The sequence below is a fragment of the Ramlibacter sp. genome, from assembly GCF_035655895.1.
GTDB lineage: Bacteria > Pseudomonadota > Gammaproteobacteria > Burkholderiales > Burkholderiaceae_C > Ramlibacter.
In genome coordinates, this window is the sequence record NZ_DASRTN010000013.1 from 225,727 (window position 1) to 279,517 (window position 53,791).

The 53,791-nt window shown below is 71.1% G+C and carries 60 protein-coding genes (2 of these 60 running past the window's edge); 39 read left to right on the forward strand and 21 right to left on the reverse strand.

The genetic code is table 11. The annotated features are described in order from the left end of the window. The 3 genes in view from VFE82_RS15400 to VFE82_RS15410 are tightly spaced (at most 16 nt apart) and all read right to left on the reverse strand, a layout consistent with a single transcriptional unit that may run on beyond the window. Window positions 1-103, reverse strand: partial view of a GNAT family protein gene (locus tag VFE82_RS15400; protein ID WP_325001195.1) — the beginning only. 494 nt of this gene lie to the left of the window's left edge; 103 of the gene's 597 nt are visible here — the first part of the coding sequence; it begins with the start codon at window positions 101-103; its stop codon lies off the left edge, out of view. Window position 104: 1 nt separating this feature from the next. After that, on the reverse strand, window positions 105-326 hold the full coding sequence (locus VFE82_RS15405; RefSeq protein ID WP_325001196.1) for a hypothetical protein: 222 nt from the start codon (window positions 324-326) through the stop codon (window positions 105-107). A gap of 16 nt (window positions 327-342) precedes the next feature. Further along, complete coding sequence (locus VFE82_RS15410; RefSeq protein WP_325001197.1) at window positions 343-1,185, reverse strand: MoxR family ATPase; 843 nt, start codon at window positions 1,183-1,185, stop codon at window positions 343-345. An 89-nt stretch (window positions 1,186-1,274) separates the two neighbouring features. Between VFE82_RS15410 and VFE82_RS15415 the strand changes: the two genes are divergently transcribed. After that, window positions 1,275-1,991: a c-type cytochrome gene (locus tag VFE82_RS15415; RefSeq protein WP_325001198.1), complete on the forward strand. Its 717-nt coding sequence runs from the start codon at window positions 1,275-1,277 to the stop codon at window positions 1,989-1,991. A gap of 123 nt (window positions 1,992-2,114) precedes the next feature. On the opposite strand, the gene VFE82_RS15420 is transcribed toward VFE82_RS15415, so the two are convergent. Further along, window positions 2,115-2,549, reverse strand: a complete 435-nt coding sequence (locus VFE82_RS15420) for a DUF1841 family protein (protein WP_325001200.1) — start codon at window positions 2,547-2,549, stop codon at window positions 2,115-2,117. 28 nt (window positions 2,550-2,577) lie between these two features. Next, window positions 2,578-4,332, reverse strand: a complete 1,755-nt coding sequence (locus VFE82_RS15425) for an IlvD/Edd family dehydratase (RefSeq protein ID WP_325001201.1) — start codon at window positions 4,330-4,332, stop codon at window positions 2,578-2,580. Between the two features lie 179 nt (window positions 4,333-4,511). On the opposite strand from VFE82_RS15425, the gene VFE82_RS15430 reads away from it, so the two are divergent. From VFE82_RS15430 to VFE82_RS15445, 4 genes are read left to right on the forward strand one after another with little or no spacing between them, the layout of a single operon-like run. Beyond that, complete coding sequence (locus tag VFE82_RS15430) at window positions 4,512-5,465, forward strand: TAXI family TRAP transporter solute-binding subunit (RefSeq protein ID WP_325001202.1); 954 nt, start codon at window positions 4,512-4,514, stop codon at window positions 5,463-5,465. A 4-nt stretch (window positions 5,466-5,469) separates the two neighbouring features. Further along, window positions 5,470-7,503 carry a TRAP transporter fused permease subunit gene (locus VFE82_RS15435; RefSeq protein ID WP_325001203.1) on the forward strand — a complete coding sequence of 678 codons (2,034 nt, stop codon included), beginning with the start codon at window positions 5,470-5,472 and terminating at the stop codon, window positions 7,501-7,503. Window positions 7,504-7,527: 24 nt separating this feature from the next. After that, a complete protein-coding gene (locus VFE82_RS15440) occupies window positions 7,528-8,463 on the forward strand; it encodes a dihydrodipicolinate synthase family protein (protein ID WP_325001204.1) in 936 nt (311 codons plus the stop codon). A 20-nt stretch (window positions 8,464-8,483) separates the two neighbouring features. After that, window positions 8,484-9,212, forward strand: a complete 729-nt coding sequence (locus VFE82_RS15445; protein WP_325001205.1) for a ribonuclease activity regulator RraA — start codon at window positions 8,484-8,486, stop codon at window positions 9,210-9,212. Window positions 9,213-9,370: 158 nt separating this feature from the next. On the opposite strand, the gene VFE82_RS15450 is transcribed toward VFE82_RS15445, so the two are convergent. Then, entirely contained in the window at window positions 9,371-10,162 is a 792-nt protein-coding gene (locus VFE82_RS15450) for an IclR family transcriptional regulator domain-containing protein (protein ID WP_325001206.1), read from the reverse strand. 72 nt (window positions 10,163-10,234) lie between these two features. Here VFE82_RS15450 and VFE82_RS15455 point away from each other — a divergent pair, with 72 nt between their 5' ends. The 5 genes from VFE82_RS15455 (at window position 10,235) to VFE82_RS15475 (ending at window position 14,647) form a co-directional block, all read left to right on the forward strand. Beyond that, on the forward strand, window positions 10,235-10,936 hold the full coding sequence (locus VFE82_RS15455) for a 3-oxoacid CoA-transferase subunit A (protein WP_325001207.1): 702 nt from the start codon (window positions 10,235-10,237) through the stop codon (window positions 10,934-10,936). Further along, a complete protein-coding gene (locus VFE82_RS15460; RefSeq protein WP_325001208.1) occupies window positions 10,933-11,574 on the forward strand; it encodes a 3-oxoacid CoA-transferase subunit B in 642 nt (213 codons plus the stop codon). The genes VFE82_RS15455 and VFE82_RS15460 overlap by 4 nt, the downstream gene beginning before the upstream one ends. Window positions 11,575-11,587: 13 nt before the next feature. Further along, complete coding sequence (pcaF, locus tag VFE82_RS15465) at window positions 11,588-12,793, forward strand: 3-oxoadipyl-CoA thiolase (protein WP_325001209.1); 1,206 nt, start codon at window positions 11,588-11,590, stop codon at window positions 12,791-12,793. An 88-nt stretch (window positions 12,794-12,881) separates the two neighbouring features. Continuing rightward, window positions 12,882-13,610: an SDR family NAD(P)-dependent oxidoreductase gene (locus VFE82_RS15470; RefSeq protein ID WP_325001210.1), complete on the forward strand. Its 729-nt coding sequence runs from the start codon at window positions 12,882-12,884 to the stop codon at window positions 13,608-13,610. 44 nt (window positions 13,611-13,654) lie between these two features. Then, window positions 13,655-14,647: a tripartite tricarboxylate transporter substrate binding protein gene (locus VFE82_RS15475; protein WP_325001211.1), complete on the forward strand. Its 993-nt coding sequence runs from the start codon at window positions 13,655-13,657 to the stop codon at window positions 14,645-14,647. 66 nt (window positions 14,648-14,713) lie between these two features. Here VFE82_RS15475 and VFE82_RS15480 read toward each other — a convergent pair whose 3' ends face one another. Beyond that, entirely contained in the window at window positions 14,714-15,154 is a 441-nt protein-coding gene (locus tag VFE82_RS15480; RefSeq protein ID WP_325001212.1) for a DUF7673 family protein, read from the reverse strand. Between the two features lie 174 nt (window positions 15,155-15,328). Next, window positions 15,329-16,519 carry a hypothetical protein gene (locus VFE82_RS15485; RefSeq protein ID WP_325001213.1) on the reverse strand — a complete coding sequence of 397 codons (1,191 nt, stop codon included), beginning with the start codon at window positions 16,517-16,519 and terminating at the stop codon, window positions 15,329-15,331. Window positions 16,520-16,784: 265 nt separating this feature from the next. Here VFE82_RS15485 and VFE82_RS15490 point away from each other — a divergent pair, with 265 nt between their 5' ends. The 4 genes from VFE82_RS15490 to VFE82_RS15505 all read left to right on the forward strand — a co-directional run bounded on the left by VFE82_RS15490 (window position 16,785) and on the right by VFE82_RS15505 (window position 21,238). Then, complete coding sequence (locus VFE82_RS15490) at window positions 16,785-18,635, forward strand: sensor histidine kinase (RefSeq protein WP_325001214.1); 1,851 nt, start codon at window positions 16,785-16,787, stop codon at window positions 18,633-18,635. Next, window positions 18,632-19,306: a response regulator transcription factor gene (locus tag VFE82_RS15495; protein WP_325001215.1), complete on the forward strand. Its 675-nt coding sequence runs from the start codon at window positions 18,632-18,634 to the stop codon at window positions 19,304-19,306. The genes VFE82_RS15490 and VFE82_RS15495 overlap by 4 nt, the downstream gene beginning before the upstream one ends. A gap of 230 nt (window positions 19,307-19,536) precedes the next feature. Beyond that, entirely contained in the window at window positions 19,537-20,424 is an 888-nt protein-coding gene (locus VFE82_RS15500; protein WP_325001216.1) for a DUF3014 domain-containing protein, read from the forward strand. 52 nt (window positions 20,425-20,476) lie between these two features. Next, entirely contained in the window at window positions 20,477-21,238 is a 762-nt protein-coding gene (locus VFE82_RS15505; RefSeq protein WP_325001217.1) for a sulfite exporter TauE/SafE family protein, read from the forward strand. Window positions 21,239-21,316: 78 nt separating this feature from the next. On the opposite strand, the gene VFE82_RS15510 is transcribed toward VFE82_RS15505, so the two are convergent. Next, entirely contained in the window at window positions 21,317-22,312 is a 996-nt protein-coding gene (locus VFE82_RS15510) for a Bug family tripartite tricarboxylate transporter substrate binding protein (RefSeq protein ID WP_325001218.1), read from the reverse strand. A 167-nt stretch (window positions 22,313-22,479) separates the two neighbouring features. On the opposite strand from VFE82_RS15510, the gene VFE82_RS15515 reads away from it, so the two are divergent. Continuing rightward, window positions 22,480-22,782: an ATPase with chaperone activity gene (locus tag VFE82_RS15515; protein WP_325001219.1), complete on the forward strand. Its 303-nt coding sequence runs from the start codon at window positions 22,480-22,482 to the stop codon at window positions 22,780-22,782. Between the two features lie 57 nt (window positions 22,783-22,839). On the opposite strand, the gene kefC is transcribed toward VFE82_RS15515, so the two are convergent. Next, complete coding sequence (kefC, locus tag VFE82_RS15520) at window positions 22,840-24,696, reverse strand: glutathione-regulated potassium-efflux system protein KefC (RefSeq protein ID WP_325001220.1); 1,857 nt, start codon at window positions 24,694-24,696, stop codon at window positions 22,840-22,842. Continuing rightward, window positions 24,696-25,346 (reverse strand): NAD(P)H-dependent oxidoreductase, encoded by a 651-nt coding sequence (locus VFE82_RS15525; protein WP_325001221.1) that lies wholly within the window; start codon window positions 25,344-25,346, stop codon window positions 24,696-24,698. The genes kefC and VFE82_RS15525 overlap by 1 nt, the downstream gene beginning before the upstream one ends. Window positions 25,347-25,409: 63 nt before the next feature. Between VFE82_RS15525 and VFE82_RS15530 the strand changes: the two genes are divergently transcribed. After that, the gene (locus VFE82_RS15530) at window positions 25,410-26,027 is read left to right on the forward strand and encodes a ParA family protein (RefSeq protein ID WP_325001222.1); all 618 of its coding nucleotides are present in this window, start codon (window positions 25,410-25,412) and stop codon (window positions 26,025-26,027) included. 29 nt (window positions 26,028-26,056) lie between these two features. Next, window positions 26,057-26,512: a MaoC family dehydratase gene (locus tag VFE82_RS15535; RefSeq protein ID WP_325001223.1), complete on the forward strand. Its 456-nt coding sequence runs from the start codon at window positions 26,057-26,059 to the stop codon at window positions 26,510-26,512. A 174-nt stretch (window positions 26,513-26,686) separates the two neighbouring features. On the opposite strand, the gene VFE82_RS15540 is transcribed toward VFE82_RS15535, so the two are convergent. Further along, entirely contained in the window at window positions 26,687-27,148 is a 462-nt protein-coding gene (locus VFE82_RS15540; protein ID WP_325001224.1) for a tRNA (cytidine(34)-2'-O)-methyltransferase, read from the reverse strand. A gap of 5 nt (window positions 27,149-27,153) precedes the next feature. Continuing rightward, on the reverse strand, window positions 27,154-27,855 hold the full coding sequence (locus VFE82_RS15545; protein WP_325001225.1) for a ComF family protein: 702 nt from the start codon (window positions 27,853-27,855) through the stop codon (window positions 27,154-27,156). Between the two features lie 19 nt (window positions 27,856-27,874). On the opposite strand from VFE82_RS15545, the gene VFE82_RS15550 reads away from it, so the two are divergent. From VFE82_RS15550 to VFE82_RS15585, 8 genes are all read left to right on the forward strand, one after another. Next, window positions 27,875-28,771, forward strand: a complete 897-nt coding sequence (locus tag VFE82_RS15550) for a biotin synthase (protein WP_325001226.1) — start codon at window positions 27,875-27,877, stop codon at window positions 28,769-28,771. A 68-nt stretch (window positions 28,772-28,839) separates the two neighbouring features. Continuing rightward, a complete protein-coding gene (locus VFE82_RS15555) occupies window positions 28,840-29,325 on the forward strand; it encodes a DUF2244 domain-containing protein (RefSeq protein ID WP_325001227.1) in 486 nt (161 codons plus the stop codon). Between the two features lie 42 nt (window positions 29,326-29,367). Beyond that, window positions 29,368-30,522 carry a cytochrome c oxidase subunit II gene (gene coxB, locus VFE82_RS15560; protein ID WP_325001228.1) on the forward strand — a complete coding sequence of 385 codons (1,155 nt, stop codon included), beginning with the start codon at window positions 29,368-29,370 and terminating at the stop codon, window positions 30,520-30,522. A gap of 27 nt (window positions 30,523-30,549) precedes the next feature. Beyond that, entirely contained in the window at window positions 30,550-32,247 is a 1,698-nt protein-coding gene (ctaD, locus tag VFE82_RS15565; RefSeq protein WP_325001229.1) for a cytochrome c oxidase subunit I, read from the forward strand. Between the two features lie 25 nt (window positions 32,248-32,272). Then, the gene (locus tag VFE82_RS15570) at window positions 32,273-32,386 is read left to right on the forward strand and encodes a cytochrome oxidase small assembly protein (RefSeq protein ID WP_325001230.1); all 114 of its coding nucleotides are present in this window, start codon (window positions 32,273-32,275) and stop codon (window positions 32,384-32,386) included. A gap of 4 nt (window positions 32,387-32,390) precedes the next feature. Beyond that, complete coding sequence (locus VFE82_RS15575; protein WP_325001231.1) at window positions 32,391-32,999, forward strand: cytochrome c oxidase assembly protein; 609 nt, start codon at window positions 32,391-32,393, stop codon at window positions 32,997-32,999. Next, window positions 32,996-33,172, forward strand: a complete 177-nt coding sequence (locus VFE82_RS15580; protein ID WP_325001232.1) for a DUF2970 domain-containing protein — start codon at window positions 32,996-32,998, stop codon at window positions 33,170-33,172. Before VFE82_RS15575 ends, VFE82_RS15580 begins: the two co-directional genes overlap by 4 nt. A gap of 36 nt (window positions 33,173-33,208) precedes the next feature. After that, the gene (locus VFE82_RS15585) at window positions 33,209-34,090 is read left to right on the forward strand and encodes a cytochrome c oxidase subunit 3 (protein ID WP_325001233.1); all 882 of its coding nucleotides are present in this window, start codon (window positions 33,209-33,211) and stop codon (window positions 34,088-34,090) included. A 117-nt stretch (window positions 34,091-34,207) separates the two neighbouring features. Here the strand turns inward: VFE82_RS15585 and VFE82_RS15590 are convergent, their stop codons facing one another. Continuing rightward, window positions 34,208-34,429, reverse strand: coding sequence for a twin transmembrane helix small protein (locus VFE82_RS15590; protein WP_325001234.1), 222 nt, complete (start codon window positions 34,427-34,429; stop codon window positions 34,208-34,210). Between the two features lie 24 nt (window positions 34,430-34,453). Here VFE82_RS15590 and VFE82_RS15595 point away from each other — a divergent pair, with 24 nt between their 5' ends. Genes VFE82_RS15595 through VFE82_RS15620 form a run of 6 tightly spaced genes read left to right on the forward strand, consistent with a single transcriptional unit; the run spans window position 34,454 to window position 39,289 of the window. Beyond that, window positions 34,454-35,176, forward strand: a complete 723-nt coding sequence (locus tag VFE82_RS15595) for an SURF1 family protein (RefSeq protein WP_325001235.1) — start codon at window positions 34,454-34,456, stop codon at window positions 35,174-35,176. Continuing rightward, entirely contained in the window at window positions 35,124-35,840 is a 717-nt protein-coding gene (locus tag VFE82_RS15600; protein WP_325001236.1) for a hypothetical protein, read from the forward strand. Before VFE82_RS15595 ends, VFE82_RS15600 begins: the two co-directional genes overlap by 53 nt. After that, window positions 35,837-36,994, forward strand: a complete 1,158-nt coding sequence (locus VFE82_RS15605; protein WP_325001237.1) for a COX15/CtaA family protein — start codon at window positions 35,837-35,839, stop codon at window positions 36,992-36,994. Before VFE82_RS15600 ends, VFE82_RS15605 begins: the two co-directional genes overlap by 4 nt. Further along, entirely contained in the window at window positions 36,991-37,860 is an 870-nt protein-coding gene (gene cyoE / locus VFE82_RS15610) for a heme o synthase (RefSeq protein ID WP_325001238.1), read from the forward strand. Before VFE82_RS15605 ends, cyoE begins: the two co-directional genes overlap by 4 nt. A gap of 9 nt (window positions 37,861-37,869) precedes the next feature. Further along, window positions 37,870-38,469 (forward strand): SCO family protein, encoded by a 600-nt coding sequence (locus VFE82_RS15615; protein ID WP_325001239.1) that lies wholly within the window; start codon window positions 37,870-37,872, stop codon window positions 38,467-38,469. Window position 38,470: 1 nt separating this feature from the next. Then, on the forward strand, window positions 38,471-39,289 hold the full coding sequence (locus VFE82_RS15620) for a DNA alkylation repair protein (RefSeq protein WP_325001240.1): 819 nt from the start codon (window positions 38,471-38,473) through the stop codon (window positions 39,287-39,289). A gap of 15 nt (window positions 39,290-39,304) precedes the next feature. On the opposite strand, the gene VFE82_RS15625 is transcribed toward VFE82_RS15620, so the two are convergent. The 4 genes from VFE82_RS15625 to VFE82_RS15640 form a co-directional block, all read right to left on the reverse strand. Next, entirely contained in the window at window positions 39,305-40,303 is a 999-nt protein-coding gene (locus VFE82_RS15625; protein WP_325001502.1) for a tripartite tricarboxylate transporter substrate binding protein, read from the reverse strand. Between the two features lie 109 nt (window positions 40,304-40,412). Next, the gene (locus VFE82_RS15630) at window positions 40,413-42,137 is read right to left on the reverse strand and encodes a sensor domain-containing diguanylate cyclase (protein ID WP_325001241.1); all 1,725 of its coding nucleotides are present in this window, start codon (window positions 42,135-42,137) and stop codon (window positions 40,413-40,415) included. A gap of 99 nt (window positions 42,138-42,236) precedes the next feature. Then, window positions 42,237-43,166, reverse strand: a complete 930-nt coding sequence (gene rpoH / locus VFE82_RS15635; protein WP_325001242.1) for an RNA polymerase sigma factor RpoH — start codon at window positions 43,164-43,166, stop codon at window positions 42,237-42,239. Window positions 43,167-43,340: 174 nt separating this feature from the next. Continuing rightward, a complete protein-coding gene (locus tag VFE82_RS15640; protein ID WP_325001243.1) occupies window positions 43,341-43,802 on the reverse strand; it encodes a DUF962 domain-containing protein in 462 nt (153 codons plus the stop codon). Between VFE82_RS15640 and cutA the strand changes: the two genes are divergently transcribed. Then, the gene (gene cutA / locus VFE82_RS15645; protein ID WP_325001244.1) at window positions 43,801-44,190 is read left to right on the forward strand and encodes a divalent-cation tolerance protein CutA; all 390 of its coding nucleotides are present in this window, start codon (window positions 43,801-43,803) and stop codon (window positions 44,188-44,190) included. The genes VFE82_RS15640 and cutA overlap by 2 nt on opposite strands. Here the strand turns inward: cutA and selD are convergent. Together selD and senB are read right to left on the reverse strand one after the other, a co-directional pair. Beyond that, a complete protein-coding gene (selD, locus tag VFE82_RS15650) occupies window positions 44,177-45,256 on the reverse strand; it encodes a selenide, water dikinase SelD (RefSeq protein WP_325001245.1) in 1,080 nt (359 codons plus the stop codon). The two genes, cutA and selD, sit on opposite strands and share 14 nt — an antisense overlap. Beyond that, on the reverse strand, window positions 45,253-46,245 hold the full coding sequence (gene senB / locus VFE82_RS15655; protein ID WP_325001246.1) for a selenoneine biosynthesis selenosugar synthase SenB: 993 nt from the start codon (window positions 46,243-46,245) through the stop codon (window positions 45,253-45,255). The genes selD and senB overlap by 4 nt, the downstream gene beginning before the upstream one ends. Here senB and senA point away from each other — a divergent pair. The 5 genes from senA to phnE all read left to right on the forward strand — a co-directional run bounded on the left by senA (window position 46,233) and on the right by phnE (window position 50,847). Next, complete coding sequence (gene senA / locus VFE82_RS15660; protein WP_325001247.1) at window positions 46,233-47,414, forward strand: selenoneine synthase SenA; 1,182 nt, start codon at window positions 46,233-46,235, stop codon at window positions 47,412-47,414. The genes senB and senA overlap by 13 nt on opposite strands. A gap of 39 nt (window positions 47,415-47,453) precedes the next feature. Continuing rightward, the gene (locus tag VFE82_RS15665; RefSeq protein ID WP_325001248.1) at window positions 47,454-48,326 is read left to right on the forward strand and encodes a putative selenate ABC transporter substrate-binding protein; all 873 of its coding nucleotides are present in this window, start codon (window positions 47,454-47,456) and stop codon (window positions 48,324-48,326) included. Window positions 48,327-48,348: 22 nt separating this feature from the next. Further along, complete coding sequence (locus VFE82_RS15670; RefSeq protein ID WP_325001249.1) at window positions 48,349-49,176, forward strand: phosphonate ABC transporter ATP-binding protein; 828 nt, start codon at window positions 48,349-48,351, stop codon at window positions 49,174-49,176. Between the two features lie 11 nt (window positions 49,177-49,187). Continuing rightward, the gene (locus tag VFE82_RS15675) at window positions 49,188-50,024 is read left to right on the forward strand and encodes a PhnE/PtxC family ABC transporter permease (RefSeq protein WP_325001250.1); all 837 of its coding nucleotides are present in this window, start codon (window positions 49,188-49,190) and stop codon (window positions 50,022-50,024) included. A 64-nt stretch (window positions 50,025-50,088) separates the two neighbouring features. Next, a complete protein-coding gene (gene phnE, locus VFE82_RS15680) occupies window positions 50,089-50,847 on the forward strand; it encodes a phosphonate ABC transporter, permease protein PhnE (protein ID WP_325001503.1) in 759 nt (252 codons plus the stop codon). A gap of 12 nt (window positions 50,848-50,859) precedes the next feature. Here the strand turns inward: phnE and ftsY are convergent, their stop codons facing one another. Then, window positions 50,860-52,083 carry a signal recognition particle-docking protein FtsY gene (ftsY, locus tag VFE82_RS15685; RefSeq protein ID WP_325001251.1) on the reverse strand — a complete coding sequence of 408 codons (1,224 nt, stop codon included), beginning with the start codon at window positions 52,081-52,083 and terminating at the stop codon, window positions 50,860-50,862. Between the two features lie 29 nt (window positions 52,084-52,112). Here ftsY and VFE82_RS15690 point away from each other — a divergent pair, with 29 nt between their 5' ends. Both VFE82_RS15690 and VFE82_RS15695 read left to right on the forward strand, forming a co-directional pair. Next, window positions 52,113-53,555: a pitrilysin family protein gene (locus VFE82_RS15690; protein ID WP_325001252.1), complete on the forward strand. Its 1,443-nt coding sequence runs from the start codon at window positions 52,113-52,115 to the stop codon at window positions 53,553-53,555. An 11-nt stretch (window positions 53,556-53,566) separates the two neighbouring features. Continuing rightward, a protein-coding gene (locus VFE82_RS15695; protein WP_325001253.1) for a pitrilysin family protein crosses the window boundary here: on the forward strand, window positions 53,567-53,791 show its 5' end (the start). The gene runs 1,140 nt beyond the window's last position; 225 of the gene's 1,365 nt are visible here — the first part of the coding sequence; its start codon is at window positions 53,567-53,569; the stop codon falls past the right edge of the window.

The following is a 53,791-nucleotide window of genomic DNA, read 5'->3' on the forward strand; positions in this document are numbered from 1 at the left end:
CGCCGTCGGCGGCCGCGGCCTCCAGTGCCGGCGCATGGTCGCGCGTCAGCGGCGACAGCCGCACGCGGCCGTCGGACAGGGTGACGGGTTCGGGCCGGTGCATCTCAGCCCTCCTGGCGCGCCCGCAGGCGCGCACGCAGCCGCCGCGCCACCTGCAGGCCGACGCCACCGCCGACGCCCAGCAGCACGATGCCACCGATGCTGGCCGTGTCGTAGCCCGGTGCGAGCGGATCGATCCCCAGCAGGCGCGCCAGGCCGAACGCCAGCAGCGCACCGGCGACGAACCCGATGGCGTCGGTCAGCCCCTCGGCGAGCAGCGCGTTCATGGCCGGCGACGCGCGTTCAGCGGTTGTTCCGCTGCATGAACACGAGCTTCTCGAACAGGGTGACGTCCTGCTCGTTCTTCAGCAGCGCGCCCACCAGCGGCGGCACGGCCACCTTCTCGTCCTTGCTCTGCAGCGCCTCCAGGGGGATGTCCTCGGCCACCAGGAGCTTCAGCCAGTCGAGCAGCTCGGAGGTGCTGGGCTTCTTCTTGAGGCCGGGCAGGTTGCGCACGTCGTAGAAGGTCTTCATCGCGGCCGCCAGCAGCTCCTGCTTCAGGCCGGGGAAGTGCACGCCGACGATCTGCCGCATGGTGTCGGCATCCGGAAACTTGATGTAGTGGAAGAAGCACCGGCGCAGGAAGGCGTCGGGCAGCTCCTTCTCGTTGTTGGAGGTGATGAACACCAGCGGGCGGTGCCGGGCCCGCACCATCTCGCGCGTCTCGTAGACGTAGAACTCCATCCGGTCCAGCTCGCGCAGCAGGTCGTTGGGGAACTCGATGTCGGCCTTGTCGATCTCGTCGATCAGCAGCGCCACCGGCTGCTCCGCCGTGAAGGCCTGCCAGAGCACGCCCTTGACGATGTAGTTGTGGATGTCCTTGACGCGCTCGTCGCCCAGCTGCGAGTCGCGCAGGCGGCTCACCGCGTCGTATTCGTAGAGGCCCTGCTGGGCCTTGGTGGTCGACTTGATGTGCCACTGCAGCAGCGGCATGTTCAGCGCCTGGGCGACCTCCTCGGCCAGCATGGTCTTGCCGGTGCCGGGTTCCCCCTTGACGAGCAGCGGACGCTTGAGCGTGATGGCGGCATTGACCGCGAGCATCAGATCCTGGGTGGCGACGTAGTTCTGGGAGCCTTGAAATTTCATGGGGAGGCGGGCTGCTGGGCCGCTGAGTTCCGGCCCATATAATCGTCGGTTGATCCGAAAACTGAACGCTTGACGATTGTGCGCGCAAAATGAATCAGTTGTTGACCACGCTTTTCGCCCTCGTTGTCGCTTCTGCGACCGGCTTCGCGCACGCTCAGGCGGCTCCTGCCGCGCCGGCGGCCCCGGCGGCCCAGCCCGCGGCGCCCGCCCAGCCGGCCGGTGCGAAATCGCTCGAGGCCAAGGTCGCCATGTGCCTGGGCTGCCACAACATCCGTGGCTACCAGGCCAGCTTCCCTGAGGTGCACCGCGTTCCGATGCTGGCCGGGCAGAGCGCCGGCTACATCGAGGCGGCACTGGCGGCCTACAAGGGCGGCGAGCGCAAGCACCCGACCATGCGCGGCATCGCCGACGCGCTGACCGACCAGGACATCAAGGACATCGCCGGCTGGTACGCCAAGCTGGGCCAGGAAGGCGCCGCGCCGCTGGCGGACAAGCCCAGCCGCGAGCCGAGCCCGCAAGTGGCCGCCCTGCTCCAGAAGGCCGCCTGCGTGTCCTGCCACGGCGCCAACTTCTCCAAGCCGATCGCCCCCAACTACCCGAAGATCGGCGGCCAGCACAAGGACTACCTGTTCGTCGCGCTCAAGGCCTACAAGACCGACAACAACGCCGCCGTCGGCCGCAACAACGCCATCATGGGCAGCATCGCCAAGCAGTTCAGCACCGCCGAACTGAAGGCCCTGGCCGACTACATCGGCACGCTCGAAGGCGACCTGAAGACGGTGCCCGAGAACCGCTTCCGCCACTGATCGCCAGGCGCCGGCCCGCCGGCATGTCCGACGACAAAGGCCCGCTTCTGCGGGCCTTTTGCATGGTGGGCGGGTGGCTGCGGCGTGGGCGGCGCAGGTGTGGTGGCGCGATCCGGCGTCCGCTCAGTCGCGCGTCGCGCGGCGCTGCACGCAGTCGATGTAGGCCTGTCCGTCCGGCGGCCGGCCCGACCGCTGGCTCTCCCACAGCATCTGGCCGAGGCATTCCATGGTCTCGTGGTGCGCGTCGTGCAGCGAGCCGCGCCGGGCAGCCAGCAACTCCACCGCCTGGCGGATGCCGCGCGGCTGGTCGATCGAGCACTGCTCGCTGATCGACAGGTGCATCGACAGGTGCAGGAAGGGATTGAGTCCGCCGTCGGTGCCGTCGTAGACCCGCGCGACGGCGGCCTCGGCGTCGGCCATGTGCGGGTCGTACTCCGGATGCTCCAGCATCCACTGGCTCGCCAGCGTCTCCAGCGCGTCCAGCGGCTGGCCGGCGCGGGCCTTGGCGTGCACGCTGCAGAAGAAGCGACGGACGTCTTCCTGGGAGGGGGTGAACATGGGGGCCAGCGTAGCACGCGCCCGCGCGCTACTTCGGTGGAGGCACCACGCCGCGGCGGGTGGCGGCGGCCAGGAAATCGAAGTCGACGCCGCGGTCGGCCTGCGTCACCGTGTCGAGGAAGAGCTTGCGATAGCCGCGCTCCGCGCTCGGTTCGCTCACCGGCTCGGCCGCCTGCCGTGCGGCCAGTTCCTGCGGCGACACCAGCAGCGACAGCTCCCGGCGCGCGAGGCTGACGCGGATGCGGTCGCCGCTGCGCACCCAGGCCAGCGGCCCGCCGATCGCGGCCTCGGGGGTCACGTGCAGCACGATCGAGCCGAACGCCGTGCCGCTCATGCGGCCGTCGCTGATGCGCAGCATGTCCTTGGTGCCCTGGCGGGCCAGCTTCTTCGGGATCGGCAGGTAGCCGGCCTCGGGCATGCCCGGCGCGCCCTTCGGCCCGATGCGCTTGAGCACCAGCACGTCGTCGGCGGTGACGTCCAGCGCCGGGTCGTCGATGCGGGCGGCCAGGTCGGCCGCGTTCTCGAAGACGACTGCCCGGCCTTCGTGTTCCATCAGCCGCGGATCGGCCGCCGACTGCTTGACGATGGCGCCGCCCGGGGCGAGGTTGCCCCACAGCACCGCCACGCTGCCCTGGGGATGGATCGGGTCGGCCAGCGGCCGCACCACCTGCTGGGAAAAGCCGGGCCCGGCCGCCTCGAGTTCCTCGCCGAGCGTGCGCCCGGTGACGGTCAGGGTGTCCAGGTGCAGCAGCGGCTTGAGCTCGCGCAGCAGCGTGGCCATGCCGCCGGCGTGGTGGAAGTCCTCCATGTAGTGCTCGCCGGTGGGCTTGAGGTCCAGCAGCACTGGCGTCTCGCGGCCGAGGCGGTCCAGGCCGCGCAGGTCGAGCTCGTAGCCCAGCCGTCCGGCGATGGCGGCCAGGTGGACGATGGCATTGGTCGAGCCGCCGATGGCGAGCAGCACGCGCATCGCGTTCTCGAAAGCCTCCGGCGTGAGGATGCGGTCGATGGTCAGCTTCTGGCGCGCCACCTGCACCGCGATGCGTCCGGTCTCCTCGGCCACGCGCATGCGGTCCGCGGTGACGGCCGGCGGGCTGGCGCCGCCCGGCACGGTCATGCCCAGCACCTCGGCGATGCAGGCCATCGTGCTGGCCGTGCCCATCACCGAGCAGGTGCCGACGCTGGCGACCAGCTGGTCGTTGACGTCGGCGATCTCCACGTCGTCGATCTCCTGGGCGCGGAACCTGGCCCAGTAGCGGCGGCAGTCGGTGCAGGCGCCCACGCGTTCGCTGCGATGGGAGCCGGTGAGCATGGACCCGGTGATCAGTTGCACGGCAGGCACGCCGGCCGATGCTGCCCCCATGAGCTGCGCCGGCACGGTCTTGTCGCAACCGCCGACCAGCACGACCGCGTCCATCGGCTGGGCCCGCACCAGCTCCTCCGTGTCGATCGCCATCAGGTTGCGCAGGTACATGCTGGTGGGCGAGGCGAAGCTCTCGTGCAGCGAGATGGTCGGGAACGGCATCGGCAGTCCGCCCGCCAGCATGATCCCGCGCTGCAGCGCCTCCAGCAGCTGCGGCATGTTGCCGTGGCAGGGGTTGTAGGCACTGCCGGTGGCGGTGATGCCGATGACGGGCCGCTCCAGTGCCGCGTCGGTGTAGCCGGCGCCCTTGATGAACGCCTTGCGCAGGAACAGCGAGAAGCCCTCGTCGCCGTAGCTGGTGAGGCCCTTGCGCATGCCGGCGGCTGGGCCCGGCTTGCCGCTCTTGTCCGTGGTGTCGCTCATGGTGGTCGCGGAAATCGGCCCGGCGGGCCTGGAAGGCGGGCCCCGATCATGCCGCCGCCGCACCCGCGGGGTCTGCTGGTTAATCAGGAGCCCGCGTGCAGCAGGGCGGGCACAGAATGGTCCGGCGTCCCACCGCAGGACGTGCGCATGAGTGCTTTTTCATCCGGAGACAAACCATCGTGAGATTCCTCAGAACCGCCATCCTGTTCCTGGCCGCCGTCGCCGGCACCGGGGCCTTCGCCCAGAACATCTCCATCGCCACCGGCGGCACCGGCGGGGTCTACTACCCGATGGGAGGCGGCCTCGCGGCGGTGCTCTCCAAGTCGGTGCCGGGCATGCAGGCCACCGCCGAGGTGACCGGCGGGTCGGTCGACAACCTCAAGCTGATCGGCAGCGGCAAGCCCTACGTGGGCTTCTCCATGACCGACGCGGCGCAGGACGCCTTCAAGGGCGAGGACAAGTTCCGGGGCCAGAAGGTGCCGCTGCGCACGTTGATGATCCTGTACCCCAACCGCATGCACCTGGTCAGCGTCGAGGGCCGCGGCATCAACAAGTTCTCCGACCTCAAGGGCAAGCGCGTGTCCACCGGCTCGCCCGGCAGCGCCACCGAGGTGATGGCCTTCCGCCTGATCGAGGCGGCGGGCCTCGACAAGGACAAGGACCTCAAGCGCGAGCGCCTGGGGGCCGCCGAATCGGTCAATGCCGTCAAGGACGGCAAGATCGACGCGTTCTTCTGGGTCGGCGGGCTGCCCACCGCGGCTGTCTCGGACCTGGCCAACACGCCGGGCAACAAGATCAAGATGATCGACCATGCCGAGCTGGTGCCGGTGATGAACAAGAAGTGGGGCAACCTGTACGTCGAGGACACCATCCCGAAGGACGTGTACCGCGGCATGGACCACGACAACCGGCAGGCCACCGTGATGAACATCCTGGTGGCCCACGAGAACATGGACGACAAGACCGCCTACAACATCGTCAAGACCATCTTCGACAAGAAGGCCGACCTGGTGGCGGTGCACAAGGAGGCCGAGAACTTCAAGCTGGAGAGCCAGAAGGCCAACGCCACGCCGATCCCGTTCCACCCGGGAGCGGCCCGGTACTTCGCCGAAAAAGGCATCAAGCTGAACTGAGCGGATGGCCGGCCACCACCACCCGGCCGACGAGGCCGCGCTGAGCACCGCGGTCAGCGAGTCGGCTCTGCAGAAGGCCGAGGAATACATCGAGCAGGAGGAGGGCGCCGCCAACAGGCTGCGGGGCGGGCTGGCGGCCTTCGTCACGCTCGCGGCCATCGCCATGTCGGTGTTCCACCTGTACACGGCCTACGCGATCGTGCCCACGCAGACGCTGCGTCCGGTGCACGTGGCGTTCGTGCTGTTCCTGTGCTTCCTCGTGTTCCCGGTCGCGCCGCGCTTTCGCCACCGCGTCATGTGGTGGGACTGGATCGCCGCGCTGCTCGCGGTGGCGGCCGCCTGGTACCTGATCCAGGGCGGCGACGACATCACCGACCGCAACACCGCGCCGCTGCCGCTGGACATCGCCTTCGGCATCGCGCTCATCGTGCTGGTGCTCGAAGCCATGCGGCGCACGGCCGGCTGGATCATGCCGGTGATCTGCATGGCCTTCCTGGCTTACGCGCTGGCCGGCCCCATGCTGCCGCCGCCCTGGACGCACAAGGGCTACGAAGTCGGGCGCCTGGTGGGCGTGATGTACATGACGCTCGAGGGCATCTTCGGCGCGGCGGTGGACGTGTCGTCGTCCCTGATCATTCTGTTCACCATCTTCGGCGCCTTCCTGCAGCACTCGGGTGCGGGCAAGTTCTACATCGACTTCTCGTTCTCGGCGATGGGCGGCAAGCCCACCGGCGCCGGGCGCACGGTGGTGCTCGCGTCGTTCCTGCTGGGCGGGCCGTCCGGCTCGGGCGTTGCCACCACGGTCACGCTCGGCTCCGTCGCCTATCCGATGCTCGCCAAGGTGGGCTACGAGCGCAACGCCGCTGGCGGCCTGCTGGCGGCCGGGGGGCTGGGCGCCATCATCTCGCCGCCGGTGCTCGGGGCGGCCGCGTTCCTGATCGCCGAGTTCCTCAAGATCTCGTACCTGGACGTGCTGCTGATGGCGGTGATCCCCACGCTGCTGTTCTATTTCGCGCTGTTCCTGATGGTGGAGATCGACGCGCGCAAGTACGGCATGGGCGACACCGTGTTCGAGAAGGTCGACACGGTCTGGAACCTCACGCGCCGGTACTGGTTCCACTTCCTGTCCCTGGTGTCGATCGTCTTCTTCATGCTCTGGGGCTTCTCCCCCGTGCTGTCGGTGTTCTGGGCCACGGTGGTCTCGTTCGCCACCAGCTTCCTGCGCGCGGACACGTCGCTGCTGCCGCGGGACACCTTCCGGGGCGGGAACGTCTGGCGCAAGCTGGCTGGCTCGCCCCTGGTGAAGGCGATGGAGGGCGGCTCGATCGGCGTGCTGAACGTGGCCGCCACCTGCGCCGGCGCCGGCCTCATCGTCGGCGTGGTCACGCTCACCGGGCTGGGTCTGAAGTTCAGCAGCATCGTGATCGACTACGCCGGCGGTTCGCTGCTGCTCACGGCGGTCTTCACCGCGCTGGTGGTCTGGGTCGTCGGCCTGGCCGTGCCGGTCACCGCGTCGTACATCATCTGCGCCGTGATCGCCGCGCCGGCGCTCACCAAGCTGGGCGTGCCCGACTTCGCCGCGCACATGTTCATCTTCTATTACGCCGTGCTCTCCGAGGTGTCGCCTCCGACCGCGCTGTCGCCGTTCGCCGCCGCCGCCATCACCGGGGGCGATCCGTACAAGACCACCCTGCAGTGCTGGAAGTACACGGTGCCGGCCTTCCTGGTGCCGTTCGTGTTCGTGCTCGACCCCAGCGGGCAGGGCCTGCTGCTGATGGGATCGGCCAAGGCACTGGCCGGTGCGAACTGGTGGTCCATCGCCGAGGTCACGGTCACCTGCGCGCTCGGCGTGGCGGCGCTGGCCGCCGGGTTCCAGGGCTGGGCCCTGCGCCGCACCAGCCGCCTCGAGCGCACGCTGCTGATCGTGGCCGGGTTCCTGCTGGCGTATCCTGCCTGGCTGGCGGACCTGGCCGGCCTCGCGCTGGTCGTCGCGGTCGTCGCCATGCAGCTGCTGCGGCCGCAGCCGCAGCCCGCCTGAACCCAGCAACAGAGAGAGCAGTCCGTGAAGCAACTCGACGCGTCCGCCAAGGGCGTCTACCTCATCACCGTCACGCCGTTCACCGACGGCGGTGCGCTCGACCTGGCGAGCACCGACCGCATGGTGGACTTCTGCCTCGACAAGGGCGTGACCGGCCTGACCATCCTGGGCATCATGGGCGAGGCCACCAAGCTCACGGCCGAGGAGTCGCGCACCTTCGTGCGGCAGGTGCTCGCGCGCGTGGACAGCCGCGTGCCGGTGATCGTGGGGGTGTCGTCGCCCGGCTTCGCCGCGATGGCCGAGCTCACCGCCTCGGTGATGGACCTGGGCGCCTCGGGCGTGATGGTGGCGCCGCCGTCCACCGTCCGCACCGACGACCAGATCGTCGCCTACTTCGACATGGTCAACGAAACCCTCGGCCCGAAGGTGCCCTGGTGCCTGCAGGACCATCCGGTGTCCACCGGCGTGCAGATGTCGGCCGGCGTGATCCTGCGCATCCTGAAGAATTCGCCCGGCTGCGTGATGCTCAAGCACGAGGACTGGCCGGGCCTGGCCAAGCTGTCGGCCCTGCGCGCCGCCAGCGACAAGGGCGAGCTGCGCCGCGTGTCCATCCTCACCGGCAACGGCGGCGGCCTGTTCCTGCCCGAGGAGCTCACCCGCGGCGCCGACGGTGCGATGACCGGCTTCGCCTATCCCGAGATGATGGTCGACGTGGTGGCCGCACATGCGCGCGGCGACGTCGAGCGCGCCCACGACCTGTTCGATGCGTACCTGCCGCTGGCGCGCTACGAGCAGCAGGCCAACGTCGGGCTGGCGGTCCGCAAGCACCTGCTCCACCAGCGTGGCGTGATCGCGTCGGCTGCGGTGCGCAAGCCCGGCCCCAGGCTCTCGCCGCAGGACGTCGCCGACATCGATCGCCTGGTGCGCCGGCAGGAGCGCCGGCTGCGCGAACTCGGCTGAACATCGACCCGGGACCCCACATGACCCACGACACTCCCAGCATGGACCTGGATCCGCAGGCCATCCAGATCCTCTCGCAGGTGACCACGGCCACGTTGACCACGGTGCTGCTCAAGAAGGGCTTGCGCAACCTGTGGCTGCGCGGCCCGCGGCCCATCCGCACCGGCCAGCCGCGGCTGGTGGGCCGTGCGTTCACGCTGCGTTTCGTGCCCGCGCGCGAGGACCTGGCCACGCCCGAATCGTGGTCCTCGCCGATCTCCACGCGCGCCGCGATCGAGGCCATGCCCGCCGGTTGCATCGCCGTGGTCGATTCGATGGGCGTGCAGGATGCCGGCATCTTCGGCGACATCCTGTGCGCGCGGATGGCCCGGCGAGGCATCACGGCGCTGGTCACCGACGGCGTGGTGCGCGACGTGCACGGCGTGCTGGGCACGGGCCTGCCGGTCTGGTGCAGCGGTGCCGCCGCGCCGCCCTCGGTGGCGGGCCTGACCTTCGTCGACTGGCAGCGGCCGATCGGCTGCGGTGGCGTCGCGGTGTTCCCCGGCGACGTGGTGGTGGCCGACGACGACGGCGTGGTGCTCGTGCCCGCCGCCTTGCTCGACCACGTGCTGGCCGAGGGCCCGGAGCAGGAGCGCCTGGAGGGCTGGATCATGCAGGAGGTCGAGCAGGGCGCCGCGCTGCCCGGGCTGTATCCGCCGAATGCGCAGAACAAGGCGCGCTACCAGGCTGCTGTTCGCGACAAGAGCTGAATCGGCCGCCACGGCCCTTGAACGGGAGCGATGCCGGCCGGCGAGCCTGGACTGGCGATCGCACGCCGGTGGGCCATCATCCGGTGGTCGCCGGGTGGGCACGCAGGTGCCCTGGCTTCGCGGCAGCCGCGTCGCGGCACAAGGTCCGCCCGCGCCGCTCAGGCGCCGGCGAGCCGCTGCGAGATCCGCAGGGCCGCCTCGCGCAGCGGCGCCAGCATGGTGTCCTGCATCTGCCGCGCGGAGGTGCGGTTGGCCTGCCCGCTGATGTTGATCGAGGCGATCGTCCGGCCGGCCCGGTCGAGCACCGGCGCGGCCATCGAGACCAGGCCTTCCTCCAGCTCCTGGTTGACCAGGCACCAGCCCTGGCGCCGGGCCTGCTGGACCTTGCCGAGCACGGCGTCGGGGTCGGTGAGCGTGTGGCGCGTGCGGCCCTCGAGCGGCGCCGCCCGCAGCAGCTCGAGCACCTGCGCATCCGGCAGGCCGGCCAGCAGCACCCGTCCCATCGACGTGCAATAGGCCGGCAGCCGCGAACCCACGCCAAGGCTGTTGCGCATGATCTTGCGCGTCGACACCCGCAGCACGTAGAGGATGTCGGCGCCTTCGAGCACCGCGGCCGAACACGATTCCTTCACCTGCTCCACCAGACCCTCCATCTCCGGCTCGGCCACGTTCCACATCGGCATCGAGGAGAGGTAGGCGAACCCGAGGTCCAGGATGCGCGGCGTCAGGCGGAACAGCTTGCCGTCGCTCTCGACGTACCCCAGGGTCTGCAGCGTCAGCAGGATCCGGCGCGCCCCCGCCCGCGTCAGGCCGGTGCGGCCCGCCACCTCGGTCAAGGTCTGCCGGGGCGCAGCCGCGTTGAAGGAGCGGATCACCGCCAGCCCGCGGGCGAACGACTGCACGTAGGCGTCGCCGGGGCGCACGGGGACGTCAGGGTCTTGGCGGTCCATCGGTGTTCGGGGTTGTAGAATTCATTATACGAACAGTTGTTCGCATATCGAACAACGCAGTCAAGGACCTCCATGATCAACAAGATCGCGGCTTCGATCGCCGAGGCGCTGCAGGGCGTGCGCGACGGCGCCACCGTGCTGATCGGCGGCTTCGGCACCGCCGGCATCCCGGCCGAGCTGATCGATGGCCTCATCGCGCAGGGTGCGCGCGACCTGACGGTGGTGAACAACAACGCCGGCAACGGCGACCACGGGCTGGCGGCGCTGCTCAAGACCGGCCGCGTGCGCAAGATCATCTGCAGCTTCCCGCGCCAGGTGGACAGCTGGGTGTTCGACGCGCTGTACCGCAGCAGCAAGCTGGAGCTGGAGCTGGTGCCGCAAGGCAACCTGGCCGAGCGCATCCGCGCCGCCGGTGCCGGCATCGGCGCCTTCTTCTGCCCCACGGGCTACGGCACTGAGCTGGCCCACGGCAAGGAGACCCGCGTGATCGACGGCCGGCCGCACGTGCTGGAGTACCCGATCCACGGCGACGTCGCGCTCATCAAGGCTGAGGCCGGCGACCGCTGGGGCAACCTGGTGTACCGCCAGTCGGCCCGCAACTTCGGCCCGGTGATGGCCACCGCCGCCAAGCAGACCATCGCCACCGTGCATGAGATTCGCGAGCTCGGCACGCTCGACCCCGAGGCCATCGTCACGCCCGGCATCTATGTGAGCAAGATCGTGCAGATCCCCCGCGTGGCCACCCAGGCCGGCGGTTTCAGGAAGGCCGCATGACGTACCAGAAACGCACCAAGGACCAGCTGGCCGCGCGCGTGGCGCAGGACATCCACGACGGCGCCTACGTGAACCTGGGGATCGGGATGCCGACGCAGGTGGCCAACCACATCCCGGCCGGCCGCGAGGTCATCCTGCAGAGCGAGAACGGCATCCTCGGCATGGGGCCCGCCCCGGCAGCCGGGAACGAAGACTTCGACCTGATCAACGCCGGCAAGCAGCCCGTCACGCTGCTGCCCGGCGGTGCCTTCTTCCACCATGCCGACTCGTTCGCGATGATGCGCGGCGGCCACCTGGACATCTGCGTGCTGGGGGCCTTCCAGGTCTCGGCCACCGGCGACCTGGCCAACTGGAGCACCGGCGAGCCCGGCGCCATCCCCGCCGTCGGCGGTGCGATGGACCTGGCCATCGGCGCCAAGCAGACCTGGGTGATGATGGACCTGCTCACCAAGAAGGGCGAGAGCAAGGTGGTGGAGCGCTGCACCTACCCGCTGACCGGCATCGGCTGCGTCAAGCGCATCTACACCGAACTCGCGACACTGGAATGCACGCCCGGCGGGCTGAAGCTGGTCGACACCGTCGACGGCCTCTCGCACGCCGAACTCGAACGCCTCGTGGGCCTGCCCATCGCGGCCTGAACCGGAGACTCCCATGACCCGACAAGCCTTCATCTGCGACGCCATCCGCACGCCCTTCGGCCGCTACGGCGGTGCGCTGTCCTCCGTCCGCACCGACGATCTGGGCGCGATCCCGCTCAAGGCGCTGATGGCGCGCAATCCCAAGGTCGACTGGGCGGCGGTGACCGACGTGCTGTACGGCTGCGCCAACCAGGCCGGCGAGGACAACCGCAACGTCGCCCACATGGCCTCGCTGCTGGCCGGCCTGCCGATCGACGTGCCCGGCGCGACCATCAACCGCCTGTGCGGCTCGGGGCTCGACGCGGTGGGCACGGCCGCACGTGCCATCCGCGCCGGTGAAGCCACGCTGATGATCGCCGGCGGCGTCGAGAGCATGAGCCGCGCGCCGTTCGTGATGCCCAAGGCCGAGTCGGCGTTCAGCCGCACCAACGCCGTCTACGACACCACGATCGGCTGGCGCTTCGTCAACAAGCTGATGAAGGAGCAGTACGGGGTCGACTCCATGCCGGAGACCGCCGAGAACGTCGCGACCGAGCACAAGATCGAGCGCGAGGCGCAGGACCGCATGGCGCTGGCCTCGCAGCTCAAGGCGGTGGCCGCGCAGAAGTCCGGCTTCTTCGACGCCGAGATCACGCCGGTCACCATCCCGCAGAAGAAGGGCGAGCCGCTGGTGGTCGGCCGGGACGAGCATCCGCGCGAGACCTCGCTGGAGGCGCTGGCCAAGCTCAAGGGGGTGGTGCGTCCCGACGGCACCGTGACCGCAGGCAATGCCAGCGGCGTGAACGACGGCGCCTGCGCCCTGCTGCTGGCTGACGAAGCCACGGCGGCCCGGCACGGCCTCACCCCGCGCGCCCGCGTGGTCGGCATGGCGACCGCCGGCGTCGCCCCGCGCGTGATGGGCATCGGCCCGGCGCCCGCCACCCAGAAGGTGCTGGCGCTCACCGGCCTCAAGCTCGAACAGATGGACGTGATCGAGTTGAACGAGGCGTTCGCCGCCCAGGGCCTGGCCGTGCTGCGCATGCTGGGCCTGAAGGACGACGACGCGCGCGTGAACCCCAACGGCGGTGCGATCGCCCTGGGCCACCCGCTCGGTGCCTCGGGCGCGCGCCTGGCCACCACCGCCGTGAACCAGTTGCACCGCAGCGGCGGCCGCTACGCGCTGTGCACGATGTGCATCGGCGTCGGCCAGGGCATCGCCGTGATCCTCGAGCGGGTCTGACGCGGCCACACCGGTCTTCCGAGCTCCGAGCTTCTCCCTTCCGGCCCGCCGCGCCCGCGCGGCGTCGCCGCTGCTTTTCCCTTTTTCCATGCGCAAGCAAGAAGTCACCCTGGTCACCGGCGGCAGCGCCGGCATCGGCCGCGCCATCTGCGAAGCCCTGCTGGCCCAGGGCCGGCACGTGGTCAACATCGACGCCCGGCTCCCCGCCTGGGAGCACGCCCGGCTGACGTCGCTGCAGGGCGACCTCACCGACGAGGCCGCGACCCGCGCGATCGGTGAACGCGTGGCGCACGGATACGAGGTCACGGCGCTGGTGAACAATGCCGGCGCGACGCGGCCCGGCACCATCGGGACGCAGACCGTGGCCGACCTCGACTACGTCGGCGCGCTGACGCTGCGGGCCACCATGCTGCTGACCCAGGCCTGCCTGCCGACGCTGCGTGCCTGTGGCCGCGGCCGCATCGTCAACATGGCCTCGCGCGCCGCCCTGGGCAAGACCGAGCGGATCGCCTACTCGGCGGCCAAGGCCGGCCTCGTGGGCATGACGCGCACGCTGGCGATGGAGCTGGGCGGCGACGGCATCACCGTCAACGCCGTCGCGCCCGGCCCGATCGCCACCGAGCTGTTCCGCCAGAGCAACCCCGAGGGCGCACCGCGCACCCAGCGCATCCTTGACAGCATCGTGGTGCGGCGCATCGGCACGCCCGAGGACGTGGCCCGGGCCACGCTGTTCTTCCTGTCGCCCGACAACGGCTTCGTCACCGGCCAGGTGCTGTACGTCTGTGGCGGCACCACCCTGGGCCTCGCGCCCGTCTGAGTTGCCCCGTTTTTTCCTTCCAAGCAGTCCGAGGATCTTCCCCTATGCAACGCACTTCCACCACCACCCGCCGTGCCGTCGTGGGCGCGATCGCGGCAGCCGCCGCCCTCGCCGCGCTGCCCGCCGCCGCGCAGCCGGCCTTCCCGTCCAAGGCGATCACCATCGTCGTGCCCTTCGCGGCCGGCGGCACCACCGACATCCTGGCCCGCGTGGTCGGCCAGGCCCTGGGCGCCGAGCTGGGCCAGTCGGTGGTCATCGACAACCGCGCCGGCGCGGGCGGCAACATCGGCGCGCAGCTGGCGGCCAAGGCGCCGGCGGACGGCCACACGCTGTTCATGGGCACGGTCGGCACGCATGCCATCAACCAGAGCCTGTACAAGAAGCTGCCGTACGACCCGATCGAGGACTTCGCGCCGCTCACCCGCGTGGCCATGGTGCCCAACCTGCTGGTGGCCAACCCGACCAAGCCGTTCAAGACGGTCAAGGAACTGATCGCCCACGCGAAATCGCATCCCGGCCAGGTGAACTTCGGCTCGTCCGGCAGTGGCAGCTCGATCCACCTGTCGGGCGAACTGTTCAACGCGATGGCCAAGGTCAACATGGTGCACGTGCCCTACAAGGGCAGCGCACCGGCGGTGACCGACCTCATCGGCGGCCAGATCGACGTCATGTTCGACAACATGCCCTCGGCCATCCAGCACGTGCGCAGCGGCCGCCTGCGTCCGCTGGCGGTGACCACGGCCAAGCGCTCGCCGGAGCTGCCGGACGTGCCGACCATCGCCGAGGCGGGCGTGCCCGGCTACGAGGCGACCTCCTGGTTCGGCATGTTCGCGCCGGCCGACACGCCGGCACCGGTGATCGCGCGCCTGAACTCCGCGCTGGTCAAGGTGCTGGCCCAGCCGGAGGTGCGCAAGAAGCTGGCGGAGCAGGGCGCCGAGCCGGTGAGCGAGAGGCCGGAGCAGTTCGCCGCCTTCATCCGCAAGGAGACGGCTAAGTGGAGCCAGGTGGTGAAGGCCTCGGGCGCCAGCGCCGACTGACGTCCCGCGCGCCGGACGTGCCGGCCGCGCCGACCGCCGGCCGCGCGAGCAGGGGGCGGCCCGGCTTCAGGTGCTTGGCAGGCGCCACTTCTCCAGCACCCGCTGGACGCGCGCGGGGCCGCCGGCCACGTGCTCGACCAGGCTCAGGCGCGCATGCCGGAAGGCGTCGAGCACGGCCAGCATGTCGTCGGCGCTCGACGGGTCGGGTCCCCGCAGCGTGCCCAGCGGCAGCGGCTTGCTGCCCCACAGTGCGGCCACGAAGGTGGCGATGTCGCGCGCCTGTGGCGAGGTGCGGTCCTCGGCCATGCGCAGCAGTCGGTCGAGCGCCAGCAGGCCCTGCTCGGTGGCGCGGTGCGCGCTGAGTTCCTCGGCCAGCAGGCGCGCCCGCTCGAGCAAGGTGCCTTCGTGGTCGACGCGCGGCCGGTCGGCGCGGCCGACCACCAGCTGCACCTGGTTGATCTTGTCCAGCGTGGCACGGTGCCGCCGCTCGCGTTCGGTGTGGGTCATGGCAGGTTCCCTGGTTCCGGACGAGGACGTCCGTCGCTGGTTCACGTGCCATCCGTTGTACTCCGCGCCGGCGCCCGGCGGAACCCGGTCCTGTCCTTCCTTTGGCGCCCAGGCAACGCCCCGGCGGCACCCGTCACGCGGCAAGCCGGGACGGGCGCGCCGCGATCCCTCGCGTCAGGGCAGGATGCGGTGGAACGTCGCGTCACCGACCGTGAACTGCGACTTGTCGGCGTTGAACACCAGCGTCTCGTTGATCCCGAACGGCGGCGTGCTCACGCTATCCCAGAGACCGGCGCAGCCGTTCGTGTCATACAGCGGCGGCTGGGTGACGGCCAGCGTGCCGGCCGCCGCATCGAAGGTGTAGCTGCCGTACTCGACGCCGCGTACCACCGGGCAGTTGCCTCCGGTGTCGCCCACCGGGTCGATCATCATGAAGCGGTTGTTGCCGAAGAACACCAGCGTCTGCACGTTGAGCCCGGTGGGAGAGCCGAGTGCCCACATGCCGACCAGGCCATCCGGATCGTTGGGCACGCGCACCAGCGTCGTGGCGGCGCCGTCGTCACCGTCGGTGAAGACCAGCCCGGCGCCGTCCAGTCGCATGGTGTCGGCCGCCCCCGCGTGGGATGGCCCCCACTCCCCGTTGGTGTCCAGCGACGGCGTGCTGGTGAACCGGCCGGTGGCGGCGTCCCAGGTGAGCTGGCCAAGCTCGATGCCGGACGATCCGCTGCTCTCGGCAGGACCCACTTCGCCGTACGCGTAGCGGCCGTTCGTGCCGAAGCGGAAGACGAAGGCCGTGCTCGCATCGCGGTAGACCCACCCGCCGCGCAGCTGCGAATAGAACTGGTCGCGGAAGTGCGCAAGCGCATCGGCGGTCGACACGGGGGTGGACGGCAGGCCCGCCGATGCGAGCAGCGTGCCGAGCGCCGGCGCGGCGACGAAGGTGGCGGGCGCCACCGACAGGTCCAGCGGCGCGGTCGCGGCGGCCCGCGCCGCCGCCGTGATGCGGATGCCGCCGGCCGCGGAACGGTCCTCGTCCAGCGACTGCAGCAGCACCAGCAGGTTGGTGGTCTTGCTGGCGGCATCCGGACCCGTGCCGGCGAGTTCCAGCGGCGTCACGGTGCCGGTCGCGGGCACGGTGCCGAGCACGATCGCTCCGATGCGGAAGGTGACCGTCTCGCCGGGGTTGTAGTTGTAGTGGCCGGCGCCGTCGGTGAAGCCGGTGAAGCCGCCACTGGTGGTGTATTCGACGCCCTCGATCGGGCTGTCGGTGAGCACGCCCACCGCGGCACCGGCGGGCGCGGCCGACGGGGTGGCGGCGACGGGCGCACTGCTGCCGCCACCGCCACCGCACGAGGCGATGAGCATGGCGGTCGCGCAGGCGATGAGGGTGCGCGCAGCCAGGCGTGGAACGCGCAGGGCTGCGCCAGCGCGGGCTGCGCGGACGGAAGACGGGGGGAGCTGGGCGTCGTCGTGCATCGGGGTCCTCTGGAAGGGTGGTACAGGGCACCCGCGCCGGATGCCTCAGCCATGAATCGTCGCGGCACCCGGCTGCGCGTCGTATCCCGTGAACAGGGGGGTTGACAGCCGCAGGGGCGCGGCTGGCGGCCACGGTTGGGTACAGTGGCTCACCTTGCCCGGATCGAACCGTCTCCTGCTGTACGCGCTGCGGTGCCTGGCCGTGCTGCTGGCACTGGCCGGTCTCTCGCAGGCCCGGGGCCAGGTCGTCACGCTCACCCGGGCGCAGGTCTCGACCGGGGGGGCGGCCGCCGCGCCGGTGACGCTGCCGCACGAATGGCAGAACAGCTTCCCGCGCTTCGGCGGCGTCGCGGAGTACCGCTTGCAGTTCGACGTCCCGGCCGGCGAGGACCTGCTGGCGGTCTACGTCCCGCGTGCCTGCAGCAACCTGGAGGTGGTCGTCAACGGCCAGCTGGTGGGGTCGGGCGGGCGCATGACACCGCCCTACGCGGCCAACTGCTACTACCCGAGCCTGTTCCCGTTGCCGCGTCCGCTGCTGCGCGAGGGAACCAACGACCTGCGCATCCGCGTGGCCGGCTATCCGGCGGGCGAAGCCAGCTCGCGCCAGCGGTCCAGCGGGCTGTCGGCGGTCCAGGTCGGGCCCATGGCGCAGCTGCGCCCCGACTACGACAGCCAGCGGTTCTGGAACATCACGGTGTCCCAGATCATCGCCACGGTCCTGACCGGCCTGGGCCTGGCGCTCCTGGGGCTGTGGCTGGCCCGCCGCCGCGACCGCTACATGCTGTTCTTCGGCCTGTTCGCGATCGGCTGGGCGGCACTCACCACGCGTCTGTTCGTGCAGCACACGGGGCCGTCGCACCATGCGACCGAGGTGCTGATCGGCTTCGCATTCTTCCCGGTCGTCTCCTGCGCGATGCTGTTCCTCATGCGGCTGCTCGGACGGGCCTGGCGCTGGATGGACATCGGCCTGGCGCTGCAGGCCCTGGCCGTGCTGCTGGTGCTGTGCGCCGTGCCCCCCGGGCGCCTGCTTGATGCGTCCACGGTGCTCTATGCGGCCGGCGGCCTGGAGTTCCTGGCCTGCGTGGCGGCTTTCCTGGTGCTGTCCTGGCGCACGCACCGGCAGGACTTCTGGCTGGTCGGGGGGGTGCTGCTGCAGTCCAGCGCCTTCCTCGGCCTGGAGCTGCTGCAGCAGGCCGAGCTGCTGCCGCTGCCGCGCGTGCACTTCGTCCACTTCGCCATGCCGCTGGTGTTCGCCGTCGTGGCGGTGCGCCTGATCCAGCTGTTCGTGCGTGCGGTGCAGCGCGCCGAGACGCTCAACCTCGAGCTGGAGCAGCGGGTGCGGGAGAAGTCACGCGAGATCGAGCGCAACTGGCAGCACATCGCGCAGCTGCAGACCGCGCAGGCCGCGCAGGACGAGCGCCGCCGGATCGCCTCCGACCTGCACGATGATCTCGGCGCGCAGCTGCTGACCATCGTGCAGGCCAGCCAGCGTGGCGGCGAGCCCGAACGCATCGCGGGCATGGCACGGCAGGCGATGGAGGAGATGCGCCTGTCGGTGCGCGGCATGACCGGGCACGTGACTGCGGCCGAGGAGGCGCTGGCCGACTGGCGCGCCGAGACCGTCACCCGGATCGTCGACGCCGGGCTGCAGGTGCGGTGGGAGGCCCAGGAGCCGCCGTCCGGGCTGATCCTGCCGGCCCGCCTGCACGTGCAGGTGACCCGGATCCTGCGCGAAGCCGTCTCCAATGCCATCCGCCACAGTGGCGGCAGCTGCTGCGCCGTGCAGATCGCGTTCGAGCCCGACGGCCTGCGGCTGCAGGTCGAGGACGACGGCCGTGGCCTGCCGGCCGGCACGGGCGCGCGGGGCAGCGGCCTGCCGAACATCGAGCGGCGCGTGCGGCTGCTGGGTGGCGAGCACGCCTTCGACGCCGCGCCGGGCGGCGGCACCCGGCTCGTGGTCCGCATCCCGCTGGCCGCGGCCCTTTCCCCGCAGGAGGTTCCATGAAGCAGGCCCTCGTGGTCGAGGATCTCGGCGACGTGCGCGACTGGCTGGCCGAGATCGCGCGCGCCGCGTTTCCCGGGCTGGTGGTGTCGGCCGTCGGCCGCGCCGAGGACGGCATCGCCGCCGCGGCCACGCAGCAGTTCGACCTGGCCCTGGTGGACCTCGGCCTGCCCGATGGCAGCGGCATGGAGGTGGTGCGTACGCTGGCGCACCGGCAGCCGCAATGCCTGGCCGTCGTGGTCACCATCTACGACGACGACGGGCACCTGTTCCCGGCGCTGCAGGCGGGCGCGTTCGGCTACCTGCTGAAGGAGCAGCCGCGCGAGGCCCTGACCGCGCAGCTGCTGCGCATCGCGCAGGGCGAGCCGCCGCTGTCGCCGCCGATCGCGCGGCGCGTGCTGTCGTACTTCGGCCAGGGCGCTCGGGTGCCGGCGGTCTCCGCCGCGCCCCTTGCAGCCCCGCCTCCGGTCGAGGGTGTGCGGCTGACCGAGCGCGAGACGGTGGTGCTGCAGCGCGTGGCCAAGGGCTACACGCTGCCGGAGATCGCGCAGCAGCTCGGCCTGTCGCGCCACACGATCGCCGACCATATCAAGCAGATCTACCGCAAGCTCGACGTGTCCTCCCGCGCCGAGGCGACGCTGGAGGCGGCGCGCCGCGGGCTGGTCCGGCCCTGAGGGTGGGGGCCGGGCGCGCCACCGGCGCGCGGTCGGCGCCAGGCGTTCGTGCGCCACGCTGCGCGGCAGCGCAGGCCTGCGCACGCCCCGACGCGGGTGCCGCGCGCTGGCGGTCACGGCGGTCGCCCACGCGAACCAGTCGTCGCCAGGGTCCCTGCCTTGCCGCGGATGGGTCTGCGCTCGCGTCCGCGCGGCTTGTGCGGCGCCGTTCCCGGGTGCACAGTGGCCCCATGACACTGCACGACGACTTCCGCGCCGATCCCCGCGAGGACCCGGCGCCGCGCGCCCGCCCGGCCGACACCGGCCTGCGTTGGGCGCTCGCCCTGCTGATCGCCCTCGGCCTGGCCGGTGCCTGGTGGATGTTTGCCCGGGGGCCGGCACCCGAGTGGCCGAGGCCGGGGCCGGCCGCCCCGGCTGCGGCCGCCGCGGCCGACCCGACCTCGCCCGTGGCGGCGCCGGAGCCCCCGCCCCCGGTCGCCGAAGGTGGTGCGCTGGCGGCGTCCCAGGTGCCGTCCGCACTCGAGGCGCTCCTCGGCCGCGAGGCGATCGCCAGGTTCGTGGTCCTCGACGACTTCCCCCGCCGGCTGGTGGCCACCGTCGACAACCTCGGCCGTGCCCACGCGCCGCCGTCGGCCTGGCCACTGCACAAGGCGGGCGGCCGGTTCGAGACGACCACCAGCGGTGGCGCAACGGTCGCAGCGCCCGAGAACGCCCGGCGTCATGCGGCCCTGGTGACGCTGGCCGAAGCCGTCGACGTGCCGGCGGCCGCCCGTCTGTACGCCCGCCTGTACCCGTTGCTGCAGAAGGCCTGGGGGGACCTGGGCCTGGGCCGCCGCGAGTTCCATGGCCGGCTGCTGGAGGTGATCGACCTGCTGCTCGCGACCCCGGAGCCGGCCTCGCCGCCCGCACTGCAACTCACGCCGGTCAAGGGTGACGTGCCCTCCACCCAGCCGTGGACGCGCTACGAGTTCGCCGACCCGGCGCTGGAAGCGCTGCCGGCCGGCCAGAAGGCGCTGCTTCGCACCGGCCTGTCGAACGAGCGCCGCCTGAAGGCCGTGCTGCGCCAGCTGCGGCGGGAGCTCCTGCCTGCGCCGGAGGGCGGCAGCCAGCGGCCCTGAGCAGCCGCCGGCGGCGCCGCCTGTTGCTGCCGGCGGCTGAGACAATCGCCGCTTGGACTTCCCGCTCATCACCGATCCCGGCTTCTACGCCGTCGCCGTCCCGGCCGTCCTGCTGCTGGGCATCAGCAAGAGCGGCTTCGGCTCCGGCTTCGGCTCGCTGGCCGTGCCGCTGATGGCCATGGCCGTGACCGTGCCGCAGGCGGCGGCGATCCTGATGCCGGTGCTGCTGGTGATGGACATCCTCGGACTGCACGCCTACCGCGCGCATTTCGATTGGAAGCTGATCCGCTTCCTGCTGCCCTTCGGGCTGCTCGGCACGGTGGTCGGCACGCTGCTGTTCAAGGTGCTCGACAGCCACCTCGTGGCCGGCATCGTCGGCGCGTGCACGCTGCTGTTCCTGGCGCAGCGGTTGCTGTTCCCGCCCAGGCCTGGTGCCGGGGCGCCGCCCAGGTGGCTGGGCGCGGTGCTCACCACCGTGTCGGGCTTCACCAGCTTCGTGGCGCACGCGGGCGGGCCGCCGATCAATGCCTACGCGATTCCGCTGCGCCTGCCGCCGCTGGTGTACACGGCCACGATGGCGGTGTTCTTCTTCGTGCTGAACCTGAGCAAGTGGATCCCGTACGCCTGGCTGGGCCTGCTGGACATGCGCAACATGGCGACCTCGGTGGCGCTGCTGCCGCTGGCGCCGGTCGGCGTGCTGATCGGGGTGCGCCTGGCGCGGCGCATCGACCCGGTGCTGTTCTACCGGTTCGTCTACGCCGGCATGCTGCTGACGGGCGTGAAGCTCCTCTGGGACGGCTTCTTCGCCGCCTAACCGCGGCGGCGGCGGCGCCGCCGCGGCGAGCGTCCCGCAGCGCGGAAGCAGGCACCCGGTCGGGTGCCCGCGACGGCATCAGCTCTCGGCGGTGAAGCCGATGGTCTTGACGATCGGCGCCCACTTGGCGGTGTCCTGCTTCAGGAGCGTCGACAGTTCCGTGGGCGAGCTGGACATCGCTTCGAGGCCGAAGGTGGCCAGGCCGTCGACCACGTCCTTGTGCGCCAGGGCGCTCTTGAGCGCCGCGTTCATGCGCGAGACCAGCTCGGGCGCGGCCTTGGGCGGCAGCCAGAAGGCGAACCACTCGCTGTGCTGCAGGTCCGCGAAGCCCTGCTCGGTGTAGGTGGGCACGTCGGGCGCGAAGCGATTGCGCTTGGCGCCGGAGGTCGCCAGGATGCGGATCTTGCCGCTGGCCAGGTGCTGGGTCAGGTCGCCGATCGGGCCGCTGACGGCGGCGATCTGGCCGCCCAGCAGGTCCTGCATCGCCGGCTGGGTGCCGCGGTACGGGGCGTGCTTGAAGTCGAAACCCCCCTTGATGCCCAGCAGCGCGCCGACGAAGTGCGGCGTCGATCCGGCGGCCGGCGAGCCGAAGCTGGCCTGCGTCGGGTTGGCCTTGCACCAGGCCACGAAGTCGGCCACGGTCTTCACGTTGGCGGACACCAGGGGGCCGACGGCCAGGCCGAAATCGAACACGCAGCCCAGCGAGACCGGGGTCACGTCGGCGATCGGGTCGTACGGCAGCTTCTTGTAGATGTGCGGGTAGATCGTGAACATCGACGTGGGCGACTGCAGCAGCGTGGCGCCGTCGGCCGGCAGGGCCTTGACCGTCTGGATCGCGATCTGGCCGCCCGCGCCGGTCTTGTTCTCCACCACCACCGTCTTGGCGTACGGGCCGGTCAGGCGGGTGCCCACGCGCCGGCAGGTGGTGTCGGAGGTGCCGCCGGCCGCGAAGCCGGTGACGATCTTCAGGGTCTCGATCGGGGCCTGCGCCTGGGCCAACGCGTCGCGGCCGATGCTGGCGAGGAGGGCGGCGCCGCTGGCGGCTTGGATCAGGTGGCGGCGGGAAAGGGTCATGTCGTCTCCAGGAATGTCTTCGAAAGGCCCGGTTCGGGGCGATCGATTCTGGCAGTCGTCCCGGCCGCTGCCCACAGGGAGAACCATGGGAAAACCCGGCTGCGGCGCGGTCGGGACGCGGCGCGCCGGCTGCCTCGGCCGGCCGGCGTCCCGTATCCTGCGCGCCGATGGACGATTCCAACCAGATCGACGTGCCGCCCTCGTTCACCGCGCTGTTCGCCAGCCCGTCCGGCCACCGGCTGACCGAGCCGATGGCGGTGGTGCGCGAGCGCTACGAACTCTGCGAGGACCTGGCGCAGATGCTCACCGACGAGGCCTCGACGGCGCAGTTCCGCTCCGGCGCGGCCGAGGCCGAGGTGCTGCAGGTGCTGCTGGCGGGCCTGCAGGGCGAGGGCTCGCCGGTGCAGCCGCCGGAGGCTGAGTGGGTCATCCGGCGGCTGGCGGAGCTGCTGCAGTGGCGGGCGCCCTGAAGCACGCCGCGGCGGGCAGGCGCTGATCGCCACGACAGCGGCGGCCACGGCCCGCCGTCAGTCGTCGCCTTCGCCCCGGTCCCAGCCCCCCGGCCGGTCGGTCCCGGCGACCCGCCGGGCCGTCGCCTCCGCCCGTTCGCGCGCCATCTGCTCCTCGAGCTGGCGGCGCCCCTGCTTGACGACGGCGATCAGCTTGGAGCGGTCCTTGTGGTGCGGGTACATCTGCTCGAACAGCTGGACGTTGTGCCGGCGGAAGCGCATGGCCAGGCGCCGCGCCTCGTGCGGCGACTGGCCCAGCAGCTCCAGGACGGCGCGGCCACTGCGCAGGCTGGCCTCGAACAGCTCGCGCTCGACGTTCAGCACGCCGCGGTCGCGCAGCTCGTTCCAATGGGTCACGTCGCGCGCACGCACCACCAGCTTCAGGTGCGGGAAGTGCTCGCGTGCCAGGTCGACGATGGCCAGCGACTGGCGCACGTCGTCCACCGCGACCACCAGGATGCGCGCGCCTGCGGCGCCGGCCATGCGCAGCAGGTCGAGCCGGGTGGCATCGCCGTAGTACACCGTGTAGCCGAACGAGCGCGCCGCTTCCACCATGTCCGCGTCGTGGTCCAGCACCGTCGCCGGCACGCCCTGCGCCAGCATCAGCCGGCCGATGATCTGGCCGTAGCGGCCGTAGCCCGCGATGATGACCGGCGCCTCCTGCGGCTCGCTCAGCTCGTCCGGCGTCTGCCCGCGGGCCCGCGTGAAGCGCGCCAGCACGAAGCGGTCGATCGCCACCAGCAGCAGCGGCGACAGCAGCATGGAGATCGCCACGGCCCCGATCAGCAGCGAAGCGGTGGCGCCGGAGAACACCGAGGCGCCGGCGGCGGCCTGGAAGACCACGAACGCGAACTCGCCGCCCTGCGCGAGCAGCAGCGTGAACACCGGCCGGTCCTGCCGCTCGATGCCCATCGCGCGGGCGAGCAGCCACAGGACCACGACCTTGACCAGCAGGAAGCCGGCGACCAGCCCGGCCATGCGCCAGGGCTGGGCGAGCAGGGCGCCGAAGTCGATGCTCATGCCCACCGCAATGAAGAACAGTCCGAGCAGCAGCCCCTTGAACGGCTCGATGTCGGTCTCGAGTTCGCGGCGGTACTCGCTCTCGGCCAGCAGCACGCCGGCCAGGAAGGCCCCCAGCGCCATCGACAGGCCGACGATCTGCATCAGCGCGGCGATCGCCACGACCAGCAGTAGCGCCGCGGCGGTGAAGATCTCCGGCGTGCGGCTGCGGGCGATCCAGCGCAGCAGCGGCCGCAGCGCCAGGCGGCCACCCAGGATGATGGTGGCCACCACCGCCACGATCCTCAGCCCCTGCAGCGCCGCGCCGCCGCCGTCCAGCGCAGCGTCGCGCGGCTGCGATCCGAGCAGTGGCAGCAGGGCCAGGATGGGGATGGCGGCGACGTCCTGGAACAGCAGGATGGAGAAGGCCGACTGGCCGCTGCTGGTGCGCAGCAGATTGCGCTCGCCCATGACCTGCAGCGCGATGGCGGTGGACGACAGCGCCAGGCCGAGCGCCGCGACCAGGCTCACGCGCCAGTCGGCCCCCACGGCCAGGCCGCCGGCCAGCAGCGCCAGCGCGCAGCATCCCACCTGCGCGCCGCCCCAGCCGAAGATCGGCCGGCGCAGGTCCCAGAGCCGGCGCGGCTCCAGCTCCAGGCCGACCAGGAACAGCATCAGCACGACGCCGAATTCGGCGAAGTGCAGGATGTCCTCGACATGGCTGACCAGGCCGATGCCCCAGGGGCCGATGACGATGCCGGCGGCCAGGTAGCCGATGATGGAACCCAGGCCCAGGGCCCGCGAGACCGGCACGGCGATGACGGCGGCGCCGAGGTAGATGAGGCTGTTGCTCAGCCAGAGAGGCACATGGTCCATCAGCGCACGTGCTCCACGCGGCGCGCCGGCTCGGCCGGCCTGTCGGTCTCTGGCACTTCGCAGGCCGGGCAGGCGTCCAGTTCGTCGAGCTCGGGCCAGTGCGGATAGCTGGCCAGGCGCTGCGCGAAGACGCCGGCATGGTCGTCGATGGCGGCCGCGTCTGCACGATGCGCGCCGTGGAACAGCATCGGCGGCAGGAATCGCATGCCGCACAACGCCGCGGCCTGCTCGTAGGGCGGCAGGAACGCGTCGAAGAAGTAGCGGTTGTAGCCCTGGGGGTGGTAGGACGCCTCGGGGCCGCCGGTGCTGGCCACCAGCCACAGGTCCTTGCCGTGCAGCGCGGTGCCGCCGTGGCCGTAGGCCCAGCCGTGCGTCAGCACCTCGTCCAGCCACAGCTTCATCAGGGCCGGCATCGAGTACCACTGGATCGGGTGCAGGAGCACCAGCAGCGAGGCCTTCGCGGCCCGGGCCTGCTCGGCCTGCACGTCGATGTCGTAGTCGGGGTAGCTGCCGTAGAGATCCTGCACCTGCACGCCGGCAGTGGCCTGGGCGACGGCGAGGAGCCGTCGGTTGACGCGTGACTCGCGCCAGTTCGGGTGTGCGGCCAGCAGGTAGGCACCCGGGCCGGCGGCGGTTCGTCGCTCATCCATGCGGCTAACATAGCGCAAAACCGGTTCGCGCGCGGCGCGGCCGTCCCTTTCAGGAGGTGCTCCATGCCGGTCGTGGTCGTTGCCAATCCCAAGGGAGGCGTCGGGAAGTCGACCGTCGCCACCAACATCGCCGGCTACTTCGCCGGGCAGGGCCATGCGGTGATGCTGGGCGACGCCGATCGCCAGCAGTCCAGCCGGCTCTGGCTGGGGCTGCGTCCGGCCGGCGCCCGCCCCATCCAGAGCTGGGAGGTCGGGGATGCCCACGTGGCCAAGCCGCCCAAAGGGACCACGCACGTGGTGCTGGACACCCCGGCCGGGCTGCACGGCAAGCAGCTGCGCGACCTGATGATGGCGGCTGACAAGGTCGTGGTCCCGCTGGCGCCCAGCGTGTTCGACATCTTCGCCACCCGCGCCTTCCTCGACGAGCTGGCCGAGCACCGCAAGGCCTCAGCGCTGCAGGTGGGCATCGTGGGCACGCGGGTGGACGGGCGCACGCTGGCGGCCGAGCAGCTGCATGCGTTCGTCAAGGCGCTGGGCCTGCCGGTGCTGGGGGAGCTGCGGCCGACGCAGAACTACGTGTACCTCGCCGCGCGCGGGCTCACGCTGTTCGACGTGGCACCGGGGCGCATCGAGCGCGACCTGGCGCAGTGGACCGGCATTTGTCGCTGGCTGGACAGCTGAGCAGCGCGTCGCGCGCCTACAGTGGCGGCATGAGAACCATCGCCTCCCTCGCCGAATTGCCAGCCCTGGTCGGGCAGGAAGTCGCCGTCAGCGACTGGATCACCATCACCCAGGAGCAGGTCAACCTGTTCGCCGACGCGACCGGGGACCACCAGTGGATCCACGTCGATGTCGAGAAGGCCAAGGCCGGGCCGTTCGGCAGCCCGATCGCCCATGGGTTCCTCACGCTGTCGCTGCTGCCGAAGTTCTTCGAGTCGGCGCTGGCGATCCATGGCACCCGCATGGGGGTGAACTACGGACTCAACAAGGTGCGGTTCACCTCGCCGGTGCCCGTGGGCAGCCGCCTGCGGGCGCGCATGGTGCTGCTGGCCTGCGAGGCCGTCGACAACCAGGGCGTGCAGATGACCTGGCAGGTCACGGTCGAGCGTGAAGGCGCCGGCAAGCCGGCCTGTGTGGCCGAGTCGCTGACCCGCCGCTATCCCTGAGCCGGACGGCGGCAGCCGGCGAACGAAAAAGGCCCGCACCGGGCAGGCGCGGGCCGAAGGGAGTGTGCACAGGCCCGCCCTGGGACAGATCTGCCCCCAACAGTTGCCGGTCGCCCAAGCACATTCAAGCGCTGCCGCTGGCAACCACACGTTGCTTCGGTGAGCGGCTGGCGCTCAGGCAAAGCCGTTCTGGCGCCACGCCTCGAACACCGTCACGGCCACCGCGTTCGACAAATTGAGGCTGCGCTGGCCGGGCCGCATCGGCAGCCGCAGGCGCTGTGCCGGCGGGAAGCTCTCGCGCAGCTCGGGAGCCAGGCCGCGGGTCTCGGCGCCGAACACCAGCCAGTCGCCCGGCGCGAAGGCGACCTCGTGCACCGGCCGGCTGGCGTGCGTGGTCATGGCAAAGAGCCGCGCCCGGTCGGGCCGCTCGGCCTGGAGGAACGCCTCCCATCCGGCATGCCGCACCACCTGCGCATACTCGTGGTAGTCGAGTCCGGCGCGCCGCAGCAGCCGGTCGTCCATCGAGAAGCCGAGGGGCTCGATCAGGTGCAGCGCACACCCGGTGTTGGCGGCCAGGCGGATCACGTTGCCGGTGTTGGGCGGGATCTCGGGTTCGACCAGGACGATGCGGAACATCGGGCTCAGGGCTCCTCGGTGCGAGCCAGCACCACCGCCGCCACAGCCGATGCGCCAGCGGCGCGGAACACGCCGGCCAGTGCGAACAGCGAGGCGCCGGTGGTCATGACGTCGTCGACCAGCAGCACCGCGCGGCCGCGCACGTCGGCGGCGCGGGCGGGCTCCAGCGCGAAGGCGTTGCGCACGTTCGCGCGGCGGGCGGCGAGGTCGAGTGCCGACTGCGGCGGCGTGTCGCGCAGCCGCACCGCCAGATGCGGATCCGCCTTGGCCGGCGCCAGCCGGCGCGCGAGTTCGTGGGCCTGGTTGAAGCCGCGTTGCGCCAGCCGCTCGCGCGACAGCGGCATCGGCACCACCCGGTGCGCGGCCGCGCACAGCGAAGCCACCGCGGGCGCGCGCGCTGCCAGGGCGGCGAACGTCTCGGCCCAGCCCGCTTCGCCGGAGAACTTGTAGCGCCCGATCAGGCCGGCCCAGGGGTAGCCGTAGCTGACCGCCGCATGGCAGGCGTCCAGCGGTGGCGGCGACCGCAGGCACGTGCCGCAGACCGGCACCCCCTCGGGCAAGCCGATGGCGCAGCGCAGGCAGCGGTGCCGCGGCGCCCCGAAGCCGGCGATGCAGGTGCCGCACACGGGCCCGGCCGGCCAGGCGTGGCACACCTCGCACAGGGCGGGGGTGGCTTGCGAGCAGCGCCGGACGAGCTGGGTGAACATCGGCTCAATATACTGTCCTGTGCCCAGCGAGCGCCCCCCGACCCTCGACCCCATCGCCACCGAACGGTGGAGCCGGATCGCCCCCGCGCGGTCGCCGTGGCTCCACGAGGAGGTCGCGCGCCGCATGGCCGAGCGCCTGGAGTGGATCCGGCTCGCGCCGCAGGCCTGGGCCCACTGGGATCCCGTGCGCGGCGGGATGGACGCGCAGGCGCTGCTCGAGCGGCGCTACCCGCAGGCGCGCAGCCTGCTGGTGGAAACCATGCCCGGCCGCCTGGACGCTGCACGCGCCGCCCTGGGCCGCGCATGGTGGCAGCGGTTCGGCGGCCCGCGCCGCGAGTTCTCGGCCAGCGTGCCCGATGGCGCGGTGCAGATGCTCTGGGCGAACATGGCGCTGCACCTGGCACCCGATCCGCAGGCACTGATGGCGCGCTGGCACCGGGCGCTGGCGACCGACGGTTTCCTGATGTTCTCCTGCTTCGGCCCCGACACGCTGCGCGAACTGCACGCCCTGTACGCAGCCCTGGGCTGGGGGCCGGCCGGCCCGCTGTTCACGGACATGCACGACTGGGGCGACATGCTCGTGGCGGGGGGCTTCGCCGAGCCGGTGATGGACATGGAGCGGATCACGCTCACCTGGGAATCCCCGGCCCGGCTGCTGGCCGAGTTGCGCGAGCTGGGCGCCAACGTGCATCCCGGACGGTTCGCCGCGCTGCGCGGGCGACGCTGGCGCGCCCGGCTGGACGAGGAGCTGGCGGGCCGGCTGCGCGGCAGCGACGGCCGGCTGGCCCTCACGTTCGAGATCGTCTACGGCCACGCCCTGCGGCCCGCGCCCCGCGCGCGCGTCGCCGGCGAGACAGCACTCACGGTCGACGACATGCGCAGCCTTCTGCAGGCGGGGCGGCGCGCAGGCAAATAGTCGGCCATCGGTCTTGACGCATGTCAACACCGCTACAATGCCCGGTTGTTTTGTGAGCGTCACCGTCGATGCCGGTTTTTCGTTTCGCGACTGTCCAGGGCCAGAACATCGTCTGGTTCCTTCAACGCAACTGCTCGGTCACGCCGGCCCAACTGGGCTGGTTCTATGCCTCGTTGTGCGTCGTGTCGCTGTCGATCGCCGCGTTCTTCTGGCTCCACGGTGCGACCCTGATCCTGCCCTTCGCCTGGCTCGAGCTCGGTGCCGTCGGGCTGGCTTTCCTGGTCTACGCGCGCCACGCCGCCGACCGCGAGCGCATCTCGCTGCAGGGGCGCCGGCTGGTGGTCGAACTGGAGAGTGCCGGCCACCTGCAGCGCACCGAGTTCGATCCGCACTGGGTCCGTGTCGAGCCGCGTGCCGACGGCCGGTCGCTGATCGAGGTGTCGGGTCGTGGCCAGTCGGTCAGCGTGGGGCGCTTCGTGCGGCCGGAGTTGCGGCCGCTGCTGGCGCAGGAGATCAGGAGCGCGCTGCGCGAGTGGGGAGCGGCGGCTCGCTAGGGCGCCGGATTCTTTGTGATTGAGTCAACGGAACGAGAAACGATGAAGAGCCTTTCGATCCTGGCCCGACTGCTGCCGCTGGCGGCCCTGGCCGCCGGTGCCGCGCAAGCCCAAGACCTGCCCGGCGGGCCGGGGGTGCGCCAGCTCAATCTGCACGGCGCGGCCACGCGGATCGCGGTCGAGCAGAGCTGGCTGCACTGGTTCATGCTGATCACCTGCATCGTGATCTTCATCGCCGTGTTCTCGGTGATGTTCTATTCGATCTGGAAGCACCGCAAGTCGGTCGGCCACAAGCCGGCGAACTTCCACGAGTCGGTGACCGTCGAGGTCATCTGGACGCTGGTGCCCTTCATCATCGTCATCCTGATGGCGCTGCCCGCCACCAAGGTGCTGGTCGCCGCCAAGGACACCAGCAACGCCGACCTGACCATCAAGGCCACCGGCTACCAGTGGAAGTGGGGCTACGACTACCTCAACGGCGAAGGCGCCGGCCTGTCGTTCCTGTCCACGCTCGACGGCACCCACCGCGAGCTGTCCAACGACGGCGCCAAGGGCCAGGTGCCGACCGACTACCTGTTCAAGGTCGACAACCCCCTGGTCGTGCCGGTCAACAAGAAGGTGCGCATCATCACGACCGCCAACGACGTGATCCACGCCTGGGGCGTGCCGGCGTTCGGCGTCAAGCAGGATGCCATCCCCGGCTTCGTGCGCGACACCTGGTTCCGCAGCGAGAAGACGGGCGACTTCTACGGCAACTGCTACGAGCTGTGCGGCAAGGAGCACGCCTACATGCCGGTGCACGTGAAGGTGGTGACGCCGCAGGAGTACACCGCCTGGGTCGGCGAGCAGCAGAAGAAGATGGCCGCCCGCCAGGACGATCCGAACAAGGTCTGGCAGCTGGCCGACATCACCGCGCGCGGCGAGAAGATCTACGCGGCCAACTGCGCCGCCTGCCACCAGCCCAACGGCAAGGGCGCGGGCCCGATCAAGGCGCTCGACGGCTCCACGATCGTGCTGGACGCCGACAAGTCCAAGCAGATCCAGATCCTGCTCAACGGCAAGGGTGCCATGCCGGCCTGGAAGCAGCTGTCCGACACCGACATCGCGGCGGTGATCAGCTACACCAAGAACAACTGGTCGAACAAGACCGGGCAGGTGGTCCAGCCGTCCGAAGTGCTGGCGCAGCGCGGCAAGTAAGCCGAACCGGATTCAACGAGGTATTCCATGAGCGCAGTTCTCGATCCCCACGGCCACGCGGCGGGTGACCACGCCCACGACGACCATGGCCACGCCCCGACCGGCTGGCGCCGCTGGGTCTACGCGACGAACCACAAGGACATCGGCACGCTGTACCTGCTGTTCTCGTTCACCATGCTGATGGTGGGCGGCGTGCTGGCTCTGGGCATCCGCGCCGAGCTGTTCCAGCCCGGCCTGCAACTGCTCAATCCGGAGCTGTTCAACCAGCTGACCACCATGCACGGCCTGATCATGGTGTTCGGCGCCATCATGCCGGCCTTCGTCGGCTTCGCGAACTGGATGATCCCGCTGCAGATCGGCGCCAGCGACATGGCGTTTGCGCGGATGAACAACTTCAGCTTCTGGCTGCTGATCCCGGCCGGCCTCATGCTGGTGGGCTCGTTCTTCATGCCGGGCGGTGCGCCCGCCGCGGGCTGGACGCTGTACGCGCCGCTGACGCTGCAGATGGGCCCGTCGATGGACGCCGGCATCTTCGCGATGCACATCATGGGCGCCAGCTCGATCATGGGCTCGATCAACATCATCGTGACCATCCTCAACATGCGCGCCCCGGGCATGACGCTGATGAAGATGCCGATGTTCGCCTGGACCTGGCTGATCACCGCCTACCTGCTGATCGCCGTGATGCCGGTGCTGGCCGGCGCGATCACGATGACGCTGACCGACCGCCACCTCGGCACGACGTTCTTCAACCCCGCCGGCGGCGGCGACCCGGTGATGTACCAGCACATCTTCTGGTTCTTCGGCCACCCCGAGGTCTACATCATGATCCTGCCGGCGTTCGGCATCATCAGCCAGGTCGTGCCCGCATTCGCCCGCAAGCGCCTGTTCGGCTACGCCTCGATGGTGTACGCCACCAGCTCGATCGCGATCCTGTCGTTCATCGTCTGGGCGCACCACATGTTCACCACCGGCATGCCGGTGACGGGGCAGCTGTTCTTCATGTACGCGACCATGCTGATCGCGGTGCCGACGGCCGTGAAGATCTTCAACTGGATCGCCACCATGTGGCAGGGCTCGATGACCTTCGAGACCCCGATGCTGTTCGCGGTCGGCTTCATCTTCGTGTTCACCATCGGCGGTTTCACCGGGCTGATCCTGGCCATGGCGCCGATCGACCTGGTGCTGCAGGACACCTACTACGTGGTGGCCCACTTCCACTACGTGCTGGTGGCCGGCTCGCTGTTCGCGCTGTTCGCCGGCTACTACTACTGGTCGCCCAAGTGGACCGGTGTCATGTACGACGAGACGCGCGGCAAGATCCACTTCTGGTGGTCGCTGATCGCGTTCAACGTCACGTTCTTCCCGATGCACTTCCTCGGCCTGGCCGGCATGCCCCGCCGCTACGCCGACTACGCGATGCAGTTCGCCGACTTCAACGCGCTGGCCTCGGTCGGGGCGTTCGCGTTCGGCTTCGCACAGGTCTACTTCTTCTTCTTCGTCGTGCTGCCCACCATGCGCGGCCAGGGCCAGCCGGCGCCCCAGCGTCCCTGGAACGACGCCGACGGCAAGGGTGCCGAAGGCCTGGAGTGGGAAGTGCCGTCGCCGGCGCCCTTCCACACCTACGAAGTGCCGCCCCGGCTCGACGCGAGCGCCACGCGCGTCCTCGACGCGGTGCCGTCCGGGGTGAACCGCAACGCGGGCCCGGGCGCCGTTCCGCACTGACCGACGCGCACGAGCCGCCGACGCCATGGCCAGCGAAGACCAGAAGAAAGCCAATCGCCGCCTGGGCCTGATCCTGGCGTCGATCGCGCTCGTGTTCTTCATCGGCTTCCTGGCCAAGATGGTCCTGCTCAAGGGTTGACGCCGTGGCCCTGCGCGCCGAGAACCTCAAGATGGTCGGCAAGCTGTGCGTGGTCGCGGCGGGCATGTTCGCGTTCGGCTACGCGCTGGTGCCGATCTACAAGCACATCTGCGAGGCGCTGGGCATCAACGTGCTCGCCGTCGGCGAACGGCAGGTGCCGGGCGGCTCACGCGCCCCCGCCAACAGCCAGGTCGACCGGTCGCGCACCATCACGGTCGAGTTCGACGCGAATGCCCGCGGCCCGTGGCAGTTCAAGCCCGCGCAGCGGACCTTGCAGGTGCATCCCGGCGAGCTCGCCACGGTCATGTACGAGTTCCAGAACGTGCAGGACCGCCGGATGTCGGCGCAGGCCATTCCGAGCTACGCGCCCCGCCAGGCGGCCGCCCACTTCAACAAGCTCGAGTGCTTCTGCTTCAACCAGTACACCCTGGAGCCGGGCGAGAAGAAGCAGTGGCCGGTCGCGTTCGTGATCGATCCGAAGCTGTCCAAGGACGTCACCACCATCACGCTGTCCTACACCTTCTTCGAGGTGGGGGCCAAGACGCCGCAGGCGCCGGCAGGCCACCGGGCCGCGGGTCCCGCGCCGGTGCCGTCGTCGGAGGCGCGGTCATGAGCGTGCTGCGCACTGCCAAGGCCGTGGCCTGGTCGTTCCTGGGCATCCGCAAGAGCAGCGGCCTGCAGGACGACATGCAGCGGCTCAATCCGCTGCACGTGATCGCCGTCGGGCTGGTGGGCGTGGCGTTGCTGGTCGGCGCGCTGATCGCCCTGGTCAACTGGATCGTCTAGAACCCAATACAGAATCGAAAGCAGGAGTCGAGAGAGATGAGTTCCACCCCGAGCGGCACCACGCCCTACTACTACGTGCCGCATGCCTCGCGGCATCCGGCCTTCGCCGCCTTCGGCCTGTTCTGGGTCATCCTGGGGGCCGGCCAGTGGATCAACGGCGTCGACTGGGGCAAGTGGTCGCTCCTGTTCGGCATGCTGTGGCTGTTCTGGGTGCTGTTCCAGTGGTTCGGCGACGCCATCAGCGAGAGCGAGGGCGGCCAGTACAGCCGCAAGATCGACCTGAGCTTCCGCTGGAGCATGAGCTGGTTCATCTTCTCGGAGGTGATGTTCTTCGGTGCGTTCTTCACCGCCCTGTGGTGGCTGCGTTCGCACTCGGTGCCCGCACTGGGCGGCCTCGACAATGCCCTGCTGTGGCCTGACTTCAAGGCTGTGTGGCCGAGCGTCTCGCCGGGCGCCACCGCCTCCCCGGCCGGCATCATCGAGCCGTTCCAGACCATGGGCCCGTGGCCGCTGCCGACCATCAACACGGCCCTGCTGCTGACGTCCGGCGTCACGCTGACGATCGCCCACCATGCCCTGGTGGCCGGCAACCGTGCCCGCACCATCCTGTGGATGTGGATCACCGTGCTGCTGGGCGCCACCTTCGTCTGCGTGCAGGCCTACGAGTACATGCATGCGTACAGCGACCTGAACCTGAAGCTCACGTCGGGCGCGTACGGCTCCACCTTCTTCATGCTGACCGGCTTCCACGGCTTCCACGTGATCGTCGGCATGCTGATGCTGCTGTTCATCACGCTGCGCCTGATGAAGGGGCACTTCACGCCGCAGCGCCACTTCGGCTTCGAAGGCGCCGCCTGGTACTGGCACTTCGTCGACGTGGTCTGGCTCGGCCTCTACGTCCTGGTGTACTGGTTCTGACCACCGGCCGCGCACCCCAATCCGCTCAAGGGCCGCGCAAGCGGCCCTTGTCGCGTGGCGATGCCCCGCTCGGGGCGCCGCGGGGCGGCACGGCCCCGCGCGGCCGAACCGCGCGCCTCACTGGCCCGACTGGATGCCGGTGGGATGGATGTAGCCCAGCTTCCAGGCCAGCAGCAGGCACAGGAACAGCACCACGGAGAAGCCGACGCGGAACGCGAGCGCGCGCGCCATGCTGCCGGCGCGTGGCTTTGCCTCGGAGCCGCCGCGCATCATGAAGAACAGGGCCGACGCGAGGCTGCCGAGGATGGCCAGGAAGGCCAGGAGCACGAGAAGCTTCATGCGGCCCATGATACGAGGCGCCGCATGACAGGCCCGCGCCCGTGGGTCTTCGCCGTCGCTGCCGCGCTCGGGATTGCGGCGACCCTGTCGCTGGGTGCCTGGCAGCTCGGCCGCGCCCACCAGAAGGAGGCGCTCGCCGACGCCATCGCGCAGCGGCGCGCGGGCCCGGTCCTGCCGCAGCAGGCCCTGCTCGCAGCGGACGCGCCGGCCCAGGTGTACCGGCCGGTGCGGCTGCGCGGCACCTGGGTGGCCGATCGCACCGTCTTCCTCGACAACCGGCAGATGGACGGGCGGGTCGGCTTCTATGTCGTCACGCCGTTGCGGCTGTCGGGCAGCGATCGCGTGGTGCTGGTGCAGCGGGGGTGGGCGCCGCGCGACTTCGAACGGCGCGAACGCCTGCCGGCCGTCGACACGCCGCCGGGCGACCTCGAGGTCGTCGGGCGCATCGCCCCGCCGCCGGCCAAGCTATACCAGCTCGGCTCGGCCGCGGGCGGCCCCATCCGGCAGAATCTCGACCTGGCCGCGTTCTCGGCCGAGACCGGGCTGGCGCTGCTGCCGGTCTCCGTGCAGGAAACCGGCGCGCCCTCGCAGGGCCTGCTGCGCAACTGGCCCGAGGGTGTCGGCAGCGGCCCCGAAAAGAACTACGGCTACGCCTTCCAGTGGTGGGCCCTCAGCGGCCTCATCGCCTTCCTCTATGTCTGGTTCCAGTTCATCCAACCCCGCCGCCGGCAAGCCCGAGCGGAATGACCAGCCGCTGGACCTGACCGTCCACGCGTTGCCCGGTCCCCGCGAGGTCGAGGAGGCGCAGCGCACGTCGCGCGGGCGCTTCAAGATGCTCGTGGTCATGCTGATCTGCGCGGCGCCAGTCATCGCCTCGTACTTCACCTACTACGTGGTGCGTCCGGAGGGCCGTCGCAACTTCGGCGAGCTGATCGAGCCGCAGCAGGCCATGCCGGCCCTGGCGGCGCGGACGCTGGACGGGCAGCCGCTGCCGCTGGCGTCGCTCAAGGGCCAGTGGCTGCTGGTGAGCGTGGCCGGCGGCGCCTGCGCCGAACAGTGCGAGAACCACCTGTACCTGCAGCGCCAGCTGCGCGAAAGCCTGGGCAAGGACAAGGACCGGATGGACTGGGTCTGGCTGGTCGACGACGCCGCGCCCGTGCGCGAGGCGCTGCGTCCGGCGCTGGCGCAGGCCACGGTGCTGCGCGTCTCCCGCGAGCAGCTGGCGACCTGGCTGCAGCCGTCGAGCGGCCGCGCGCTCGGCGACCACCTGTACGTGGTCGATCCGATGGGCCACTGGATGCTGCGATTTCCGGCCGGCCTCGACCGCCAGGGCGCGGCCAAGGCCAAGCGCGACCTGGAGCGCCTGATGCGGGCGTCGGCAGGCTGGGACCAGCCGGGGCGCGAGCGATGACCGCGCTGGTGGACTTCTCGCCGGTCGCGCGGATGATGCTCATGGGCGTGGTCGTCGCGCTCGGGCCGATGGCCTGGCTGTGGCTGCGCAACCGTCGTGCGGCCCCCGCGCAGCGCCTGTCGCAGCTGACGCTGCTCACCCTGTTCCTCACCTTCGACCTGGTGCTGTTCGGCGCCTTCACCCGCCTGACCGACTCGGGGCTGGGTTGCCCCGACTGGCCCGGTTGCTATGCGAGCGCCAGCCCCGCCGGCGCGCATGCCGAGATCAGCGCCGCCCAGGCGCAGATGCCCACCGGACCGGTCACGCACACCAAGGCCTGGATCGAGATGGTCCACCGCTACCTCGCCACTGGGGTCGGCGTCCTGATCATCACGCTGGCGGCCGGTACCTGGCTGCTGCGCCGGCGGCAGGCGCTGCCGGTCAGTCCATGGTGGCCGACGGCGACGCTGGTGTGGGTCTGCCTGCAGGGCGCCTTCGGCGCGCTGACGGTGACCATGAAGCTGTTCCCGGCCATCGTCACGCTGCACCTGCTGGGCGGACTGGTGCTGCTGGCCCTGCTGTGCCGCCAGGCCGTGGCCTACCGGCAGGCACACACCGGCACCCCGCGCTTGCCGCTGTCGACCGGTCGCTACGGCCTGCTCGTGCTGGCCTTCGCGGCGGTCTGGGTGCAGGTCGCCCTGGGCGGCTGGGTGAGCACGAACTACGCCGTGCTCGCGTGCCAGCAGTTCCCGGCCTGCCAGGGCAGCTGGTGGCCCGCGATGGACTTCCGCCAGGGCTTCGAGCTGTGGCGGCCGCTCGGCCTGACCGGCACCGGCGAGCACGTCTCGTTCGCCGCGCTGACCGCCATCCACTACGCGCACCGGCTGGCGGCGTACGCCGTGCTGCTGCTGCTGGTCGTGGCGGCCTGGCGCCTGCGTCATGCGCTGCCGGCGCAGGCCCGCGGGCTGGGGCTGCTGGCCGCCTGGCAGCTTGCCAGCGGCCTGTCGAACGTCGTGCTCGGCTGGCCGCTGGTGGCCGCGCTCGCCCACACCGGCGGGGCCGCGGCGCTGGTGGTCGTGCTCACCTGGGCCTTGTGCGAGAGCCGGGTGGCGTCGGCGCTGCCCGCTGGCCGCCCCCGTCCGCCGCTCGGCGGGCACCAGGAGGCCCGGCCATGAACCGGCTGACCCAGTTCTACGCGCTCACCAAGCCGCGGGTGGTGCAGCTGATCGTCTTCTGCGCCGTCATCGGCATGGTGCTGGCGGTGCCCGGCCTGCCTTCGGCCGACGACATCCGCGTCGCCGCCTTCGCGGCGCTCGGGATCTGGCTGGTCGCGGGTGCGGCGGCGGCGTTCAACTGCCTGATCGAGAAAGGCATCGACGCCAAGATGAAGCGCACCTCCTGGCGGCCCACCGCCAAGGGCGAGCTCTCCGACACGCAGACGCTGCTGTTCTCCGCCGTGCTGTGCGCACTGGGGTCGGCGGTGCTGTACCTGACGGTCAATCCGCTGACCATGTGGCTGACCTTCGCCACCTTCGTCGGCTACGCCGTCATCTACACCGTCGTGCTCAAGCCGCGCACGCCGCAGAACATCGTCATCGGCGGCGCGTCCGGGGCGATGCCGCCGGTGCTCGGCTGGGCTGCGATGCGCGGCGACGTGAGCCCCGAGGCGCTGATCCTGTTCCTGATCATCTTCCTGTGGACGCCACCGCACTTCTGGGCGCTGGCGCTGTACCGCGTCGAGGACTACCGCAAGTCGGGCCTGCCGATGCTGCCGGTCACCCACGGCAACGAGTTCACCCGCCTGCAGATCCTGCTGTACACGGTGGTGCTGTTCGCTGCCTGCCTGCTGCCCTTCGCCTACGGCATGAGCTCGTGGCTGTACCTGGTGGCGGCGCTGGTGCTGGGCGCCGGCTTCACCTGGTACGGTTTCCGCCTCTGGCGCCACTACTCCGACGCGCTCGCCCGCCAGACCTTCCGCTTCTCCCTGATCCACCTGAGCGTGCTGTTCGCCGCGCTGCTGCTGGACCACTACCTGCTCTGAGGTACCCCCATGGAACGTCGCGCTGTCCTCCATCTCCTTGCCGCCGCAGCGCTGCCGCCGGTGCTGGTCGCCTGCGGTGAGCGCAAGCCGCAGTTCTCGGCGGTCGACCTCACCGGCGCGGATTACGCGAAGGACTTCCAGCTGCCCGACGCCGATGGCCGCCCGCGCAGCCTGAAGGACTTCCGCGGGAAGGCGGTGGTCGTGTTCTTCGGCTACACCCAGTGCCCCGACGTGTGCCCCACGACCCTGGCGGAGATCGCACAAGCCAAGACGCTGCTGGGCGCCGACGGTGCCCGGGTGCAGGGGGTCTTCATCACCGTCGATCCGGAGCGCGACACGCCCGAACTGCTCAAGGCCTACATGGGCAACTTCGGCACCGATTTCGTGGCGCTGCGCGGCACCCCGGAGCAGACGGCCGCCCTGGCCAAGGACTTCAAGGTCTACTTCAAGAAGGTCGAAGGCAAGACGCCGGGCAGCTACACCATGGACCACTCGGCGGCCAGCTTCGTCTACGACCCGCAGGGCCGTCTGCGGCTGTATACCCGCTACGGCAGCGGCGCCCAGGCGCTGGCCGGCGACCTGCGGCTGCTGCTCCAGACCAGCGCCTGACGTGGTGCAGCACCTGCTGCAGCGGCGCGGCGCGGCACGCATCGCGCTGATCCCGCCCGAGGTGCTGGAGGCGCTGAACGACGGTCTGGTCCCCACCGTCAACCTCAACGAGTTTCTCGCGCTCGACGTGCCGCGGCTGGCACGCCGCGTCGCCGCGTCGATCGGGCTCGATCCCCGTGCCGAGCGTCTGGAGGACACGCTGGCCATGCTGGGCGCCTTCAAGCCGCTCAAGCGACACCTGCACGTCGCCCGCGCCTTCTACGACATGACGGCGCCCCGGCCGGACCGTGACCGCATCGCACACGCGCTTGCGGTGCATCCGAGCGACGTCGCACGGTCCTGGGCGGCGCAGTGGGTGGCGTTTCCCGATCTCGGGTTCGCCGAGCGGCTCGCGGCGGTGCGGCGCTTCGCCGCCGATCCGCACTTCGGCGTCCGCGAGATGGCGTGGATGGCAGTGCGCGCAGACGCCGGAGCGGACATCGATCGCACGGTGCGCCTGCTGCGTCCCTGGGTGCTGGATCCCGACCCCAACCTGCGCCGCTTCGCCTGCGAACTCACCCGGCCGCGGGGCGTGTGGTGCGCGCCCATCGAGGCGCTCCAGGCGCAGCCGTGGCGCGCGCTCGCGCTGCTGGAGCCGCTGAAGTCGGACCCCAGCCTCTACGTGCGCAACTCGGTGGCCAACTGGCTCAACGACGCGGCCCGTTCGCAGCCGGGCTGGGTGCGTGGTCTGTGCGCGCGCTGGTGCCACGAGTCGGCCACCCGCGAGACGGCGGCCCTCACGCGCCGTGCGTTGCGGTCGCTGCGCGACGTGGCCGACTAAGGGCCCCGGGCCGGGTCACTCGGCCTTGATGCCCCGCATCTGGATCACCCCACCGAGCAACGCCGTCTCGCCGCGCATGCGGTTGGCCAGGCCTTCACTCGAGGTGCCCGCGACCTGCCAGCCCTGCTGGAACAGCTTCTGCCGCACTTCGGGTGTCCGCGCGATTTCCGCGACCAGCGTCGACAGACGCGCCACCAGGGGCTTGGGCATGCGCGCGGGGGCCGCCGCGGCGCACCAGATCTCCAGCTGGAAGCCGCGCGTCACGCCGCCTTCGTCCAGGCTCGGGAACTCGGGCACCAGGGGGCTGCGGGCCGTCGAGGTGACGCCGATCGCCTTGAGCTTGCCGGCGCGGATCTGCGGCGAGGCCAGGCCCGGCGGCAGCAGGGCCAGCTGGACCTGACCGCCGATCATGGCGTTGATCACCTGCGGGTTGCCGGGGTAGGGCACGTGGACCGGGTCGATGTTCGTCTTGGTCTTGAGCAATTCCATGCCGATGTGGCCCACGGTCCCGACGCCGGGCGTTCCATAGCTCCACTTGTTGCCGGCATTGCGCGCGGCCAGGAAGAACTCCTGGGCGCTGTGCCCCGGGGCGCTGGCCGGGGCGGTCAGCAGCAGCGGCGCGGTGGCGACCAGGCTGATCGGCGCCAGGTCGCGCGACGGATCGAAGGGCGTGGCGGGATTGAGCAGTTTCGCGATGGTCAGGTTGCCGTTGATCATCACGCCGATGGTGTGGTCGTCGGTCGCCTTGGCCACGGCATCGGCTGCGATGTTGCCGCCGGCGCCCGGGCGGTTGTCGACCACGACCGGCTGCCCGAGTGCGCGGGACAGCGGCTCGGCGATGGTGCGCGCCACGAGGTCGGGCGTCGAGCCGCCGGGAAAGCCCACCAGGATCCGGACCGGCCGGCTCGGCCACGCGGGTGCCGCGACAGGCTTGGCGGTCTGGGCCAGGGCGGGCGCGCAGGCGCCGGCAAGCGCCCATCCGAGAGTGGCGCGTCGGGAAATGCGGGGATCCATCGTCATCGTCATCGGCTGGTGGTGCTCCCAGGGAGCGGGGCCAAATCCTAACCCGCCCTCGAGTCGATGCTCTTCGGGCAGCCGCCCTGGCCTGGCGGCCTGCCGTGCCTCAGATGTTGAGCGCGCGGATCTGCTTGCGCGAATCCGGGCGGATGGCGCCCAGCGCCTCCAGTACCCAGTCCAGCGTGGACGAGGCGTCGGGACGCTCGTCGGGCAGCAGGGCAATGACCACCACCAGGCGCAGCGTCAGCTCGGGCGCCAGCGCACGCGAGCTGCGCAGCCCGCTCGCCACGACCTGCTGGGCGCGCGAGGACACCACGTCGGGCGTGGTCGGCCCTTCGATCAGCAGCGCGAACTCGCGCTCGCTCACGCGCGCTGCCAGGTCGATGTCGCTGGCCGCCCGCCGCAGGTGCGAGGCGGTGACCACCAGCGCCCGATCGAGCATGTCCCGGCCGTATTCGGCGGCGATGGCGTCGTAGTTGGCGACCTTGGCCACCAGCAGGGCGCAGGGATGCTTCTGGTTGCGGGCGCGGTGCAGCGCGGCGTCCAGTCGCTGCAGCAGGTTGCGCCGGTTGGCCAGTCCCGTCAGCGCGTCGGTGTAGGGCAGCGCGGACGCGCGCAGCTGAGCGAAGCGGCGGCGGTTGCCGCGCAGGCTGAGCGCGTAGAACAGGATCGGCATCTCCATCGCGGCGCCGATCGCCAGGCCGTAGCGGGTCAGGATGCTGTTGGGGAGCAGCGCGAAGCCCCGCGCGATCGGGAACATGGCCATCACCAGCACCGGCACGAAGCCCAGCGCGATGATGCGGATGTCGGGATCGTCGCCCTTGAGCCAGACCAGCCCGATCAGCACGCCCACCAGCAGCAGCGCGGTGCTGGTCAGCGCCAGCCGGAACACGATGGTCAGGCGTGACGACATGACCGTGTCGAGCACGGCGGCCAGCAGCAGCATCACGATCAGCGCCAGGACCAGCTGGTTGAGTGCGCGCGAGAAGCGCGCCGGCTCGGTGACGACCTGCACGAACCAGAGCGCGGCGGGCGCCGAGAGCGCGGGCAGCAGGAAGGTCGATTGCGCGTTCCAGGCCAGCCAGTCCTCCCAGATGTACTGTGCCCCGAGGCCCAGGTAGGCGGCCTGGCCCATGGTGAACGTGATGAGGTAGACGGCGTAGGCGATGAAGTTGCGGTCGCGGTACCCGACGGCGTTGAACATGGCCACCACGGCCAGCAGCGAGGCCAGCCCGAAATAGGCCCCCAGCATGAACTGCTCGCTCTCGCGCTCGCCGAACATGCGGCTCTGGCTGAACAGCGTGAGCGGCGCCGCGTAATCGACGCGATCATGTTCGATGCGCAGCCAGTAGGTCGTCGCCGGGCCCTGGCCGGGCGACAGGTCGAAGGTCGGCACGCGTCCGGGCAGCGGCCATTCGGACACCGGCCGGGTGTCACCGGCTTCTTCCACCACCCACTGGCCGTCGGCGCCCTGGAAGTAGAACTGCGCCCGGTCGATGCCGGACGAGCCCACGGCCAGGTACCAGCGTTCGGCGTCGCGCGACTCGGCGCGGAAGCGGATCCACAGGGCCCGTTTGCCCAGCCGGTGCTGCTGGCCGGGCGCCAGGGTCACCCAGGGGAGCGCATTGCCGGCGGCGGCGATCTCGTCGATGGTGCGTGACTTTCCCGGCTCGATCCAGTACTGGGACTGGCCCTCCAGCGAGATGTTGCCGGCTTCGGGCGAGAGCTGCAGGACCGGCGGTTCAGGAGAAGGGGACTGGGCTGCCGCGAGGCTTGCCGCGAGCAGCCACGACAACGCGAGAAGGAGCCGGAGGAAAAGCTGAGCCGCCACGGCCGCGATTCTGACAGTTTTGGCGGCCAGCTCATCCTGACGAAGGCGGGAACGAAAAAAGCCCGGCCATGGCCGGGCTCGATGTCACGTCGGTGTGGTTCAGGCGTAAGCGGCCAGCGCCTTGCGCATCTTCTTCATGGCCGCCGACTCGATCTGGCGGATGCGCTCGGCCGACACGCCGTACTCGGCCGCCAGCTCGTGCAGGGTCAGCCCGCCCGAGCCGTCGTCGTTGACCTTCAGCCAGCGCTCCTCGACGATGCGGCGGCTGCGCGGATCCAGGCCCTCCAGCGCGGCGGCGATGCCGTCCGTGGCCATGACGTCGCGCTGCTGGGATTCCAGCACCGCCGTCGGCTCGTGGCTCGCGTCCGCCAGGTAGGCGATCGGGCCGAACGCCTCCTCGCCGTCGTCGCCGGGGCTCGGGTCGAGCAGCACGTCGCCGCCCGACATCCGGGTCTCCATCTCGACCACTTCCTCGCGCTTGACGTTCAGTTCACGCGCCATCACGTCGATCTGGGCATCGGTGAGGGTCTCCCGGTGGGTCTGGGCGTCTTCCTCGTCCTTGAAGCCCTGCTTCATCGAGCGCAGGTTGAAGAACAGCTTGCGCTGGGCCTTGGTGGTTGCGACCTTGACCATCCGCCAGTTCTTCAGGATGTACTCGTGGATCTCGGCCTTGATCCAGTGCAGCGCGTAGCTCACCAGCCGCACGCCCTGGTCGGGGTCGAAGCGCTTGACGGCCTTCATCAGGCCGATGTTGCCTTCCTGGATCAGGTCGCCGTGCGGCAGGCCGTAGCCCAGGTACTTGCGCGACACCGACACCACCAGGCGCAGGTGCGACAGCACCAGCTTCCCGGCGGCGTCCAGGTCGTCGTGCTCCCTGAACTTGCGGGCGTAATCCTTCTCTTCCTCGGCCGTGAGCATCGGCAGGCGGTTCACGGCCGAGATGTAGGCATCGAGATTGCCCAGCGACGGAACGACGGCCCACGGGCTGGCGACGGCCAGCGCGCCAGAGGCTGCGATCGAAGCGGTCATACCGGGGGTTCCTTTCAATTGGGATTTCATATTAGCACTCGGTTCGATCGAGTGCTAAACCCGAAGTTCAATGGCCCCGGGGCCAAAACCAGGGTTTACCCGATGGAGCCAGCGGCGCCCGCGACGTTCGGCCCAGCCGGCGCCGAGATCGCAACCATTTGTAGCGGGCCGGCGTCACCAGCGGACGTGCAGCTTGCGCAGGCCCAGGCTGAGCACGAACAGGGGACCCACCCACAGGTACTGCAGGTCCTCGAAGAACGAAGGCTTGCGGCCCTCCAGCTTGTGGCCGACGAACTGCGCGATCCAGGCCAGCACGAAGATGCCGGCCGACCACGGCAGGACCCGGTCGCCCATCGCATGGACCAGCACCAGCGCGAGGGCCGACAGCCCGGCCATCACGACCAGGAACACGGCCGACAGGCGCGCGTAATAGACCAGGCTGGCGGCCACGAAGGCATAGGCGATCCAGGGGTGCAGCGCGAACAGCAGCCCGACGAGGCTGAGCATGATGAGCGGGATCGCGACGCAGTGGATGGCCTCGTTGCGTGGATCCTGGTGGCTCAGCGCGTAGTGCGCCAGCAACTCGTCGACGCGGCGCGGCGTGGCATGGGCAGGGCCTTCGGTGGTCGCTTGCATGGTGTCTCCTGTCGTCGTTTTGGAAGAATGCCCGATTTTGGGGGCACTCGCGATGCCATGGCACGACACCGACATCCTGGCCTTGACCACGACCGTGGGCACGGAAGACGACGCCCGCCGGCTGGCCCGTGCGCTGCTCGAGCGGCGCCTCGCTGCCTGCGTGCAACTGGACCGGTTGGAGTCGCACTACCGGTGGGAAGGCTCGGCCTGTGCCGAGGCCGAGTGGCGGCTCACCGTGAAAACGCTTCCCGAGCGGCTGGACCCCTTGCGGACATTCCTGGGTGCCGAGCATCCCTACCGCCTGCCGCAGCTCGTCTGGCAACGGCTGGACGCCTCGCCGGAGTACGCGGCCTGGGTGCGCGCCGAAGTCGGCGCTAGCGCACCTTGAGCCGTGGCCCGTCGTCACTGGCGACCACCTGGCCGACGACGGCGGCGCCATCGAATCCATGCTGCCGGAAGACGGCCAGCACCCGGTCGAGCGACTGCGGGGTGCACGACACCAGCAGCCCGCCGCTGGTCTGCGGATCGGTCAGCAGTGCCCGGGCCGTCTCGGGAAAACCGGTGGGCAGGGCCACATCGGCCCCGTAGCCGGCCCAGTTGCGGCCGGAGGCGCCGGTCACGTGGCCGGCGGCAGCCAGTTCGGCCACGCCCGACAGCAGCGGCACGCCCGCCCACTCCAGCTCGACGGCCAGTCCCGCGCCGCGGGCGAGCTCCAGGGCGTGGCCTGCGAGCCCGAACCCGGTCACGTCGGTCAGTGCATGCACCCCCGCCAGCGCGGCGAGTTCCGGCCCAGGCGTGTTCAGCCGCGTGGTGGACGCGATCATGCGGGCGTAGCCGTCGGCGTCGAGCTGCCCCTTCTTGAGCGCCGCCGACAGCACGCCGACGCCGAGCGGCTTGCCGAGCACCAGCAGGTCGCCGACCTGCGCGTCGGCATTGCGCTTGACGCGGTCGGGATGCACCAGACCGAGCGCGACCAGGCCGTAGATAGGCTCCACCGAGTCGATGGTGTGCCCGCCCGCGATCGGGATGCGCGCCTCGCGGCAGACCGACTCGCCGCCGGCCAGGATGCGGCCGATGGTGGCGGTCGACAGCACGTTGATCGGCATGCCGACCAGCGCCAGCGCCATGATCGGCCGCCCGCCCATCGCGTACACATCCGAGATGGCGTTGGTGGCGGCTATCCGGCCGAAGTCGTAGGGGTCGTCGACGATCGGCATGAAGAAGTCGGTCGTGGCGATCAGCGCCTGCTCGTCGTTCAGCCGGTACACCGCGGCGTCGTCGGCGGTTTCGATGCCCACCAGCAGCTCGGGCGGCATCGGCATCCGTGCGGTGTCCTTCAGGATGTCGGCCAGCACGCCGGGCGCGATCTTGCAGCCGCAGCCGCCGCCATGCGACAGCGAGGTGAGGCGGGGCTCGGCCGTGGCGGCCGCGGAAGGAGGCAAGGGGGGGGTCATCGGGTGTCCTGCAGTTCCTGCACCAGTTGCAGCAGCGCCGCGCGCTCGGTGTCCGGGTCGAACAGCCCCGCGCGGCGCCCGCATTGTGCGCGCAGCCGCGCCAGCAGGCCGGTGTCCGGGTCTTGTCCGGGCTGCTGCTCCCGGCGGCAGCGCAGCACCAGCTCGGCGAGGCCGGCGGCGTCGGCCTGCGCGAAGTAGCCCTCGTAGTCCGGGCCCAGCATGCCCACATTCCCCGGGATGCGCGAGGCCAGCACCGGCGTGCCGCTGCGCACCGCCTCCATCACCACATGCGCGCCGCCTTCGGCCGCACTCGGATGCAGCAGCAGGTGGGCGCGCTGGATCAGCCGCCGCGCCGCGCCATGCGACAGCGGCCCGAGCCAGCGGTAGCACGCACTGTCCGCCTCGGCCTGGCGGGCCTGCGCCGCCCATCCGGCGTCGGCCCCGCCGGCATGGTCGATGCGCACGTCCGGGCGAGCCCCCAGCTGCCGGGCCAGCGCGAACACCGTCTGGGGGCTCTTCACCTCGCGCAAGTGGCCCACCACGGCGATGCGAAGCTGGTGCGCCGTCTTGGGCAGCGGCTGCCGCGCCGGCGTCGACTGGTAGATGGTGCGGGCCTTGTTCCGCAGCAGCGCGGGCAGGGCGGCAAGCGCCTGGTCCTGCAGCACCACCAGCCGGGACGCGCGCTCGAGGGAGTGGAGGACGGCAGGGTCCCGGTCCAGTCCACCGTACAGGTCGGTGCCGGTCAGCACCACGCCGAGCCCGGCGCTGCCATGCCGGCCGGCCCAGGCCGCGATGGCGTCGGCGGAGCGCGCCGCGTGCAGTGCCAGCATCACGTCGTCGGTCGGCAGGGCCGCGTCGGGCCAGCGGTCGGTGATGCGCACGCGATGCGTGGCGCCGAGCAGCTCGCGCCACCGCCGTGCCGTCTGCCAGTTGCCGTTGTTGGCCGCCTTGAGCGCGGGGCTTACGATGACCAGCGATGAGCGATGCACCCCTGGTTTATAGCGCCGCGACCCGGCTGCGCTGCGGCGGCCGCGACGACGTGCGCGCGGGGCTGCTGGCCGTGCGGGCCCGCACGCTGGCCATCGCCGACGTGTACCGCGAGGCGCTCGGCCCCGGGCTGGCCGTGCCGCTCGATCCGGGGCTGAACCCGCCCCGCTGGGAGCTGGGTCACCTCGCGTGGTTCCAGGAGTGGTGGGTCGCCCGCAATCCGCAGCGCGACCTCGGAGCGGCGGCCGACCCCGATGCCGCCCGCCCGCCCTCCAGCCTGGCGGCGGCCGACGACTGGTTCGATTCCGGCCGGATCGGCCACCACAGCCGCTGGAGCCTGCCGCTGCCTCCGCTCGACGACCTGCGCGGCTGGCTGGCCGACACGCTGCAGGCCACGCTGCGGCGGCTGGACGCCCTGCCGCCCGATGCCGGCGCCGACCTGCTGTACTTCTTCCGGCTGGCCTGCCTGCACGAGGCGATGCACGCGGAAGCGGCCTGCTACATGGCGCGCACGCTGGGCTTCACGATCCCTGTGGCGCAGGCCCCGTTGGCGCCCCCGCAGCTGCTGCAGGTCCCGGCCACGCGGCTGCGCCTCGGCGCGCAGGACGGCGGCTTCGCCTTCGACAACGAACTGGGCGGGCACGAGGTGGAGCTGCCGGCCTTCGAGATCGACGCGCAACCGGTCAGCTGGTCCCGCTTCGCGGCGTTCGTCGACGATGGCGGCTACCAGGACCCGCGCTGGTGGACGCAGGAGGGCTGGCAGTGGTCCCGCAAGGAGCGGCACGCGTCGCCGCGTTTCCCGCGCGGCCACGGACCGGCGGTCCACCTGAGCGCCCACGAGGCCGAGGCCTGGTGCCGCTGGGCCGGCCGGCGGCTGCCCACCGAAGCCGAATGGGAGTGCGGCGCCCGCACGGCCACCGGGTTCGGCTGGGGCCAGGTGTGGGAATGGACCTCCTCGCGCTTCGAACCGTATCCGGGCTTCCGGCCGCACCCCTATCGCGACTACTCGCTGCCCTGGTTCGGCAGCCGGCGCGTGCTGCGCGGCGCCTGCGCGGCCACCTCCGACCTTCTGGCCCACCCGAGCTACCGCAACTTCTTCGAACCGGGCCGCAGCGACATCTTCTCGGGCTTTCGCAGCTGCGCTGCGACGTCCCGCCACGTTGGGGTCTAATCGCCGGCTGCCAACCGACAACAAGACCGGAGGAGTTCCATGTCGCATCCCGTTTCCCTCAGCCGCCGCACGGCGATCGCCGCCTTCGCCGCCCTGGCCGCCACCGGCGCCCGCGCGCAGGGCACCCAGCGGGTGTTCCGCGTCACCGCGATTCCCGACGAATCGCCGACCGAGCTGGCCCGCAAGGCCGCGCCGCTGATGAAGTACCTGGAGCAGCGACTGGGCGCGAAGGTGGAGTACACGCCGGTGACCGACTACGCGGCGGCCGTCGAGGCCCTGGCCAACCAGCAGGTCGACCTGGCCTGGTTCGGCGGCTTCACCTTCGTGCAGGCGCAGCAGCGCTCGGGCGGCAAGGTCGTCCCGCTGGTCCAGCGCGAGGAGGACGAGAAGTTCCGCTCGGTGTTCGTGACCACGAACGACGCGATCCGCTCGCTGGCCGACCTGAAGGGCCGCACGCTGTCCTTCGGGTCCCAGTCCAGCACCTCCGGTCACCTGATGCCGCGCAGCTTCCTGCTGGCCGCCGGCGTCGACCCGGACCGGGACCTCAAGCGCGTGGCGTACTCGGGCGCGCACGACGCCACGGTGGCCGCGGTCGCGTCGGGCAAGGTCGATGCGGGCGCGCTGAACATCTCGGTCTGGGAGAAGCTGGTGGCGGACAAGAAGGTGGACCCGGCCAAGGTGCGCGTCTTCCACACGACCCCGCCCTACTACGACTACAACTGGACCGTTCATGCCGAACTGCCGGCGCCCCAGCGCGAGCGGCTGCAGAAGGCGTTCCTCGACCTGAACAAGGAGACGGCCGAAGGACGCGAGATCCTGGAGCTTCAGCGCGCGACGCGCTTCGTGCCGACGCGGCCGGAGAACTACCGCGCCATCGAGGCGGCGGCGCGCAACGCCGGCCTGCTCAAGTGAGGCCCCGCGGCAGCGACAGGGCGTGAAAGTCTCGCTCCAGGATCTGAGCGTGCGCCATCCGGCCGGACGGCGTGATGCACCGCCGGCACTCGCGCCCCTGACACTCTCGCTCGGGCAGGGGGAGCAGGTGGCGGTGATCGGGCCGTCGGGCGCGGGCAAGACCACGCTGCTGCACGCGCTGGCCTGCGCCCTGCCACCCGCGGCCGGGACGCTGCTGCTCGGCGACCGCGACCCCTGGGCGCTCTCCGCCCCGGCGCTGCGCCAGCTGCGCGGGGAGCTGTTCCTGGCGCCCCAGGTGCCGCCGCTGCCACCGCGCCAGCGCGTGGTGACGGCGGTGCTCGCGGGGCGGCTGCCGCACATCGGCCTGCTGCGCAGCCTGCGCAACCTGTTGCTGCCGACCGGCCTGGACGAGGCGCACGCGGCGCTGGGCCGCTTCGGGCTGGCGGACAAGCTGTTCGAGCGCGTCGACCGTCTCTCGGGCGGCGAGCGGCAGCGGGTCGGGCTGGCCCGTGCCCTGGTGGCGCGGCCGCGGCTGCTGCTGGTCGACGAGCCGCTGTCGGCGCTCGATCCTGCGCGCGCCAGCCAGGCCATGGAGACGCTGACGCAGGCCGCGCGCGAACGCGGCGCCACCGTGGTCTGCAGCCTGCACGACGTGCCGATGGCGCTGCGGAACTTCCCGCGCGTGCTCGGCCTGCGCGAGGGCGCGCTGCAGTTCGACCTGCCTTCGGACCAGGTCACCCCCGAACGCCTGCAGGCGCTCTACGCGCAGCGCTGGGACGAACTCGCCGGCCCTGCGCCGTCCGCACTGGACACGCCGCCGACGGCGCCGGCGGTGTCGTACTGCCGCTGAAGGAGGCAGGCGTGGCGCACACCGTGACCGCACCACCGCGCCTGCGCGACCCGGCGTGGGTCGGCCGGCTGTCATGGGGCCTGCTGACCCTGGTGGTGCTCGCGCCCCTGCTGGTGGTGACCGAGTTCAGGCCGTGGCAGCTGTTCGAGCCGGCCAGCCTGCAGGCGACCCTGCGCTTCCTCGCCGACTTCTTTCCGCCGCGGCTGGATCCGGACTTCCTCGCCCTGGTCGCCCGCGAGACCTGGCGCACGGTCGCCATCGCCACCGCGGGCATGGCGCTGGGCCTTCTGTTCGGCTGGCCCCTGGCATTGCTGTCTGTGCGTGCGCTGTCGCTCTCCGCGCTGACCGGCAGGATGGCGCCGGGGGCGGCGATCGTGCGCGGCGTCGTGCGGGCGGTGCTGGTGCTGCTGCGCAGCGTCCCCGAACTGATCTGGGCGCTGGTGTTCGTGCGCGTCGTGGGGCTGGGCCCGACGGCCGGCGTCCTGGCGATCGGCCTCACGTACGGCGGCATGCTGGGCAAGGTCTATGGCGAGATCCTCGAGAGCGGCGAGCCCGAGTCGGCGCGCGCGCTGCTTCGCAACGGAAGCGGCCGCATGCAGGCGTTCTTCTACGGGCTGCTGCCGCAGAACGCGGCCGAGCTGACCAGCTACACCGTGTACCGCTGGGAGTGCGCGATCCGGTCGTCGGCGGTGCTGGGCTTTGTCGGCGCGGGCGGCCTGGGCCAGCAGATGGACAACGCGATGAAGATGTTCAGCGGCTCGGAGGTCAGCACCCTGCTCATCGTCTTCGTGCTGCTGGTGGCACTGACCGACCGCCTGAGCGGCTGGTTGCGCAGCGCGCTGGGTTGACACGGTGGCGAGCCCCCCACCACCGCTGCAGCTGCCCGCCACCTGGTGGCGGCCACGCCTGCGCATGGCGCTGTTCCTGGCCGCGCTGCTCGCCCTGGTGGTCCTGAGTTTCGCGTCGCTCGACCTGCAGTGGTCCCGCTTCTTCGGCCCGCAGTCGCTCTCGCGGATGGGGCGCTTCCTGGGCGAACTGCTGGCACCCGACCTGGCGCCGCGCTTCCTTGCGCGCGTCTGGCCCGCGATGCTGGAGACGGTGGCGATGTCCGTCCTCGGCACGCTGCTGGCGGCGGTGGGCGGGTTGTGGCTCGCGCTGCCGGCCAGTCGCACCCACGAGGCGGACCCGGCCCGCTGGCGCGGCGCCAGCCGGCTGGTGCTCAACGCGCTGCGCAGCGTGCCCGAGCTGATGTGGGCCGCGCTGCTGCTGGTCGCCGCCGGCCTGGGGCCATTCGCCGGCACGGTGGCACTGGCCCTGCACACCACGGGCGTGCTGGGGCGCCTGTTCGCCGAGGCGATCGAGAATGCGCCGCCGGGCCCCGGGTTCGCGTTGCGCACGCGCGGCATCGGCGAAGGCCGGGTGCTGGCCTATGCGGTGCTGCCGCAGGTGCTGCCGCAACTGCTCAGCTACACCTTGTACCGGTGGGAGAACAACATCCGCGCGGCTGCGGTGCTCGGCGTGGTGGGGGCCGGCGGCCTCGGGCAGCTGCTGGCCTTCCACCTCGGGTTGTTCCAGATGCCCGAGACCGGCACCGTGCTGGCCGCGATGCTGGTGCTGGTGCTCGCGGTCGATGCCGCCAGCCACGCGCTGCGCCGCGCGCTCACGCTGTGACGGTCCGCCGCCTCAACCGAGCAGGGCCTGCGCGAACTCGCGCGCGTTGAAGGTCTCGAGGTCCTCGAGCTTCTCGCCGACGCCGATGAAGTAGACGGGGATCGGCTGCTCCTGCGCGATGGCGGCGAGCACGCCGCCCTTGGCCGTTCCGTCGAGCTTGGTCACCACCAGCCCCGTCAGGCCGAGCGCCGCATCGAAGGCCTTGACCTGCGCCAGCGCGTTCTGCCCGGTGTTGCCGTCGATCACCAGCAGCACCTCGTGCGGCGCATCGGGCTGCGCCTTCTGCACCACCCGCTTGATCTTGCGCAGCTCCTCCATCAGGTGCAGCTGCGTGGGCAGCCGCCCCGCGGTGTCCACGATCACCACGTCCTTGCCGCGCGCGCGGCCGGCGCTCACCGCATCGAAGCTGACCGCGGACGGGTCGCCGCCTTCCTGGCTGACGATCTCGACCATGTTGCGGTCGGCCCAGATCGCCAGCTGCTCGCGCGCCGCGGCGCGGAAGGTGTCGGCCGCGGCCAGCAGCACCGAGCAGCCTTCGCCGGCCAGGTGCTTGGTGAGCTTGCCGATGGAGGTGGTCTTGCCCGCGCCGTTGACGCCGGCGACCATGATCACCGTCGGCTGGCGCTCGCCGATGACCAGCGCCTTCTCCAGCGGCCTGAGCAGCTGGGCCAGCGTCTCGTTCAGGATGTTCTTCACCTGCACCGGCCGGGTGGCGCCGCTGGAAGCGACCTTGCGCTTGACCTCGTCGAGCAGGTGCTGCGTCGCCTTGACTCCCGTGTCCGCCATCAGCAGGGCCGACTCGAGCTCCTCGTACAGTGCGTCGTCGATCTGGCCGCCGGTGAAGACCTGGGCCAGGTTGGAGCCGGTCTTGCGCAGGCCGGCGCTCAGCCGGTCGACCCAGCGCTGGCGTTCCGGCGCAACCGGCTCGGCCGGCGCAGGCGCCGGGATGTCCATCGGTCGCACGAGTGCGCTGCCGATCAGCCCGCCACCGAAGGCCGGCTTGGCGGCCGGCGCCGGTGCCGGGGTCACGGCGGGTCGCGGAGCGACGGGCGCGGCAGGTGCTGCGCTCGGCGCGGCGACGGTGGGAGGGGGCGGCGCGGGTGTGGGCGTGGGCGCGGCGGGAGCGGCCGCCGGCGCCGGTGTCGCCGGAGCCGGCGTCGCTGCGGGAGCCGCAGCGGGCGCTGCGACCGGGGCCGGCGGCGGTGGCGGCGGCTTTCTGCGAAAGAAACTGAACATCGAGCGTGTTTCTAGAATCAAGGGATTCTATGAAACACCCCCTGCGACGCGCGCTGGCCGCCTGCTGTGCCACGCTGCTCCTGGCTGGGCCTGCGCTGGCGCAGTCCCCGGCCGACCTGCCGGCCAACCCCTCCGCCGCGGCCCCGGCAGCCGCCAACCGTCCCGTGCAGTTCACGCTGGACAACGGCCTGACGGTGATCGTTCAGCCCGACCGGCGTGCGCCGACCGCCGTCCACATGCTGTGGGTGCGCGTCGGGGCGATGGATGAGGTCGACGGGACCAGCGGCGTGGCCCACGCCCTCGAGCACATGATGTTCAAGGGCACCGCCAAGCTCGGGCCGGGCGAATTCTCGCGCCGCGTCGCGGCCATGGGCGGGCGCGAGAACGCGTTCACCGGGCGCGACTACACCGGCTACCACCAGCAGATTCCCGCTGCCCGCCTGGAAGAGGTGATGCGGCTGGAAGCCGACCGCTTCGCCAACAACCGCTGGGCCGACGACGAGTTCACGCGCGAGATCGAGGTGGTCAAGGAAGAGCGGCGCCTGCGCATCGAGGATTCGCCGCGCGCCATGCTCTACGAGGTGATCAGCGGCACGACCTTCCTGGCGTCCTCCTATCGCCGGCCGATCGGGGGCTGGATGAGCGACCTGCATGCGATGACGCCGAAGGACCTGCGCGACTTCTACCGGCAGTGGTACGTGCCGGGGAATGCCGCCGTGGTGGTGGCAGGCGACGTCGATCCGCAGCAGGTGCTGCGGCTGGCGCAGAAGTACTACGGGGCCATCCCGGCGCGTGCGGTTCCAGTGCGCAAGCCGCGCGCCGAACCCGTCCAGGCCGGCTTGCGCCGGGTCGAGCACAAGGCGCCGGCCGAGCAGTCCTATGTCGCGCTGTCGTTCAAGGTTCCGCAGCTGCGCAGCTTCGAGCCGAACGCCGAAGGCGACGACGCCCTGGCGCTGACGGTGCTGGCCGCGGTGCTCGACGGCTACAGCGGCGCCCGGCTCGACCGCGGCCTGACGCAAGGGCCGGACCGGGTGGCCGACAGCGCCGGCGCGGGCAACGGCCTGTGGGGTCGCGGGCCGCAGCTGTTCACGCTCGACGGCGTGCCGGCGCCGGGCAAGACGCCCGAGCAGGTCGAGGCCGCGCTGCGCGCCGAGGTGGCCCGCGTGGCGCGCGAAGGCGTCAGCGCCTCCGAGCTGCAGCGGGTGAAGACGCGCTGGATCGCCGCCGAGACCTACAAGCTCGACTCGGTGTTCAACCGTGCCAACGAACTGGGCGCCTTCTGGATCTGGGGCCTGCCGCTGGACGCCGGCGAACGGCTGATCGAACGCCTGAAGGCGGTGACGGCCGAACAGGTGCAGGCAGCCGCCGCCAAGTACTTCGGCGACGACCAGCTCACGGTCGGCATCCTGCGCCCGCTGCCGCGCGATCCCGGCGCGCGGCCGCGCACGCCGGCGGCCGGGCTGCGGCATTGAAGGCCCCGACCATGCAGAACCTCCCCCATCTCCTGCGCGCGTTCGTCCTCGGCGCCGTCCTCGTGTCGGGCCTCGGCACCGCGCTGGCCGCGCTGCCCATCCAGCACTGGCGCCAGGCGAGCGGCGCGCGCATCTATTTCGTCGAGAGCCGCGGCATCCCGATGGTCGATGTCCAGGTCGACTTCGACGCCGGCAGCCGGCGCGACCCGGCGCCCCAGGCGGGCCTGGCCGGTGCC

Bases quoted from the DNA above. Each gene is read 5' to 3' on its own strand.
- VFE82_RS15515 (WP_325001219.1), top strand. From the start codon at position 22,480: ATGGACGATTCCAACCAGATCGACGTGCCGCCCTCGTTCACCGCGCTG.
- VFE82_RS15425 (WP_325001201.1), bottom strand. From the start codon at position 4,332: ATGAGCGACACCACGGACAAGAGCGGCAAGCCGGGCCCAGCCGCCGGC.
- VFE82_RS15570 (WP_325001230.1), top strand. From the start codon at position 32,273: ATGGCCAGCGAAGACCAGAAGAAAGCCAATCGCCGCCTGGGCCTGATC.
- VFE82_RS15615 (WP_325001239.1), top strand. From the start codon at position 37,870: ATGGAACGTCGCGCTGTCCTCCATCTCCTTGCCGCCGCAGCGCTGCCG.
- VFE82_RS15510 (WP_325001218.1), bottom strand. From the start codon at position 22,312: ATGACCCTTTCCCGCCGCCACCTGATCCAAGCCGCCAGCGGCGCCGCC.
- VFE82_RS15585 (WP_325001233.1), top strand. From the start codon at position 33,209: ATGAGTTCCACCCCGAGCGGCACCACGCCCTACTACTACGTGCCGCAT.
- VFE82_RS15435 (WP_325001203.1), top strand. From the start codon at position 5,470: ATGGCCGGCCACCACCACCCGGCCGACGAGGCCGCGCTGAGCACCGCG.
- VFE82_RS15625 (WP_325001502.1), bottom strand. From the start codon at position 40,303: ATGGATCCCCGCATTTCCCGACGCGCCACTCTCGGATGGGCGCTTGCC.
- VFE82_RS15525 (WP_325001221.1), bottom strand. From the start codon at position 25,346: ATGGATGAGCGACGAACCGCCGCCGGCCCGGGTGCCTACCTGCTGGCC.
- VFE82_RS15555 (WP_325001227.1), top strand. From the start codon at position 28,840: ATGCCGGTTTTTCGTTTCGCGACTGTCCAGGGCCAGAACATCGTCTGG.
- VFE82_RS15500 (WP_325001216.1), top strand. From the start codon at position 19,537: ATGACACTGCACGACGACTTCCGCGCCGATCCCCGCGAGGACCCGGCG.
- VFE82_RS15690 (WP_325001252.1), top strand. From the start codon at position 52,113: ATGAAACACCCCCTGCGACGCGCGCTGGCCGCCTGCTGTGCCACGCTG.
- pcaF (WP_325001209.1), top strand. From the start codon at position 11,588: ATGACCCGACAAGCCTTCATCTGCGACGCCATCCGCACGCCCTTCGGC.
- kefC (WP_325001220.1), bottom strand. From the start codon at position 24,696: ATGGACCATGTGCCTCTCTGGCTGAGCAACAGCCTCATCTACCTCGGC.
- VFE82_RS15580 (WP_325001232.1), top strand. From the start codon at position 32,996: ATGAGCGTGCTGCGCACTGCCAAGGCCGTGGCCTGGTCGTTCCTGGGC.
- VFE82_RS15665 (WP_325001248.1), top strand. From the start codon at position 47,454: ATGTCGCATCCCGTTTCCCTCAGCCGCCGCACGGCGATCGCCGCCTTC.
- VFE82_RS15410 (WP_325001197.1), bottom strand. From the start codon at position 1,185: ATGAAATTTCAAGGCTCCCAGAACTACGTCGCCACCCAGGATCTGATG.
- VFE82_RS15475 (WP_325001211.1), top strand. From the start codon at position 13,655: ATGCAACGCACTTCCACCACCACCCGCCGTGCCGTCGTGGGCGCGATC.
- VFE82_RS15605 (WP_325001237.1), top strand. From the start codon at position 35,837: ATGACCGCGCTGGTGGACTTCTCGCCGGTCGCGCGGATGATGCTCATG.
- VFE82_RS15530 (WP_325001222.1), top strand. From the start codon at position 25,410: ATGCCGGTCGTGGTCGTTGCCAATCCCAAGGGAGGCGTCGGGAAGTCG.
- VFE82_RS15460 (WP_325001208.1), top strand. From the start codon at position 10,933: ATGACGTACCAGAAACGCACCAAGGACCAGCTGGCCGCGCGCGTGGCG.
- phnE (WP_325001503.1), top strand. From the start codon at position 50,089: ATGGCGCTGTTCCTGGCCGCGCTGCTCGCCCTGGTGGTCCTGAGTTTC.
- rpoH (WP_325001242.1), bottom strand. From the start codon at position 43,166: ATGACCGCTTCGATCGCAGCCTCTGGCGCGCTGGCCGTCGCCAGCCCG.
- VFE82_RS15595 (WP_325001235.1), top strand. From the start codon at position 34,454: ATGACAGGCCCGCGCCCGTGGGTCTTCGCCGTCGCTGCCGCGCTCGGG.
- VFE82_RS15420 (WP_325001200.1), bottom strand. From the start codon at position 2,549: ATGTTCACCCCCTCCCAGGAAGACGTCCGTCGCTTCTTCTGCAGCGTG.
- VFE82_RS15545 (WP_325001225.1), bottom strand. From the start codon at position 27,855: ATGTTCACCCAGCTCGTCCGGCGCTGCTCGCAAGCCACCCCCGCCCTG.
- VFE82_RS15600 (WP_325001236.1), top strand. From the start codon at position 35,124: ATGTCTGGTTCCAGTTCATCCAACCCCGCCGCCGGCAAGCCCGAGCGG.
- selD (WP_325001245.1), bottom strand. From the start codon at position 45,256: ATGACCCCCCCCTTGCCTCCTTCCGCGGCCGCCACGGCCGAGCCCCGC.
- senA (WP_325001247.1), top strand. From the start codon at position 46,233: ATGAGCGATGCACCCCTGGTTTATAGCGCCGCGACCCGGCTGCGCTGC.
- ftsY (WP_325001251.1), bottom strand. From the start codon at position 52,083: ATGTTCAGTTTCTTTCGCAGAAAGCCGCCGCCACCGCCGCCGGCCCCG.
- VFE82_RS15535 (WP_325001223.1), top strand. From the start codon at position 26,057: ATGAGAACCATCGCCTCCCTCGCCGAATTGCCAGCCCTGGTCGGGCAG.
- VFE82_RS15485 (WP_325001213.1), bottom strand. From the start codon at position 16,519: ATGCTCATCGCCTCGTGCGGTGGCGGTGGCGGCAGCAGTGCGCCCGTC.
- cyoE (WP_325001238.1), top strand. From the start codon at position 36,991: ATGAACCGGCTGACCCAGTTCTACGCGCTCACCAAGCCGCGGGTGGTG.
- ctaD (WP_325001229.1), top strand. From the start codon at position 30,550: ATGAGCGCAGTTCTCGATCCCCACGGCCACGCGGCGGGTGACCACGCC.
- VFE82_RS15640 (WP_325001243.1), bottom strand. From the start codon at position 43,802: ATGCAAGCGACCACCGAAGGCCCTGCCCATGCCACGCCGCGCCGCGTC.
- VFE82_RS15405 (WP_325001196.1), bottom strand. From the start codon at position 326: ATGAACGCGCTGCTCGCCGAGGGGCTGACCGACGCCATCGGGTTCGTC.
- VFE82_RS15470 (WP_325001210.1), top strand. From the start codon at position 12,882: ATGCGCAAGCAAGAAGTCACCCTGGTCACCGGCGGCAGCGCCGGCATC.
- cutA (WP_325001244.1), top strand. From the start codon at position 43,801: ATGGTGTCTCCTGTCGTCGTTTTGGAAGAATGCCCGATTTTGGGGGCA.
- VFE82_RS15540 (WP_325001224.1), bottom strand. From the start codon at position 27,148: ATGTTCCGCATCGTCCTGGTCGAACCCGAGATCCCGCCCAACACCGGC.
- coxB (WP_325001228.1), top strand. From the start codon at position 29,368: ATGAAGAGCCTTTCGATCCTGGCCCGACTGCTGCCGCTGGCGGCCCTG.
- VFE82_RS15415 (WP_325001198.1), top strand. From the start codon at position 1,275: ATGAATCAGTTGTTGACCACGCTTTTCGCCCTCGTTGTCGCTTCTGCG.
- VFE82_RS15450 (WP_325001206.1), bottom strand. From the start codon at position 10,162: ATGGACCGCCAAGACCCTGACGTCCCCGTGCGCCCCGGCGACGCCTAC.
- VFE82_RS15455 (WP_325001207.1), top strand. From the start codon at position 10,235: ATGATCAACAAGATCGCGGCTTCGATCGCCGAGGCGCTGCAGGGCGTG.
- VFE82_RS15480 (WP_325001212.1), bottom strand. From the start codon at position 15,154: ATGACCCACACCGAACGCGAGCGGCGGCACCGTGCCACGCTGGACAAG.
- VFE82_RS15495 (WP_325001215.1), top strand. From the start codon at position 18,632: ATGAAGCAGGCCCTCGTGGTCGAGGATCTCGGCGACGTGCGCGACTGG.
- VFE82_RS15445 (WP_325001205.1), top strand. From the start codon at position 8,484: ATGACCCACGACACTCCCAGCATGGACCTGGATCCGCAGGCCATCCAG.
- VFE82_RS15590 (WP_325001234.1), bottom strand. From the start codon at position 34,429: ATGAAGCTTCTCGTGCTCCTGGCCTTCCTGGCCATCCTCGGCAGCCTC.